The organism is Trichocoleus sp. ST-U1, from assembly GCF_039961835.1.
In the GTDB taxonomy this organism is placed as follows: Bacteria; Cyanobacteriota; Cyanobacteriia; order Cyanobacteriales; family FACHB-T130; genus FACHB-T130.
The window spans coordinates 1-42704 of the sequence record NZ_JAMPJZ010000048.1 but is presented as its reverse complement, the minus strand read 5'-3'; the positions used below and the strand labels follow the sequence as shown (position 1 = coordinate 42704).

The 42704-nt window shown below is 47.1% G+C and carries 43 protein-coding genes and 1 pseudogene; 25 read left to right on the top strand and 19 right to left on the bottom strand.

Annotation, left to right across the window (positions count from 1 at the left end; translation table 11 throughout):
- From NDA06_RS17115 to NDA06_RS17100, 4 genes and pseudogenes are all read left to right on the top strand, one after another.
- Window positions 1–180: pseudogene (locus NDA06_RS17115) on the top strand (7,8-didemethyl-8-hydroxy-5-deazariboflavin synthase subunit CofH); the annotation flags it as partial.
- Window positions 181–279: 99 nt separating this feature from the next.
- Window positions 280–2007, top strand: a complete 1728-nt coding sequence (locus NDA06_RS17110) for a DUF3352 domain-containing protein (protein ID WP_348251786.1) — start codon at window positions 280–282, stop codon at window positions 2005–2007.
- A 234-nt stretch (window positions 2008–2241) separates the two neighbouring features.
- Entirely contained in the window at window positions 2242–3315 is a 1074-nt protein-coding gene (gene ccsB / locus NDA06_RS17105; RefSeq protein WP_190985665.1) for a c-type cytochrome biogenesis protein CcsB, read from the top strand.
- Between the two features lie 129 nt (window positions 3316–3444).
- Window positions 3445–4365 carry a KGK domain-containing protein gene (locus tag NDA06_RS17100; protein ID WP_190985664.1) on the top strand — a complete coding sequence of 307 codons (921 nt, stop codon included), beginning with the start codon at window positions 3445–3447 and terminating at the stop codon, window positions 4363–4365.
- Window positions 4366–4593: 228 nt separating this feature from the next.
- Here NDA06_RS17100 and fmt read toward each other — a convergent pair whose 3' ends face one another.
- Both fmt and NDA06_RS17090 read right to left on the bottom strand, forming a co-directional pair.
- A complete protein-coding gene (gene fmt / locus NDA06_RS17095; RefSeq protein WP_190985663.1) occupies window positions 4594–5592 on the bottom strand; it encodes a methionyl-tRNA formyltransferase in 999 nt (332 codons plus the stop codon).
- Between the two features lie 79 nt (window positions 5593–5671).
- Window positions 5672–6529, bottom strand: coding sequence for an OmpA family protein (locus NDA06_RS17090; RefSeq protein WP_190410474.1), 858 nt, complete (start codon window positions 6527–6529; stop codon window positions 5672–5674).
- A gap of 659 nt (window positions 6530–7188) precedes the next feature.
- On the opposite strand from NDA06_RS17090, the gene NDA06_RS17085 reads away from it, so the two are divergent.
- The 3 genes from NDA06_RS17085 to NDA06_RS17075 all read left to right on the top strand — a co-directional run bounded on the left by NDA06_RS17085 (window position 7189) and on the right by NDA06_RS17075 (window position 10267).
- Window positions 7189–7878: a hypothetical protein gene (locus NDA06_RS17085; protein WP_190410893.1), complete on the top strand. Its 690-nt coding sequence runs from the start codon at window positions 7189–7191 to the stop codon at window positions 7876–7878.
- A gap of 533 nt (window positions 7879–8411) precedes the next feature.
- Window positions 8412–9980, top strand: a complete 1569-nt coding sequence (locus NDA06_RS17080; RefSeq protein ID WP_190985662.1) for an abortive infection protein — start codon at window positions 8412–8414, stop codon at window positions 9978–9980.
- A gap of 50 nt (window positions 9981–10030) precedes the next feature.
- The gene (locus tag NDA06_RS17075; protein ID WP_190985661.1) at window positions 10031–10267 is read left to right on the top strand and encodes a hypothetical protein; all 237 of its coding nucleotides are present in this window, start codon (window positions 10031–10033) and stop codon (window positions 10265–10267) included.
- A 26-nt stretch (window positions 10268–10293) separates the two neighbouring features.
- Here NDA06_RS17075 and NDA06_RS17070 read toward each other — a convergent pair whose 3' ends face one another.
- Both NDA06_RS17070 and NDA06_RS17065 read right to left on the bottom strand, forming a co-directional pair.
- A complete protein-coding gene (locus NDA06_RS17070) occupies window positions 10294–11004 on the bottom strand; it encodes a VTT domain-containing protein (RefSeq protein ID WP_190535105.1) in 711 nt (236 codons plus the stop codon).
- Between the two features lie 172 nt (window positions 11005–11176).
- Window positions 11177–12208, bottom strand: a complete 1032-nt coding sequence (locus NDA06_RS17065) for a glycosyltransferase family 2 protein (protein ID WP_190428012.1) — start codon at window positions 12206–12208, stop codon at window positions 11177–11179.
- 83 nt (window positions 12209–12291) lie between these two features.
- Here NDA06_RS17065 and NDA06_RS17060 point away from each other — a divergent pair, with 83 nt between their 5' ends.
- A complete protein-coding gene (locus NDA06_RS17060) occupies window positions 12292–14016 on the top strand; it encodes a glycosyltransferase family 39 protein (RefSeq protein WP_190985660.1) in 1725 nt (574 codons plus the stop codon).
- Here NDA06_RS17060 and NDA06_RS17055 read toward each other — a convergent pair.
- Entirely contained in the window at window positions 14013–14651 is a 639-nt protein-coding gene (locus NDA06_RS17055) for a hypothetical protein (RefSeq protein WP_190410468.1), read from the bottom strand. The two genes, NDA06_RS17060 and NDA06_RS17055, sit on opposite strands and share 4 nt — an antisense overlap.
- Window positions 14652–14857: 206 nt before the next feature.
- Between NDA06_RS17055 and NDA06_RS17050 the strand changes: the two genes are divergently transcribed.
- Window positions 14858–15292 (top strand): hypothetical protein, encoded by a 435-nt coding sequence (locus tag NDA06_RS17050; protein WP_190410892.1) that lies wholly within the window; start codon window positions 14858–14860, stop codon window positions 15290–15292.
- A 96-nt stretch (window positions 15293–15388) separates the two neighbouring features.
- Here the strand turns inward: NDA06_RS17050 and NDA06_RS17045 are convergent, their stop codons facing one another.
- From NDA06_RS17045 to upp, 3 genes are all read right to left on the bottom strand, one after another.
- A complete protein-coding gene (locus tag NDA06_RS17045; protein WP_190410467.1) occupies window positions 15389–15670 on the bottom strand; it encodes a YggT family protein in 282 nt (93 codons plus the stop codon).
- A 78-nt stretch (window positions 15671–15748) separates the two neighbouring features.
- Window positions 15749–16147: a hypothetical protein gene (locus tag NDA06_RS17040; protein ID WP_190667589.1), complete on the bottom strand. Its 399-nt coding sequence runs from the start codon at window positions 16145–16147 to the stop codon at window positions 15749–15751.
- 180 nt (window positions 16148–16327) lie between these two features.
- Window positions 16328–16978, bottom strand: coding sequence for a uracil phosphoribosyltransferase (gene upp, locus NDA06_RS17035; RefSeq protein ID WP_190985659.1), 651 nt, complete (start codon window positions 16976–16978; stop codon window positions 16328–16330).
- 490 nt (window positions 16979–17468) lie between these two features.
- Here upp and crtH point away from each other — a divergent pair, with 490 nt between their 5' ends.
- Window positions 17469–18992, top strand: coding sequence for a carotenoid isomerase (gene crtH, locus NDA06_RS17030; RefSeq protein ID WP_190985658.1), 1524 nt, complete (start codon window positions 17469–17471; stop codon window positions 18990–18992).
- A gap of 79 nt (window positions 18993–19071) precedes the next feature.
- On the opposite strand, the gene NDA06_RS17025 is transcribed toward crtH, so the two are convergent.
- Both NDA06_RS17025 and NDA06_RS17020 read right to left on the bottom strand, forming a co-directional pair.
- Window positions 19072–19419 (bottom strand): type II toxin-antitoxin system PemK/MazF family toxin, encoded by a 348-nt coding sequence (locus NDA06_RS17025; protein ID WP_190430393.1) that lies wholly within the window; start codon window positions 19417–19419, stop codon window positions 19072–19074.
- The gene (locus NDA06_RS17020; protein ID WP_190985657.1) at window positions 19419–19625 is read right to left on the bottom strand and encodes a hypothetical protein; all 207 of its coding nucleotides are present in this window, start codon (window positions 19623–19625) and stop codon (window positions 19419–19421) included. The genes NDA06_RS17025 and NDA06_RS17020 overlap by 1 nt, the downstream gene beginning before the upstream one ends.
- A gap of 209 nt (window positions 19626–19834) precedes the next feature.
- Here NDA06_RS17020 and NDA06_RS17015 point away from each other — a divergent pair, with 209 nt between their 5' ends.
- Both NDA06_RS17015 and NDA06_RS17010 read left to right on the top strand, forming a co-directional pair.
- A complete protein-coding gene (locus NDA06_RS17015) occupies window positions 19835–21148 on the top strand; it encodes a pentapeptide repeat-containing protein (RefSeq protein ID WP_190410463.1) in 1314 nt (437 codons plus the stop codon).
- 259 nt (window positions 21149–21407) lie between these two features.
- On the top strand, window positions 21408–22361 hold the full coding sequence (locus NDA06_RS17010) for a glycosyltransferase family 2 protein (protein ID WP_190985656.1): 954 nt from the start codon (window positions 21408–21410) through the stop codon (window positions 22359–22361).
- 43 nt (window positions 22362–22404) lie between these two features.
- Here NDA06_RS17010 and NDA06_RS17005 read toward each other — a convergent pair whose 3' ends face one another.
- Window positions 22405–23715: an NB-ARC domain-containing protein gene (locus NDA06_RS17005; protein ID WP_190985655.1), complete on the bottom strand. Its 1311-nt coding sequence runs from the start codon at window positions 23713–23715 to the stop codon at window positions 22405–22407.
- Between the two features lie 616 nt (window positions 23716–24331).
- On the opposite strand from NDA06_RS17005, the gene NDA06_RS17000 reads away from it, so the two are divergent.
- The 5 genes from NDA06_RS17000 (at window position 24332) to NDA06_RS16980 (ending at window position 28154) form a co-directional block, all read left to right on the top strand.
- A complete protein-coding gene (locus NDA06_RS17000; protein ID WP_190985654.1) occupies window positions 24332–25246 on the top strand; it encodes a peptidoglycan-binding domain-containing protein in 915 nt (304 codons plus the stop codon).
- Between the two features lie 66 nt (window positions 25247–25312).
- A complete protein-coding gene (locus NDA06_RS16995) occupies window positions 25313–26266 on the top strand; it encodes a glycoside hydrolase family 25 protein (protein ID WP_190985653.1) in 954 nt (317 codons plus the stop codon).
- Window positions 26267–26477: 211 nt separating this feature from the next.
- Entirely contained in the window at window positions 26478–27122 is a 645-nt protein-coding gene (locus NDA06_RS16990) for a hypothetical protein (protein WP_190985652.1), read from the top strand.
- Between the two features lie 281 nt (window positions 27123–27403).
- The gene (locus tag NDA06_RS16985) at window positions 27404–27982 is read left to right on the top strand and encodes a Uma2 family endonuclease (RefSeq protein ID WP_190985651.1); all 579 of its coding nucleotides are present in this window, start codon (window positions 27404–27406) and stop codon (window positions 27980–27982) included.
- Between the two features lie 40 nt (window positions 27983–28022).
- The gene (locus NDA06_RS16980; protein ID WP_277878356.1) at window positions 28023–28154 is read left to right on the top strand and encodes a hypothetical protein; all 132 of its coding nucleotides are present in this window, start codon (window positions 28023–28025) and stop codon (window positions 28152–28154) included.
- On the opposite strand, the gene NDA06_RS16975 is transcribed toward NDA06_RS16980, so the two are convergent.
- A complete protein-coding gene (locus NDA06_RS16975; protein ID WP_348251784.1) occupies window positions 28151–29140 on the bottom strand; it encodes a Gfo/Idh/MocA family oxidoreductase in 990 nt (329 codons plus the stop codon). The two genes, NDA06_RS16980 and NDA06_RS16975, sit on opposite strands and share 4 nt — an antisense overlap.
- 433 nt (window positions 29141–29573) lie before the next feature.
- On the opposite strand from NDA06_RS16975, the gene NDA06_RS16970 reads away from it, so the two are divergent.
- The gene (locus tag NDA06_RS16970; protein ID WP_190410460.1) at window positions 29574–29870 is read left to right on the top strand and encodes a ferredoxin; all 297 of its coding nucleotides are present in this window, start codon (window positions 29574–29576) and stop codon (window positions 29868–29870) included.
- Between the two features lie 240 nt (window positions 29871–30110).
- Here NDA06_RS16970 and NDA06_RS16965 read toward each other — a convergent pair whose 3' ends face one another.
- On the bottom strand, window positions 30111–31727 hold the full coding sequence (locus NDA06_RS16965; RefSeq protein WP_242033086.1) for a SpoIID/LytB domain-containing protein: 1617 nt from the start codon (window positions 31725–31727) through the stop codon (window positions 30111–30113).
- A gap of 299 nt (window positions 31728–32026) precedes the next feature.
- Here NDA06_RS16965 and NDA06_RS16960 point away from each other — a divergent pair, with 299 nt between their 5' ends.
- The 5 genes from NDA06_RS16960 (at window position 32027) to NDA06_RS16940 (ending at window position 34977) form a co-directional block, all read left to right on the top strand.
- A complete protein-coding gene (locus NDA06_RS16960) occupies window positions 32027–32290 on the top strand; it encodes a sulfiredoxin (protein WP_190985679.1) in 264 nt (87 codons plus the stop codon).
- 149 nt (window positions 32291–32439) lie between these two features.
- Entirely contained in the window at window positions 32440–32991 is a 552-nt protein-coding gene (dps, locus tag NDA06_RS16955; protein WP_190985649.1) for a DNA starvation/stationary phase protection protein Dps, read from the top strand.
- Between the two features lie 91 nt (window positions 32992–33082).
- Entirely contained in the window at window positions 33083–33754 is a 672-nt protein-coding gene (gene grpE, locus NDA06_RS16950) for a nucleotide exchange factor GrpE (RefSeq protein ID WP_347276574.1), read from the top strand.
- A gap of 131 nt (window positions 33755–33885) precedes the next feature.
- On the top strand, window positions 33886–34428 hold the full coding sequence (locus tag NDA06_RS16945; protein WP_190410457.1) for a Dps family protein: 543 nt from the start codon (window positions 33886–33888) through the stop codon (window positions 34426–34428).
- Window positions 34429–34488: 60 nt separating this feature from the next.
- Entirely contained in the window at window positions 34489–34977 is a 489-nt protein-coding gene (locus NDA06_RS16940) for a hypothetical protein (protein ID WP_190535085.1), read from the top strand.
- Between the two features lie 264 nt (window positions 34978–35241).
- Here NDA06_RS16940 and NDA06_RS16935 read toward each other — a convergent pair whose 3' ends face one another.
- The 3 genes from NDA06_RS16935 to NDA06_RS16925 form a co-directional block, all read right to left on the bottom strand.
- The gene (locus NDA06_RS16935) at window positions 35242–36018 is read right to left on the bottom strand and encodes a DUF1350 family protein (protein WP_190428694.1); all 777 of its coding nucleotides are present in this window, start codon (window positions 36016–36018) and stop codon (window positions 35242–35244) included.
- 182 nt (window positions 36019–36200) lie between these two features.
- Complete coding sequence (locus NDA06_RS16930; RefSeq protein WP_199324068.1) at window positions 36201–36722, bottom strand: thermonuclease family protein; 522 nt, start codon at window positions 36720–36722, stop codon at window positions 36201–36203.
- A 258-nt stretch (window positions 36723–36980) separates the two neighbouring features.
- Window positions 36981–37244, bottom strand: a complete 264-nt coding sequence (locus tag NDA06_RS16925) for a hypothetical protein (protein WP_190410452.1) — start codon at window positions 37242–37244, stop codon at window positions 36981–36983.
- A 284-nt stretch (window positions 37245–37528) separates the two neighbouring features.
- On the opposite strand from NDA06_RS16925, the gene NDA06_RS16920 reads away from it, so the two are divergent.
- Both NDA06_RS16920 and NDA06_RS16915 read left to right on the top strand, forming a co-directional pair.
- Window positions 37529–39256: a nucleoside transporter C-terminal domain-containing protein gene (locus NDA06_RS16920; RefSeq protein ID WP_190985648.1), complete on the top strand. Its 1728-nt coding sequence runs from the start codon at window positions 37529–37531 to the stop codon at window positions 39254–39256.
- Between the two features lie 148 nt (window positions 39257–39404).
- Window positions 39405–40016: a DUF3318 domain-containing protein gene (locus NDA06_RS16915; RefSeq protein WP_190985647.1), complete on the top strand. Its 612-nt coding sequence runs from the start codon at window positions 39405–39407 to the stop codon at window positions 40014–40016.
- A 3-nt stretch (window positions 40017–40019) separates the two neighbouring features.
- Here the strand turns inward: NDA06_RS16915 and NDA06_RS16910 are convergent, their stop codons facing one another.
- The 3 genes from NDA06_RS16910 to NDA06_RS16900 form a co-directional block, all read right to left on the bottom strand.
- Window positions 40020–41780 (bottom strand): phospholipid carrier-dependent glycosyltransferase, encoded by a 1761-nt coding sequence (locus tag NDA06_RS16910; protein WP_190985646.1) that lies wholly within the window; start codon window positions 41778–41780, stop codon window positions 40020–40022.
- A 304-nt stretch (window positions 41781–42084) separates the two neighbouring features.
- On the bottom strand, window positions 42085–42342 hold the full coding sequence (locus NDA06_RS16905; RefSeq protein ID WP_190429181.1) for a hypothetical protein: 258 nt from the start codon (window positions 42340–42342) through the stop codon (window positions 42085–42087).
- Window positions 42343–42398: 56 nt separating this feature from the next.
- On the bottom strand, window positions 42399–42704 hold a 306-nt coding region (locus NDA06_RS16900; RefSeq protein ID WP_348251783.1), incomplete at its 5' end, for a hypothetical protein.

Below are 42704 nucleotides of genomic sequence, written 5' to 3'. Positions count from 1 at the left end.
AATGACATCGGCGGCACCTTAATGGAGGAGCATATTACAACAATGGCTGGGGCAGTGGGTGGCACCTGCATGGAAGTGGAAACTTTGCAGTCAGCGATTCGTTCATTAGGGCGTCCTTACCAACAACGGGATACACTCTACAGAGTGCTAAAGAGGGACACGGTTGCTGTTCTCTCCTGAGCGGGCAGTTAATATTTGGCTCGACTCAGATCCGGGCGTCAGCGTTGCACAGCATTGGCATCCGAATCAGTCGGTTGTTGCTCAAGATAGCTCGCCCGAATGCGAAAGCTCCTACGACTCTTGACTTGGTTTATGCCTCAGAAAAATCAACGTTCCCTTCTGACTGTGGCAGCTGCCGTGTTGCTGATTGCTGGCGGCGCAGTAACTTACTGGCTGCTGATGCAGCGGAATCTATTTCAGGCTGATGTCCCGGTGGGTGCCGAGATGGTTCCCCAGGATACCTTGCTCGCCGTGTCAGTCTCGACTGATGAAAAGCAATGGCAGCAACTGCGGCAATATGGCACTCCCGCTAGCCAATCCGCATTTGGCAAACAACTCGCCGAACTGGAAAAAAATCTCCTCACTGCTAACGGCTACAACTACCAGCAAGATATCAAGCCTTGGGTGGGTAAAGAAGTCACGATCGCTTTTTTGTCACAGCAGTTACCCCAGAATCCCAATGCTGTCCCGGTTGGTCAACAATCGGTGGTGATGGTATTGCCGATTGAAAATCCTCTGCAAGCAAAGCAAGCGCTAGAAAAATATAGAAACCCGACCTCTAGCAAGTTTGTTGAACGCATTTACAAAGGCATCAAGATTCGAGAAACCCAAGGCAGTCCCGCCCAGAAATTCTCAACGACGCTGCTAGAGCGTTCCTTAATTGTTAGCACCGATCCGAAAGGGACGGAGCGCGTCATTGACGCTTATAAAGGCGGTGCCTCCCTAGCGGATACTCCAGGCTACACAGAGGCTTTGGGAAAGATTAAAGCGGGTGCGCCGTTTGCCAAAGTGTATTTTAATGTGCCCGTGGCAACAGCAATGGCAGCCACCTATTCGGCGCGATCGCTTTCTCCCCAAAATCTTGCCTCGGTTCAACAAAGGCAGGGAGTCGGCGCGACGGTGACACTGGAACCGGAGGGACTTCTGTTTAAAGGAGTGTCTTGGCTGAAGCCGAATAGCGAGACAAAGTACGTAGTGGAAAACAACGCCAAAAGTATGCCTCGGCGTCTCCCCGGCAATACTCTGATCGTGACCACTGGTGGCAATTTGCAGCAGTTGTGGCAAGATTACGTCCAAGGTGCCCAAGCGAATCCGCTGATCCGGGTTAGCCCAGAACAGATGAAGGCCGAGATTCGGTCTAAATTAGGTCAAGATTTAGAGCAAGATTTGCTGCCTTGGATGAAAGGCGAGTTTTCTCTAGCATTAATTCCCACACCTCCAGGAACTCCCTCGATTTTAGGTGCTGGGGTGGCGTTCTTAGTGCAAACAAGCGATCGCCCTAGAGCTGAAAAATCCCTCAAGCAGCTGGATGAGGTGATGGCACAGCAATATAAGTTTCAGGTACAAGAAACGACGCTCAACGGTCAACCCATCACCAATTGGACTTCGCAACTCGGTGGCTTAGCCGCCACTCACGGCTGGTTAGATGGTAATGTTGCTTTCCTGACATTAGGGGCACCTGTTGCTAGTACCCTCGTCCCCAAACCCCAAGCGACTTTGGCAGACAGCCAGTTATTCAAACAAGCGATTCCTCAGCAGCTCAATGACAAGAACGGTCTATTTTTTATTGATGTTGACCGTACCATTAATGCTGGGAATCTGTCGCTCTCGCAAGTCGATCCAAATCAAAAAATCTTTACAAACGCGATACGCTCCATTGGCGTCACGGGTGGCATCAGTAGCGATCGCAGTAGCCGCTTTGATATCTTCGTCAACATGAAGAAAGTTGGAGATCCCAGTCCTTCGCCAAAAGCCAGTCTCTCTCCCAGTCCTAGCCCTTCTCCTTAAATTTTCGGTTCTCAACCCCAAGGTACGCTAAGGTTCGCGCTAAGGTACGCAAAGCTCAATAATTCCTTGGCGTACCTTGGCAATTGCCTTGGCAGGATGACAGCGTTAAAAAAAATAACAATTAGTTGTCTAAACCTGGGTGATTCTACCAAGCCTCAGAGCGACCAGAACCGATAGGATCAAAGTGGCGCTTGTGTGAGCGACTTAGATAACAATTGCTGGAAAGAATACAAGATGAACCTGGTTGCACTCCAGAGTGGGTTAGATAATATCTCCTTCGCCGTCCTGTTTGCGACGATGTTGATGTACTGGATAGGAGCAGCTTTCAATGGCATCCCCTATCTGTGGGCTTTATCGACGGCAGGGATGGCGATCGCAAACCTCTGCATTGCCGCCCTACTGGGCGCACGATGGCTGGACGCAGGCTACTTCCCTTTGAGCAATCTCTATGAATCCCTCTTCTTCCTAGCTTGGGGGATTACCACGATCCATCTGATTGCTGAAAACATGAGCAAAAGCCGCTTAGTAGGCGTCGCCACGTCACCCATTGCAATGGGTATCGCCGCTTTTGCCGCCTTGACGTTGCCATCAACCATGCAGTCGTCAGAGCCTTTAGTCCCGGCACTAAAATCCAACTGGCTGATGATGCACGTCAGCGTCATGATGCTTAGTTATGCCGCGCTGATGGTGGGATCGCTGCTTGCGATCGCTTTCTTAGTGGTAAGTGGCGGTCAGAATGTCGAACTCCGAGGCAGTTCTGTCGGAACCGGCGGATTTCGCAGTAAAAATGACCCGGCACGCCCCTACCGTCTGCAACGCGCCAGCGATTTCGTGCCCCAGCCACAAGGAGCAACCAGCGAGTCATCTTCTGCTGTGGAGCGTATTTTTGAAAGCAATGGCAGCACGAAAACAGCCGTTCTCGATTTAGTGACCTCCCAGCCTTCCCAAGAAGGGGTATCTGAATTACCAACCCTTTCGCCCCAGCGCCTGAGCCTTGCCGAAACCTTAGATAACATCAGCTACCGCATCATCGGTTTAGGATTTCCTCTCCTAACGATTGGAATTATTGCCGGTGCTGTCTGGGCAAATGAAGCTTGGGGTTCTTACTGGAGTTGGGATCCCAAAGAAACTTGGGCACTGATTACCTGGTTGGTATTTGCCGCCTATCTCCATGCCCGCATCACCAAAGGCTGGCAAGGAAGACGACCGGCAATTTTGGCGGCGACAGGCTTTGTTGTCGTCTGGATTTGCTATCTTGGGGTCAATTTGCTAGGTAAAGGACTCCACAGCTACGGTTGGTTCTTTTGATCTTTTAGTCAATTCGCGAATGGCTTTTAATAATTAGCGTTCCTGCGATTAGCCATTAGCAATGACGGATGACCAATGACCGATAACGAATAACTCTTTAAACTATCAATTCAACTGGGGGAGATGGTTGTGGATAATCAGTTCGACTCGCTAGCCAAAGGTGAAGTTCTCTCTGTGGATGAGTCTTCCCAAATTTTAATTGGGCACCGCACATTCAGAGTCGGTGAATTCGCAGATGCAATCAGAACGCAGTTGGAATATGGTTTAGGTGGATGGACAGAAGAAAAGGATGGCTGGTTTAGCGACCAAGGCATTCCTTGCGAAGTGCTGAAATTCGGCTCCAACGGCTGGCAAAAGGGGAAAGTCAGATTTAGCTTGGAATTTTGCCCGGAAGATCCGCAGACGCAGCAGTCATCAACCATTGAAGACAGTGAGCCACAAAGGGCACCGATCCCAGCCACCTTGGATGAGGAAGTGTTAGTTGGAGCCGAAGCACCGTTAATCTATGAGGAAGAGTTAATTCTCATAGAAGTGCCAGAATCCGCTTTGGGAGAACTGGAAATGGCACCAGAAGCAGCCTTTGGTGCAGACGATCTGGATCTCACTGGAGAATCAGCCTTTGGTGCGGATGATTTGGAAATGGCACCAGCAGCAGCCTTTGGTGCGGATGATTTGGAAATGGCACCAGAATCAGCCTTTGGTACGGATGATTTGGAAATGGCACCAGAAGCAGCCTTTGGTGCGGATGATTTGGAAATAGCACCAGAATCAGCCTTCGCCGTGGACGAACTGGATCTCACTGGAGAATCAGCCTTTGGTGCGGACGAATTGGATCTCACCGGAGAATCAGGTTTCGGTGCGGACGATCTGGATCTCACCGGAGAATCAGGTTTCGGTGCGAACGATCTGGATCTCACCGGAGAATCAGGTTTCGGTACGAACGATCTGGAATTTCCAGAATTGTCTGAAAAGGAAGAGAACCCATCAGACTCGCTACTCGATGATGTCTGGCAAGACATGAATGAAGCTAGCTGGCGTAACAATCAGTAGGGAAGCGAAAATTGGGTGAGGAATCATCGCTCACAAGCTAACTGATATCAGACTCACGAAGAAGGGGCACTGTTATATGACAGCGCCTCTTTTTCTGTAGTTGATTTAATGAAGGGAAGGGGCACGCCGCTTTACCTGACAGTTTTAGAACGACTTGGAAAGGGATGGGGGATCTTTATTCCCAACAAAATTGAAAATTCAGACCGATAACAGTAAGTCTTCTCCAACTCAAACCTCAAAATCCAATTTCTCCCCCACTGTTAAGCGAGTTCCATTCGCAAAGTCCCAACCAGACTGAGGGCGTTTTCCAGCCATCTGTATTTCTCGCAATAGCAACAGTCCATCCCCTGTTTGAACAATTGGGCCAAATCCTTTGGCAATGCTCACGACCTCACCTGGATGTGCCGAACCAGAGCACAAGGAAGACCAATCCAATAGCGCCTTTAATTCTGGGGCGATTTGCCAGTAAGCCTCTCCTAAAGGGGCAGTGGCGCTGATTTTGAGCGGATTTCTCCGAAATGTTGTCACACAATCCGGGAAAAATCCCCTGACTTGGTTATGTAATGCGATCGCGCTTTTCGACCAATCAAGACAATAATCCGGTTTTTTAATCAGCGGCGCATAAGTCGCCTGCGATTCATCTTGGGGGATTGGTTCAATTTCCTGGCGTTCCAGCTTCAGGAGGGTTTCTACTAATAAATCTGCCCCAATCTCGGAAAGCTTTTGCGCCAAATCTTGAGCATTATCCAACAGTCCAATCGGCGTATTAGCTTTTAGCAGCACTGCCCCCGTATCCATCCCCGCATCCATTAGCATCGTTGCGATCCCCGTTTCTGTCTCGCCATGATAGAGGCACCACTGGATGGGAGCAGCACCCCGATACTTGGGCAAGATCGAGCCGTGTACGTTGATGCAACCCAATTTGGGCATATCTAGAATTTGTTGGGACAAAATTTGTCCGTATGCCACCACAACAAAAACATCTGCATTTGTCTGTTTTAGCTGAGCGAGCGTTTCCTCGTCTTTTTTAATCCGCTGCGGTTGCCAAACAGGTAGCTGATGCGTCAAGGCGACTGATTTTACTGGAGAAGGCATCATTTGGTTGCCCCGTCCCCGACGTTTATCCGGCTGCGTAACAACGCCTAAAACTTCAAATTCTGGATTAGCGAGTAACCGTTCTAAAGTAGGGACGGCAAATTGTGGGGTGCCAAAAAATATGACTTTCATTTCCTTAGGGAACGGTAATTGGTAATTGGTCTTGATTGAAAAGCAATTTTTCCCTTAACCATTAGCAAAAAAGTAAAAACTAAGGGTTAATAATCGCAATTTCGATGCGGCGGTTTCGTTGTCGGTTGGTATCGCTATTATTTTCTACTAAGGGAAAAGTTTCGCCGTAACCAACAACAATCATGCGATATTTTTTCTCCAAAGCAGTGAATAAATACTGCTCGGCAGCTTGGGCGCGTCGAAACGATAGCGCTTGATTGTCTGTAGATTCACCAACGTCATCGGTGTGAGCAGCAATTTGAATTGTGGCACCTGGATAGTTCCGTAAATCGGCGATGACATTGTCTAAAATTACGGGTGCCTGTGGTAGCAGAACACTATCGCTGTCTTTAAATAATAAGTCGCTAGGTAGGGTGACTTTCAAAGCATCCGATGGTACAGAAACCCTAGAAGCGTTAGTGACTTGATTGGAATTGGGAACGCGATCGCCTTGAAGTTGCTGGGAGATTTCTTGTAGACGTGCGGCGAGGGGTTCGCTGGAACTCTGGCGACCGACTTGGGTTTCCAGTTTAGTCGTGCGATCGCGCAGTGCTTGCAATTGCGTCTGTAACTGTTGCAGCTCTGCTTCCAGTTGCTGTCTTTGTTCCGCACTCAGTTCTACTGGCGGACTGGCGCTGGTGACAGCAGGGGACGGCTTAAAAGTAGAGGAGGCGGTGGATGTCTCTAGTTTGGCGCGGCGCAGCACTTTCACAACTAGGGGCACCTCTGGCGTCAGGTCGGGAAAGACTCCCGCGAGGACGAGACCGAACAGCCACGCCAAGCCACCTCCCACCCCCAGCAACAGCACTCGCCAGAGTAAAACCAGTAAAAACCTCCCAATGCCTGTAGATTGGCGAGGAGAAGTGTTATCGGCAAATGGTGCTTCTTGTTTTGTCACCCGTTTTCCTATTTTTATCCAGACAACAGATTAACACTCGATAATTGCGATTAAGCTTTTTTCGTTGTCCGAGGCAATAAAAATGGGCGATCGCATTATTAACTTGCGCGAAGAGACATTTGGGAATACTTTTGGGATATAACCCTGGAGTGCCGTTGTGATGTTATTAGGTAGCCCTCAGTCACTGTCTAGGCAAGTATGTAGAAATCAGTCAACCTGCCCCCAAGAAAATTTCTTGCCTTAGATTAATTTTTAATCGCTTTTCGACCGTCTTGTGGAAAAATATCATAACAAGAGCGATAAGGTGTTTCACCCATCAAGCCGGATTCATTGAGATATGATAAATTTTTTTACATCTTTTGTTTTTTTTGACAGGTTTTGTGGATATACATATAGATATAGGGACGCTGCACCGTTCCTTGGGCGTTGCTCCTCACACAAGAAACGCCGTTTAGCAACCCCACCCCCAATCAATGTTCATTCGCCTCTTCCGCTCAGGATGGTGCTCTAATCAACCATACCTTCCGCTTATTGCGGCTGCGCTGCTGATGGCTCCTAGCTCATTTGCCTTAGCTGGCACGGCTGCGTCTACAATCGCAGGTCCCTCTACCATGCAATATCCGCAAGCCCGAAAGGAATTATCTGAAGCTGCTCCCGACATGACTCAAGCAGTAGTGCAAATCGACCCCCTCGATAGCCCTCATCCCGTCCCGTGGAATTGGGTAATGACTACTCATGCAGAAGTTACCGCCAACGGCGGCACTGGGGTACGTTACTATCGCAGTCCCTCTTTAGTGTCTCCTGATGGTCAGTATGCTGCTTACAGCCGGATTCAGTTGCAGGTGCAACCGGAGTTGTACCAATGCCGCATTTCCAGCGTCATGTTTGTAGAAAATTTGAGGACAGGGGATTTACGAACGATCTCGGCGTCTTCTCCTTTGGCTGACAATCCCTTTGTCAGTAACGAAGAAGCGGATATGCCGGGGATCATCGCCATCTTGATCCCCATTTCGTGGTCAGCGAAAGGCGATCGCGTCTTAGCACGGCAATTTGAAGGTTTATTTAGTACGTCCGATGCTTCTGACTATGCCGTTGTTTGGGATCGTCAGCAGAATCGTACTACGACTCTCTCTCCTGACCGCGATGATTACACCAACGCGGTGTTGTTAGGCTGGAGTCAAACTAATCCCGACCAAGTTCTGTTTCGAGCAGGCGAATTGGGCGAGGAAGAATGGCCTCTATGGGCGGTTGATTTGAAGGGTCAAACCGTAGCCGCAATTGAGGATCAACCCCTCATTTTTGGTCAGACGATTACCCATTCTTGGGCAGGGCCACAGGCTCATTTCTAAAGGAACAAAATCAAGGATGAAGGATGAAAAAGATTGAAGGTGACAAAAAAAGTTTTTTACTCATACTGTCAGCCGGAATTTTAAACTTCATCCTTCTTTTTTTCTGATGAATCTAGCTTAGAGCTGCCAATATTTATATATTTTTAAATTAAATTTTGATTAAATCTTTGATTAAGTCTAAACGATTTAAACGAGTCTTTTTAAGAGTTTTCGTTAGCCTGACTTTTTTGCTTTTGGGTTCGGGCTTTTTTATTTATTATACATTAAAAAATTCTGCTAACAAAAACAATATATCAAATTATGAAATTTACCTCAAAAATCAATTAAATCAACCAAATTCTTATCCGGTTAATTATCCTATCTCATCGAGTGGTTATCAACCCGTCAGCGTGTGGACAGGACGCCTAATATTACTACCGAAAGAGCAGAGACAGCTTAGAAAATCGGTGCTTTTTGAAGTTTATAATGCTGATTCCGCGCATCAGAATCTAGTAGGAAAGATTGTAAATTTAGAATGGAGCCGGGACGCAGAAGTGCAAAGATTTGTCCAGGCTGTAACGCAAGATGTCAAATTTATTCAGGCAACTGAAGATAGTAAAAAAACGGGGAATTTGCATCCTGACCGATTAAACAATTGGCAAAATGTCGATCCCTTAGAATCCTTGGCTGGAGCGCGACCTCAAGATGATGTCGTCGTGGAACTCAAAAACCCAGTTGTTGTCACCAGTAACCAAAAAGAACGCCCCTCGCTGAGGATTCCTCAAGAACCCGTACAAGTCACGGGTCGGATTTATGCTTTAGTGACAATTATCAAAAGAGAGGAAGCAGATAGCATTAGCGCAACGTCTTCTTCGGATCGTTTTGTTGTACGTCACTTTAATAAAAAAACAAAACAATTTGATGGCCCTTTAGAAACCATTCGGATTCCTCAAGTGCCATCTGACCGCAACGGGATTACTCGCTCAACAAATCGAGGAATTGAAAAGTCTCCCCTCAATTCCGCAGGCTGGTACATTTATGGGACAAAAGATGCCGAGGGAATATTTGTCACCCAGGCAATTGAACCCCGCGCCTTGATGCGTTTGCAACCAGATGAAGTGCGGATAAATCGGAAATCTGCTAATTCCTATCTGAAAAAAGAACTTTGGAAAGGTACTGAAGGTCAAAAAGGAACCGCCAAGATAGTTTTACTCGATCCAAAAAGTCAACAATTTAACGAGGCGGTATCGAAATGGCGCGAGGGAGATAAGGCAATTGTCCTTCATACATATGGTGGAATTGGGGGTAAAAAACCCGAACCCGAACCACTGGGTGTAGTTACCGGACACTTTGCTTATGGAATTGCGACGGTCGTGCGCGATCGCTTCACGGATGAGTTACGCTTTGACATCGAGTATCGGCAAGTTTACGCCCATAATCCGGATGGGATTATTGCTGGCACCATGAAATGGTCTACTTATATGGGAGATTTGCAGCGGGGTTGGCTGGGAAATCGGCCTGTATCCGATGCGATCGTCAAGCTCGATGCTGTGACGCAAGATTATGATTTTGATAGCATCCAACTGTCACCTATGAAAGAATTTATGCGCCAGTTGGATATTATGATGGCACGCTACCGGATTGGAGATGGAACGGGTAGTTCAGTGGTGACACCCTCAACTTCTTGCGTACAAGATGCTAACCAAGCGCTTTTTGTGACGATTAAGCAGGTAGAGAAACAGGTGGCGTCGAATCCTCGGATTCAAGAGTGGTTGCGACGTCATCCTACCGACGCTCAAACCTTACGATTTCAGCAACTCGTGAAATTAGGGCGATCGCTTGAAAAGCAATTAGCACCCCTAGGGATTATTCGTTCCGATTGGCAAGAAAACGCTGAGAATTTAGCAGGAACCAGGACAGCGGACGGCACCCTTACCACTGTCTTGAAGGCAGCAACAACTTGGCGAACCATGTTACCTCGACGGGCGCATGATGAAATTGCCACGATTTTGTTAAATAATGGAGCCGTTTTGTGGGTAATCCGAACTAATCAAGTAGGGGGATTTAATCCAGATATTGTGCCTCGTGCCCCTACAGCCCTTTTAGGGCACCGCACGAATTGATAAAAATTCTCCCATCAAACAGCAGAAACTAGCAGGAGACAGGAGCAGCAATGGTGCAGCAGCCAAGACAGGAGGATCGACCACCACTTTATAGCTGCGTTATTGCAATTGATAACGTTACCGGACGCCAAGAGGAAGAAATAATCGCCTTCGGCGTATCTGTGGATGACGCGAAAAACAAAGCTCAGCAGTTGTTAGCAAACTATGGATGTGACGAATCGCAAATTCTCAAGTTAATACAGCAGGCAAGAATTGAACCCCTATCTCCCTGGTGTTCTCCTGAATAGAAACAAGGTTAATCTGAATGCGATCGCTACTCGTCTGCTTTATCTAGAGGATTTTGAAGGCGCTTCCGTTCGATCTCCTCTAAAGCTTTTCGAGGATCGGTACGGCGACGACGATACCAAGTCGCGCCCCCAACCAACATCGCAATTAATAGCAAGGCACCAATTAAGGGCAAGAAATCGCCCGTTTTTAGCGCCCGTAAGCCGTAACTCCCTAACATTACAAATGGCAACACTCCGGGGATGGTTCCCAGAATGGTTCCTAGTAGATAATCCCGAAAGCGAATTGAAGTCAAACCAGCCGCAAAATTAACTAAGCCGTAGGGAATAATTGGCTGTAGGCGGATGGCAAACATATAGAATAAGCCACCCTGAATCATCTCCGCATCAATCGCTTGCAAGCGTCCACCCAACTTTTGAACGACAAATTCACGCCCCACCGTGCGCGTAAAGGCAAAAGCCACTACAGCCGCAATCACGGCGGCAATACTCGTCCAAAGCGTCCCCAACCAAGGACCAAAAATTGCGCCACTGGTAAGATTTAGTGCTGTAGAAGGCAAGATTAACAGTGTCGCCAAGGTATAGAAAACGATATAAATAATCGGTGCCCAGATACCAGCTTGATTTAGCCATGTTTGGAGTTGAGCTGGATCGATGCCTCCCAAAAAATATACTGCGAGTCCCGTCGCTACAATGCAGACGGCAGTCAATAGGAAAATGCCACTTTTAGCGTTCAACAAAAACTCCTTTGTTTTTAGCCATTAATCATTTGTCATTAGTAATAGGGCTTACGCAGAGATCCCCCTAAATCCCTCGATAAATTGGGGAACTTTTCCGGTTCTCCCTTTTTTAGAGAGGTTAGGGGGAGCTAGGTTTCAAGCTTTCAGCGCGTAAGTCCGGAGTTATTCGCGATTAATCCTTGCTTATTCGTTCTTCAGATATTACTAAAGCCTCTTGAGTGCTAATTTCTGATTTGTGACGCTTTTCGGTTGACTCTTGACTTTTGAAACCATAAGCTTCACGCACTAAATAAAGCGGACGTCCTTTGACTTCTTCATAGACACGACCAAGATACTCGCCAATGATCCCCAGTGTTATTAACTGGATGCCTCCTAGAAATAACACCGCCACCATGATGGAAGCATAACCCGGAAGATCGATCCCAAAAATTAGAGTGCGAAAGAATAAGAAGCTAGCGTAAATAAATGACAAAAAAGATATCGTAACGCCCACGTAACTCCATACTTTTAAAGGGAGAAAACTAAAGGAAGTAATTCCATCTAGGGCAAAGTTCCACAGACGCCAATAGTTCCAAGTCGTGGTTCCCTTATAACGTGGGGGACGATCGAATAAAACAGAGGTTTGCTTGAAACCCACCCAAGCAAAGAGTCCTTTCATAAATCGGGTTCGTTCTGGCAGTAGCTTGATGGCTTCTACCACACGCCGATCGAGCAACCGAAAGTCCCCGGTATTGCGGGGGATGGGGACGCGACTCATCTTGCCAATGATCTGATAGAAAGCTTTGGCTGTAGAGTTTTTCAGCCAACCTTCATCACGCGATCGCCTAGTTGCATAAACGACATCATAGCCTTCGCGCCATTTGTCTACCAGTTCCTTAATTAACTCTGGCGGATCTTGCAAGTCGGCATCAATTGGGATTACCGCAGCACCCGCAGCGTAGTCAAGTCCGGCACTGAGGGCGACTTCTTTGCCAAAGTTGCGGGACAAGTTGACGACTTTAATCGCTGGGTTACGATAATGATGCTCAATTAGACACTTTAGGGTATTGTCCTTACTGCCATCATTGACGCAAACAATCTCGTAGGTTGTATTTACGGTTTCTAGTACCGATAGCAGCCGCTCAAACAAGTAGTCAATATTGTCCTCCTCGTTGTAAAGCGGTACTACCACAGAGAGTTCTACTGGGTCAATATCTAAGGACATAAAAAAACAAAGACAAGCTAATATATGTCAAGTTTCACCTAACTTGACTGCACTTTAACCTAAATTCTAATTTCGTCAATATTATGAGCCGAAGCTTCACAGTTCCTAAATCATCGCGGCGCTGGTTGTCGCTGGAGATGTTGCTCCTAGGCGCGATCGCGATCGCTGTTTTGTTAAGAATTATCTATCTAGGCAGCCGAGAATTTTGGTACGACGAAGTTCTATCCCTGATCCTCGCCAGCGGTCACGGCGTTGACTATCAAGCTCCGGGAGCGCAACCCGTCAACCTGCGGGACTACAGCGCTTTATTGATCCCACGAGCCGGTGATGTCGTAGGAACGATCAAAGATGTCTATAAAGGTATCTTGGGCGATGTCCATCCGCCCCTTTCTTATTTCAGCCTGTACTTCTGGCTACAGCTATTTGGCAATAGCGAAGCTGCCTTACGAGGTCTGGGCGCATTGCTGAGTGTAGGTGCAATTGGCGGTGCTTACGGATTAGGACGTTTTGTGATGGGACATCGCGGCGGACTGATTTTTGCTGCCTTACTCGGTACAAATCCTTTCTATTTATTCCACTCTTTAAATGCCCGGATGTATGGCCCGCTGATTTTATGGACGATTCTCAGCACCTGGGCAATGCTGCATCTGGTTGACACAAAAGGAGCAACAGAGAGTGTCCGAGCCTCCGAGTGGGAAATTGAACCAGACGCCACGCCATCATCCCATCATCCCAGCAACCGCTCATCGATTCTCTGGAGTGCGATTCTGATTGTTTCAGTCGCTGCTGGACTGCTGACGCAGTATCTTTTTGTCTACTGGGTGATGACCCTAAGCATCTTTGTCCTCATCTTTGACCGGCGGCGGTGGTGGCAGCACGGATTGCGTTTGGGGGCGAGTGTATTGCTGTGGATGCCTTGGTTTGTTTGGGGAACTCGGAAGCAGGGGCGTCTGGGTGAAGTGGGCAATCAGTTTTCCAAGGGAAATCATTTCGCAGATGTTACCCAAACCTTGAGCAGTCACTTGTTACTGGGAGACTGGGTGGGAGATGTCGTCAAAACTCCCGCAGAAGCGACCCTCGCGATTGTGGCAGGGTGCCTGATAATTTTGTTGCTAGCCGGGTGTACCTTTAGCCTCTGGCGGCAAGCAAAGCGTCGTACCTTATTCATGGCTTTGTCACTGGGAATTTTGCCCCTGTGCATTGCATTTGCAGTGGATATTCTCGCTGGCAAATACACGATTGGCTTTGGCGGTGGAAGGGCACTGATTTTTGTTTTGCCTGGATGCTTGCTATTAATTGCTTTATGGCTGGAACGGGCGGCGGGACGCTGGCGCGGAGTAGCGGTAGCAGGTTTGCTGCTGTTGTATCTGGGCATCAGCATCGGGGACTTCAGCACGAGAAACCGCTCGATGTTCCATCAGATAGCAGATTTGATTCAACAGGAACCTACAACGCCAACTTTAATCGTGATGAACTCCCGCGCTTGGGGTCACATTCTGCGTTTGGCTTATTATCTTCCTCCCACTGCCCCGGTTCAGCTATTAGCACAGCATCCTGCCGACCTTGCACCTGCTTTAGAAAAAGTTCTGACAAGCGGACAAGCAACGCAATATCCTCGGATTCTCTGGTTAGAGAGCGCCCGTCCTGTGAATAAGGCTCCCAAAACGGAGGCAGAAAAACAGCAAATTCAGCAGGAAATCCAGCGAGTTTTGCAATCTCGTTACCAGTTGGCGCAAACGCAGCAGCTATCGGGAACCACGATTCTGGATGAGTTTGCGGTTAATCTTTACAAGAATCGGAATCTCTAATTTTTGGGCCATTGCCAGTTAAAACGATTCCATTCGTAAATGCCTTGAATCTCATACTCGCTGCCATTCTCAAACCGGATAATGCAGTTAGTATGAGAGACCCCGCTCTCTGTGGTCTCGTAAACCCCAACCACCGTGCAGGGAAACCATTCGCGACTACAGGGGCCGTTTTCTTGCACCCACTCCCACAGACCATTAGAAACCTCAATGCGATCGCCTACTTTCAGCTTTAACCCTTGCTTGCCCTCCCGCTCATAATACTCAGCCAGATGAACCGGCTGAATGCGATAGAGCCACCCAAAGCCATAGCGATCGCGTAAAAATTGCATCGCTCCCGAATCTTGATTATTCAACCAGTCATTGAGTAACGTAATCTTCCAAGAGCGATTTTGTCTTTCTTGTTCCTTGACAAATTGCAGTAAAGCTTTGACTTGTTCTGCTGTCAGTTCCTCCAATGGATTCGCACCATCGGCATTTTCATCACCACTCGCCGGGTTCTCCCCTTGGGCACCCAGCAGTTCCTTGACAAGAACTTGCAGCAGAATTTGCTTCTGCATATCGCTGAGAGGATATACAGCCTCCTCACATAGACTAAATGCTGCTTGCAGTGCCGCTTCAATCTCAGATCGGGTCACAATCAATTCCTTACTTTGGAATGGATCGCCACACAGCAGAGCTATCTCGGTGATTCTGAGTGGGAATGCCCAGACTTAGAGCGCTCATTAAGGGCGATCCCCTATTATCGCAGAATTGTCAAGATATCCCGAAGCTCCTGTTTGACTAGATTCGCGCTAAGCTGAGGGGTGAAGTTCCCAAAAAACCTGAAGTCATGGTACGGTTTATGCGATTTCGAGCTGTGTCTATTTTTTTCATCTCTTGCCTTATCGGAGTTGTGAACTTGCTGTTTACTCCTCCGGCTTTGGCATTGACACAGATTAAACTGTCTGAACTTTCCTACCATGACTGCCCATCTGAGTTAGCAGATGGGGCGGTTATGAGTACCGGCGCTTCCAGAGCCGCGAGTTGCTACATTGTTACCGGCAAAGCTCAAAATGACTCTGATAAATATGTCTACAACGCCGATATTTTTGGTCGCATTTACGACGCGAATGGCGACTCGGTAATGCAAAACCGAACGCGCCTCGGTTCGATCGAAGAAGTGCCGCCTGGAGTCAGCGATTTTGAACTCAGGATCTCGGTTGCTGCAAATCAACCGACACCCTTGCAGCTCAAGCAATTCAAAGCCGCTGGATTTAACGGTACAGTCCGCCGTTAACAAGTCCGCACGCTAACAAATCCGCCGTTAACATCTGATTGCAAGGATTTTAGATTATAGATTCACTCCAAAATCCAAATCTAAAATCCTTTGACCCTAAAAACCCGGAGTGAATTGAATGCTGGAGAACAATCCAGCCAGAATTTGCAGCACAAAAATAGCTAAAATCGGGGAGATATCCAGACCACCCAACGGCGGAATAATCGAGCGAAAAAGGTTGAGGTAAGGGTCTGTAATTGGACTCAAGGTAGAAGCTATCTGGTTCATCCAATTGACTGTCGGAAACCAAGTTAAAAGAATCCGTACAATCAATATGAACATATACATGTTCAGAAAGGTGGAGATCGTATTGATCAGTAATTCAGCTGAAGAATTCATCGGTGTTGAAGGTTCCTTGTTAAAATTGGTGAACGCTTGAAACTTGAAGACAGTTTAACGGATTTACCGGATTGAAACTTAGGAATCTTGATTAAGCGATGTTCCTAGGGAACGACCCCTTTCAGAAATTCGTGCTGTATCTGAGGAAGAAAATCGCTCCCGCTCTAGTTCTGTACTCTTGCCATTTACAGTGCCTAGCTGTGTCCGGACTTCATCAATTGCTGCATTTAACTGAGCAATTTTATCCTCTAAGCCTCGCCGTGCAAATTCAATACTTTCTGAATCTTTTAGCTGACGCTTTTTCCCCTTGCTAGGCTTCGCTTCTGACGAGCCAGGATTGAGCAGAGAGGCGTCAGGTGTGTCGTTAGTTTCGGACGCGCGTCCAGAAGCAACCAGCGCTCCGACAATTCCACCGACTAGACCGCCAACTATCGTTCCAGCCAGAAATCCACTGCCAAAACTATCGCGCTGACTCATCTTAAAATTACCGTTGTTTTTTTTCTTGTTGCAACTGTTTTCAGGTTAACTTTTTGCTGACCTCGATGCCTACCAGTCTAAGGAGTCATCTGTTCAGTTGTCAGTCGTCCTAAGTAAGAAATCTGAACACAGATTTCATCTTTGATTGCTCATCTTTTGGATCGTGCGTTGGATACCGCGTCAGGTGCCAAACGTGCGATCGCCTGCATCTCCCAGCCCCGGTACAATATATCCGTGGCTGTTCAAACCCTCATCAATCATTGCCGTATAGACAATCAAACCCGGATACGCGACAGAAAGCTGTTGCAGAGCGGGTGGCGCTGCCACAACCGAAATAATCCGCATTAAAGCTGGGTCAACGCCTCGCTGAGTCAGTTCTGCGATCGCCCTCATCATGGTTCCACCCGTCGCCAGCATCGGATCGCAAATTAAAACCCGCGTTTGAGGGTCAAGCCGTTCCGGCAATTTATTCAGATAACAGCTAACTTCCAGGGTTTTCTCATCCCGCACCAAACCGATATGGTAAATCGACGCCAAAGGCAGCAACGTCTGCGCCCCATCTAATAACCCCAATCCTGCCCGTAAAATCGGCACCACAACCAGTGGCACCTCTGGATTGATAAATGTAGCCGGACATTCAGCCAGGGGCGTCTGTACGGTTGTTTCTATCGTCGGCAACCATTCTCTAGTTGCCTCATAAGTCAGCCAGCGCCCCAGTTCCGTCATCGCGCTTTTAAACAGCACCGATGGCGTCGCAGCATCACGAGCAACAGCCAGCCAATGTTTAATCAGTGGATGGGGAGGAACATAGACACGCAGTTGGAGAGCCATAGTTGCTATTTTGGCAGTCAGATGCCAGCTCAAAGACCTGACCTATCATAGAACCTCCTGGGATGTCTGAAAACCCAGAATCAATCTGGGTTCGGTTTCTTTGTCACCAAACCCCACGCCAAAAGCATTTGTGGGGTAACGAAAAGCCCACAATTCCAACTAACTTGGTTTTTTATATTGAAAATAACTTGCAATAGTATTGACATATATTTTCAACAAGGCTATATTTATTTTCAGTGTTCTCCTCTCATTAAGGATCGGCAGGTGGGGCTGGTTAGCAGTAGCAAGCTAGTCCCCATTTTTTTTAAGAGGCAAGACACAAGCCCAATAAAAGCAGCCTTTAGCTCATGCAGTCGCTCATATGAGTCTGGTGAGATAAATTAGACACCAAAGGGCTTGAGTTATTGGTTGAGTTGTTGGCAGCGGGGCATTTTTGTGTTAATCCCTAATAGGGATTGAAATGAGTAAAATTTTCCTTTACTGCTGCCTCATGCCTTCAACTACCGTTAAATCTCCAACTGCACAAACGTTTGATGCCATCGTGATTGGCTCTGGAATTGGAGGGCTGGTGACAGCCACCCAACTGGCAGCGAAAGGCGCTAAAGTTCTCGTACTGGAAAGCTACTTAATTCCAGGTGGCAGTGCCGGATATTTTGAGCGGCAGGGATATCGGTTTGACGTAGGGGCGTCGATGATTTTTGGGTTTGGGACTCAGGGCACCACCAATCTGCTCACCCGCGCTCTAGATGCTGTGAATGTCAGTCTGGAAACCATCCCCGATTCCGTCCAGATTCACTACCATCTTCCCGCCGGTTTGGATCTAAAAGTTCATCGCAATTATGAGAAGTTTTTGCAAGAACTCACTGCCTACTTCCCCCACGAACGGGAAGGGATTCGACGCTTCTACGACGAATGCTGGAAAGTTTTCAACTGCCTGAATGCGATGGAATTGCTGTCGTTGGAAGAACCCCGGTATCTGACACGGGCATTTTTTCAGCATCCCTTAGCCTGTCTCGGCTTGGTAAAGTATTTGCCTCAAAATGCTGGTGATATTGCAAGGCGATACATCAAAGACCCGCAGCTACTGAAGTTTATCGACATGGAGTGCTACTGCTGGTCAGTTGTCCCCGCTGACCGGACACCGATGATTAATGCAGGGATGGTGTTCTCAGACCGGCACTACGGCGGCATTAACTATCCTAAAGGGGGTGTAGGACAAATCGCCCAAAAACTGGTGGAGGGACTGGAAAAAGCTGGGGGACAGATTCAGTACAAAGCCAAGGTGACAAAAATTATTACCCAAGAAGGTCGAGCGGTAGGCGTCGAGTTGGCCAATGGAAAAGTCTATGAAGCCAAGCGGATTATTTCCAATGCAACGCGCTGGGATACTTTCGAGAAGTTACTGCCAGCGGAAGAAATACCAGCGGCTGAGAAGAAGTGGCAAAATCGTTATCAAAAATCGCCGGGTTTCTTAAGTTTGCACTTAGGCGTTAAGGCAGATGTGCTGCCGCTGGGTACGGACTGTCACCACATTTTGCTAGAAGATTGGCAGAAGATGGAAGCGGCGCAAGGCACGATCTTTTTGTCAATTCCTACGTTACTCGATCCGGATTTAGCACCAGAAGGTCATCATATTCTGCACGCCTTTACCCCTGATTGGATTGAAAATTGGCAGGGACTTTCTTCTAGCGAATATGAACAGAAAAAGGAAGAGGCAGCAGGACGAATCATTGAGCGGCTAGAGAAGATTTTCCCCGGTTTAGATGCAGGGTTAGATTATCTGGAAGTCGGGACGCCCCGCACGCATCGGCGCTTTTTAGGTCGTGCAGATGGTACGTATGGCCCAATTCCTAGAAACAAGTTATTAGGACTATTGGGAATGCCATTCAATCGAACTGCGATTTCGGGACTTTATTGTGTGGGAGACAGTACGTTTCCAGGGCAGGGTTTAAATGCGGTGGCATTTTCTGGTTTTGCTTGTGCCCATCGCGTGGCGGTAGATTTGGGGTTGTAAGGGTTTTATCGAACCCCAGACGACTCCCTAGGGCGCAGAGGAAAGAAAACAGCGGATTTCTGGCTGCTGATTGCACAAGTTACATTATTTGAAATGCCCGAATCATCACTTCGTTCAATTGTTGCATTTGCAGAATACCCAACTCTCCTAAGCGTCTGATGATTAATCTACGTTCAAGGGTAGCAATTCGAGTTACCCTAACTTTAGAAGAAACTAGCAATCCCGTGCTGGAAAATTCTGCGTCTGAAATATTGAGAGCAAATTCTTCAAGACTTAAGCTGGTGGCATTTTGAGAGGAAATGAAGCAAAGAGTCACTTCATCTATTGCAGAACTTGCCGTCAGCACTAACGCAGGACGTAATTTTGTTGTACTTAAGTCTGTAAAGGGAAAATTAACTAGGACAATATCTCCTTTTTTAAGTCTCACTAGATTGCTTCTCCATCCTCGAGGGTGTAAATATCAGGTTCATTGTGGAGAAAATCAAAAGCTCCTCCGCTTTGTACAAGGTGCGCTAATTCAAGGGTTGAAGGGTAGGGTATATTGCTAAATAGTTTTTCTTCAAGTAGAGATCGCTCATCCGGTGACAGAGATAAAATAACTTGGACTAGGGATTCCACTAATTGGGTGTTCATGAATTATTCTCCTAGTTTCTGTTGAGTTGCTTGTTTTATGATAGCGATCGCGTCTTTCTCGAACTACAGGGAAAAGAGGAAACAGAGCGATCGCATTCAGCGCCATTTGCCCTTAACACTTGCCTGCTCTATTAGATAAAATCTTGTTGACTGCCACAGCCGCTACCATAAAGCATGGGTTTACTGCGCCTGCTTGACGAATTAACACAATGACGACAGAGCCTAATCCTTCCCAGTCCAATTCACCGTCAAACGCTCAAGATAGTGGCAATGGTAACAGACCTGCTGTGAACAGCCCGTCGCAGATGCAATCGCTGACACCGTCCGGACGGAACCAATACGAGCAACATTTGGCTACCATGCCGCGATCGCTGGTGCTGTCCAAAAAGAATCCAGTTGTTCCGCAAGGAACGCCCATCGTCCTGATAGCGATCGCCTTAGTCATCCTAGGGTTAGCGATTAATAACTTCTGGATCGGGATATCAGGAGCGATCGTGGGGCTAGTCGTATCGCTGCGGATGCTATGGCTTGGTTTGGAACCCGTGCTGGATGAGATGCTACCGCCAAAACAGCGAGCTGTCATCGTCGCCATCGTCGGAACAATCTTATCGCTCATCAGCTTGCTCAAGTTTTCTGGTATCAACCAAAACATCGGCAAGTGGTTAAACCAGCAAAAATGGGATGAACTCGGTTCCCTAGCAGAATGGACAGGAGCTGTAGGGCAAATTTTCATTGCTGTCATCGCCGTATACGTGGCGTGGCGACAGTACATTATTTCCAGAGACTTGACCATTCAGCAAAACTCCCTGACGATTCAGCAAAACCTGATTACCCAGCAACAGACGATCGATACTTATTTTCAGGGGATCTCCGACCTAGTATTAGATGAAGAAGGACTGCTCGAAGATTGGCCTCAAGAGCGGTTACTAGCCGAAGGGCGCACCGCCGCTATCTTGAGCAGTGTAGACGCCAGCGGGAAAGCCAAAATTCTGCGGTTCTTGTCCAGTTCTAAATTGCTAACTCCCCTAGAACGCGATCGCCGCCTAGGTCGAGCTATCTTTGACGGACTGGGAGGCTATGCAGAAGACCGCGTCAACGGCGTGCGCGTTATCGACTTAGGAGTCATGTTAGCGAAGGCAGATTTGTCTGGCACCGACTTGCGCCGCACAGACTTAAGCGAAGCCAATCTTGTTGGTGCTAACTTAAGCAATTGCGATTTAGTCAAGGCTAATTTCTCTCGCACCATCTTGTATGAAGCGAATCTTGCCGGTGCCGATTTCAAAGCCACCCGCTTGTTCTATGGTCCGGGGGAAACTGCGACCCCTCGCACTCATACTCAACCTCCCTACGCTAACTACAAAACAGGTGCTTATACGGGCGCTGTAGTAGAAAATGCCGACTTCACCGACGTTGAGGGACTCTCGGAAGAACTGCGCCAATATTGTTGTGCTTGGGGTGGCGAAAAAACCAGAGCCACAATTCCCGGTGGTTGCGAAGGCATTCCTAACAAATTGGAACGATAATTCGTAGCTGTTAGCGATTAGTCATTAAATAGAGGGACTTAATTATTTGCCGGATGAGTAGGGCGACTAAGCGTTACTCATCAAACCTTATCAATGTATGGTTTTGTCCCTCAATCCAAACGACAAAATGACAGGGTTAAATTCAGTTATCCTACTTAGTCATCAGTCCTTTGCGATTGACGAAGAGCGAATAAATAATGACACTTGACCAATGACAGCGATTCACTAAAAGTTATTGGCGAATCGTTAACAGCTAATTATGAACCCCAAATATTCCTTCATCATTCCCATCTATAACGAAGAGAAAAGCATCCCCGAACTTTATCGACGGATGAGTGCGGTGATGGAGCGGCTAGATGCCCCAACGGAGCTAATTTTAGTCAACGATGGCAGTCGCGATCGCTCTTTACAAATGCTGCGCGAATTGCATGAAAAAGACCCGCGAGTTTGCTACTTAAGCCTTGCCCGTAATTTCGGTCATCAGATTGCTGTCACCGCAGGTCTTAATTTTGTTCGAGGTGAAGCAATTATTATCCTTGATGCCGACTTACAAGATCCCCCAGAATTAATTCCAGACATGGTGGAAAAATGGCAACAAGGCTATCAAGTTGTCTATGCTCAGCGCATCAAACGCCACAAAGAAGGCTGGTTCAAGCGCTTCACCGCCTATGTGTTTTATCGTCTTCTCAAGCGTCTGGCAAATGTAGACATTCCTACCGATACAGGCGATTTCTGTCTAATGGATCGACAAGTCGCAGATATCCTTAATTCGATGCCTGAGCGCAATCGTTATATCCGGGGACTGCGTTCTTGGGTAGGCTTTCCCCAAACCGCCGTCTACTTCGAGCGTCACCCCCGCTTTGCTGGCGAGGTGCAGTACACTTTCAGTAAATCTTTGTCATTGGCAGTGAATGGATTAGTCTCCTTCTCAAAAGTACCGCTGCGGCTATCTACTTATGTCGGCTTATTCGCGGCAGCGATCGCTCTGGTGATGGCGATATTAGTTCTGTATTGGCGCATTTTTGTCCCCAATTCCCCTTTAACCGGGTTTACCTTAATTCTGGTAGCAATTTTCTTTCTCGGTGCCGTGCAATTGGTAAGTATCGGTATCCTAGGAGAATATATCGGGCGCATCTATGAAGAAGTCAAAGGTAGACCCCTGTACACTTTAGCGGAAGTCGCTGGTTTTAAAAATGTAGCGAGTCGCAAGTAGAAAATGAAAGGTTTTTTAACGCAAAAAAGATCCCCGACTTCTTTTAGAAGTCGGGGATCTGAACCGCTGGCATCTCACAACTAATCTCTTGCTCAATGATTTTAATGAAGCGTTGCGTGACATACTCCATAATTACGGGTTGTAGTGTTAAGTTCTCGTTTCCAGTCTCAACCAGCGATCGCGTATGAAGTGACTCCAATGCCTCGAATAACTCTCGCCCAGACACTTTGGGCAAGATTTCTTCCTGTAACTTTGCTGGCGTTACTCCTTCGCGGTGAATCGCCAGCCAATACATTATCTGTTGTTGCAGAGGGGATAAACGCTCAAACTGTTGTTCGAGTAAGTCCCACAAATCGCTAAAAACCGTAGTGCCTTGTGCTAAAAAGGCTTGAATATTACCGCCAAACAGGGTTTGAATCGTAGTTGCAGCAATCTTAAGGGCAAGCGGGTTGCCTCCGAAGTAATTGACAATTGCTCGTCGTTGCGAGCTAGCTGCGTCTACACCTTTGTCGATAAGGATTTGCTCGCCATCTGCCCCTGAGAGTCCTTTAAGTGGAAGCGATCGCACTGGCAAGTTTTTGCCATCCCGCACGGCAAAACTGCCGGGTTTTTCTCGTCCGGTGATAACAAGACAACTTTGGTGGGGTTCGTCGGCAATTCGCTCGAATAAGCAGCGATAATCTTCATAACCGGATTGATACTGTCCGCCGCGCTCTTCGCTTTGCAAAATTGACTCTACGTTATCAAGGACTAATAAGCAGTGTTTGAGGCGCAATTGTGCCATGAAGCTGTTAGTTGAAGCGTCTGGGATTTCGGTTTCTCCCGTTAAAATAGCCACAATCTCGCGGATTAAAGCACTCAGGGGCGGTGCTTGCTGCAAACTCCGCCAAATCACGAATTCAAATTGTGATTCCACCTCTTGAGCGATTTTCACCGAAAGGGCTGTTTTACCCATCCCGCCGAGTCCGAAAATCCCAATCAAACGACAGCGATCTTCAATAATCCAACTTTCTAGCGATCGCCGTTCCTCTTGGCGATCGTAAAATTGGGAAACATCAATCGCTTCTCCCCAATCTTGCTTACCTTGTTGCGATTGTTGGTAGCGACGCAAAACTGCTTGAATATTTCGCTTCGAGACTGGTTCGCCTAATGCTTGGGAGAGAATACGCCACAGATGCGAACCCACCTGTTTAACATAGTCGTGTTGATAACCTAGCTGCTTGGCAATCTCTGCGTATGATCGTCCCGCCCAAGTTTCCAGAAATACAACAGATTGAACATCATTGAGTTTTTGTCCCAAATTGGCAGCTTGTAAAAGCCCATCGACTAAGGTAAGCCCCTCTTGTCCCTTCATTGCCAGCCATTTTGATAGGTTGTACCAATTTCTACTGGCTTTCTTCCCGTCTTTCAGAGAATTTATCTGTAAATGTACGTAACTTTACAAAAAACACCTCACTTTTTCTCACCGACAGTGCGAATGCTTACAGCAGGCTACACCAACGCCTTGACCTGGCAAATCCAATGCAATCAACAAAGCTTGATTCAATAGACCTCTTGCAAATCTTCCTGAGCAACTTTTGCAAGAGGTCTATTGATTGCATCTCTGAAGAGCGATAATGACCGGACGAGTTCCCCCTTGTTCAGAACCCTCAACAGCTTCAAAAAGCATCATAGACTTCTTCCCACTTCATGCTGGAGATTCTCCCAATTACAAGGCTTCCCAACTCGCTACGGCTAACTCTGCCTCCATCTGTAGCTTTCCGGCGATCACTAGTGCTTTTGACCTGAAGGTTAAATTAGCTGAGTGTTTCAGCGCTGAAACACCCAGCTAATTTACAGAAAATTTACATCCCTCTGTGGTAAGAACTCACTTTTTCTCACCGACAGTGCGCTCAGGGGCAGGTTATCACTGGAAAAGCCAAAGTAACATCTATACTTTTGCATTCTCATTCACCCTGAAACTATTATTCATGGATATTTACGAATTTCACAGATCTGGACAGAAATACACCATTGCAGAAATTGCTGCTGATGAAGAACTAACAGTAGACGTCCAAAAATGCCTCGTTTGGCTCAACCTGCTTGATTCATCGATTGACGGTAAATTTGGTCCGATTACTACAGAAGCTTTAAAAGAGTTTCAGGAACTCATGAAATGTCCTGAAATAGGAGTCTTGGATACTGAAACCGCTGAAAAATTAATCGAAACCGATCCTACGGAACTGCCGCAGCCAAGACTCAGACCACTTAATGATCTAGCAGGTTGCATCATCAAGTATATGCTAACCAAGAACTACTATATTTCTACCAAACCTGGCGAGTATAACATTGCCTATGTAGAGGGAATAAACACCGACGGTACTGAGAACAACGATGCACCTAATCACTTTAATGATCGTCGGATTGTTATTGAAGTTGTGGATGGCATACCTAAGATTGTTGGTAATTGGGAAGCAACAACAGAACCAGGAAGCTTTTGGACTAGAAATCTGATGAATCCTAGAGGAGCTGCTCGAATTAAATTCGAGCAGTACAAAGCTTGGCGCGTTGGTGCCCATATAACTGCGTCTACAAACCAGCCAAAAGCTCTTGTTCAGGTAGAAAATGTCACAGTGCATCGCGACTTTGACCGTAACGGTATCCGCACAGGTGACAAGCTAGATACAGGACTTTTTGGTATTAATCAGCATCATGCTAATGGTGCGCCGCGTCATGACATTGGTAAGTGGGGCGCTGGCTGTTTTGTAGGACGCACCGCAGCAGATCATGACAAATTCATGAATTTAATCATGCAGGATCGCCGCTACAAAGAAAACAAAAACTACATTTTCTGGACAACCGTTATTCCCGGAGATGATTTGCTCAAGCTATTCCCTATAGTTTAACTGCATTTGTATCAACCCTACTGAACTAAACTTCAAAATCATCAACTATACCCAAGGAAATTAAAAATGCTTCTCAAGATTAACAGCCCAATTAATTCGTCTCAATTCCAATTAGGTGACGCAGTCTCTTTCCAAGGAAATGCCGATTCTACAGTAGTTAGAGTAGAAATATTTGCAGAGCAGTATCTACTTAGCACAATTCCTGTTATTAATAGTAGCTGGTCTGTTTTATATCCATTTAATCGAGCAGGAAAGCGGCGGATTATTGTTAATGGATTTGATGCTGGGAACAGACAAGTAGCTAGTGATGCTATTGATATTTGGCTACTAAACTCCAGCTCTTTAGGAAACTCCAATGCTTCTGTTCTGGGCATTGACGTATCTAACCATAATCCTCCAGTAAATTGGCAGGCAGTCAAAAATGCCAATATATCATTTGCTTTGGCCAAAGCAACGGAAGGTGCTACCTTCAAGGATAAAACCTTTGCTACTAACTGGTCAGGGATGAAAGCTGCGGGTATTATGCGTGGAGCTTATCATTTTTTTCGTCCCCAAAAAACTGCTGAGGAGCAAGTAGATAACTTTCTCCAAGTTGTTAAAAATGTTCTTGAGGCTGGAGATTTACCCCCTGTTTTGGATGTAGAACCTTGGCCAGAGGAAGTTGGAGAGGCTTGGAAAAATCTTGCTTTTGCCGAACGCATTAACCGAGTCAAAATTTGGTTAAAAAAGGTAGAAGATGCAACCGGGGAAAAACCTATTATCTATACCAGTCCCTCCTTTTGGAGAGAATATATGCGTGATACTCAAGAGTTCACAGATCATCCTCTATGGCTTGCTCACTACACGTCCAAACCTCAACCTAATGTCCCTGCTAATAACTGGGGAGGGAACGGCTACACGATTTGGCAACATACAGAAAGCGGCACAGTAGCCGGAGTCAGGGGTCCTGTAGATAGAAACCGCTTCAACGGTTCTTTTGACAAATTGGTAGCTCTGGCTAGTGGCTTAGTAGTTGCGTAAATTTGCTAGCTAGACAATATTATCCCAGAAGCGCGAAGTAGCGATCGCTCACCATTCCCTAAAAGTGATTCTCAGGCTGACTGTTTATCACTGAAGGTGCATCTACTTCAAAGATGCGGTGCCTTTATTTAAGTTGCCAAACTTTACAAAAGCGCCTCATTCAAGGTTAGCTGTTCAACTATAAACCATATTTGATACTGAGGAAAAGTTAATGTCCTTCGACCCTAATAATGACAAAATTGCGATCACTGTGCCATCGTTCACCTTTAAAAAAGGTGCAGCAAACCTTCTTTTTGAAGATATTACAGACTTGATTTACTCTGAACCTTACCTTGTGACTATAGCGATTGATAGTCAGGGTATTCAACAGGAAGCACTTAATTTTAACTTCGCTGAGTATGTCAATATCCGTCGCGGTGGCACTGTAGAAATGATTGGAGATGGACATCTTATTTACGGGCCTAATAATCCAGGAGAATTCGTTGCTGTCTCTGTTTTATTAATGGAGAGTAGCCGCGAAGATATACAATTAGGGGAAAAACTTGAAGCTATTATCAGAAGTAAAGCAATCGATTTGACTATCCAACTTGTAAATATTGCTGCCGAGCCAACTGCAAAGATTATCCTAAATCTTATGCGAGAACTTTCAAAGCTTGTTAGTGAACAGCTTCAGCAAAGCGAAGATAGGTATCTTTTCCGCACAGAAGGTGTTTTTTTTAGAGACAGACCTGTTCCGTATGGAGTGAACCGTCAGTACACAAGTGGTAATGAACTAGCTGATCTAACAATCAAGGTTATTCCATTAGATGAGCCAAATGGTCAGGGTCCAGTTCCTGCCACAATTAGCCTACACTAGCCATTCAGACTGCTCCTGGTGCGATCGCTCTATTCCTAGTTTGGATATCAAGGTGGAAAGATTCAGGTAGTCAAAAGTACCAGGCATCTGCCAAATGAGCAAAACATTTTATTTGTTGGGCGAGCGCACTTTGTAGCATAGTCATCCCGTCACCAGACAACAAGAGATGAGGGTATAAAGATGCGATCGCGTAGACTAAAGGGCGCGATCGTTTTTATTTTAAAGTTGCTAAAATCATATTAATATACAATTAACTCAATAACTAAACTTGAGTTTAGCTAATGATATTAACACTCCTCGAACGAGACGCAGAACCCATTTTAATTGACGAGTTGACCTGGCGAGAATTCAAAGTAGTCGAACAGCTAATTGAGCGTCCGGGAGTTAAGCTGTCTTTTTTAGATGGAGTCTTAGAGATTCGCAAAGTGCTGGGGAAAAAACACGAAACCATCAAAGAACGCATCGGGGCTTTATTAGAAATATATCTCGAATGCTTGGGTTTGGATTTTACTCCAACTGGCTCAATGACGCTAGAAAGCGAATCTGGACGAGTTAAACGCGAAGCTGATGAATCTTATGAACTTGGGTCAGATAGAGAACGCCCTGATTTAGTAATTGAAGTTATTGTCACCAGTGGAGGTATTGACAAACTAGAAGCCTACAAACGGCTGAAGATTCCTGAAGTTTGGTTTTGGGTAAACGAGCAACTGTCGTTTTATACTCTAGGGAATGCAGAATACGAAACCGTTCCTAAGTCGCAACTTTTACCCAATCTAGATGTAGCTCTACTAATTGGCTGTATCAACATAGCAAACCATACTCAAGCACTACGAGAATTTCGAGAAGGTATTACGAATTAAATCATTATTTTTAACTTAGAAAGGATGAATTAACCATTGTTTGCCTTATTTGTTCGTAGAGCGATCGCTCATCGCCGCAAAACTCGTTCATCTCGTCACCAGACAGCAGGAGATGAGAGAGAAAAAGGCGATCGCATCCTTATTTATTTATGACTGTCCTAAAAGCATTTAAACTAAAATTGTCTGCCCAGTTTCTGCGGAACGACGGGCGGCATCGGCAACTTTGAGGGCGTACAAGCTAGCCTCTGGGGTGACATACAGGGGCGTGCCTTCAATCAAGTGGTCTAAAACCATGCTGGTGTCTTTGGCAAATAAACCTCGACGCCCTCCCACTTCAATCGGTGTTGTCTCGTTCTCTTTGATTAGCTTGCCTTCATCTCCATCAAAAATTAATCCCCCCTGTTCTCCATGAACCTCAAAACTCCGGGATGGTTGCCAGAGATTTTCTCCTTTCCCATAAATCACCTCTGCTACCACGCCGCTAGTAAACTTTAGCTGGGCTGTGCAAAAACAGGATTGGTAGAACGCCCCTTCGCCCCAATACCGCGCTTGACAGCTGACAGTAGCGACACTCCCAAACAAATCTGTCAGTCGGTGGATGCGAGAGAGGGCACCGCACAGGGGAAAGCCAAATAGTTCTGGGTGATAAGTCCAGCGTTGGGGTGCGGGGTGCTGGGGATTGATGGTGCTGTAACGGGCGTAAAAGACTTCTCCAATTTCGGGTAAGGATTGCCGCAGTGCTTGATGCAAACCGCCCAGAATTTCTATATGCTCGACGTGCAGGAGTTGGTTGCGATCGCGTGCTAAGGCAATGAGTGCTTCTGCTTCGGCAACGTCCAAGCACAGCGGATATTCGACAATAACGTGTTTGCCAGTTTCAAGTGCGGCACGCGCGATCGCTCCATGCTGCTGGTTTACCGTGCAGATGACGATCAAATCGATATCCTCGCGCCCCACTAAATCTTCCCAAGATGAAACGGCTTGGCAAGAGTAGGTTTGACCAAATTCCTTTGTGCTGTCCGGGGTATGTCCGGCAACGGCTACTAGCTGGGTTCTATCTTGGGATTGAAATGTTTGCGCCCGGAGTTTAGCTGCATATCCGGTTCCCACCAGCCCGACACCGATTGGGAGCTTGCCAGACCACGCAGGATGAGACACTGATGTTGGCATTTTAAAAATGTGTTGTTGCTAACAGTAAAAAATCATCCGGTGATTAATCTCTAAATTTTTCAGTTCATCTGTCTGAATTTAAAGATTAATTGTTGTTATTAATTCTTTCTATAATTACAGCTAATATATTTACCCCGAAGAAGGTATCTCGATGTTCTCGAGGAATTGTCAGCTGAACATCGTATCACTGGTCTACCATTCCATTGATAAGTATAAGTAATTAGGATTGAATCTTAAAAGTTTATTACGAATACCATTCACACCATCTATTGATCTCGTGTTGAAGGCTCTGGTTTTTCCCGTAGTATCTAAAGAGGAAGTGAACCTAGTAAGCAAACCTTTACCTGAGCTTAGTCTAGCGAGGAAGGTCGCTCTACTCTGAATTACTACTGCCATTTCGACTACTTGAGAGGAACGCTACATGGCTTATAAAGTAAGGTTAATTAACGAAGCCGAAGGGCTGGACACCACGATTGAAGTTGAAGGCGACGTCTATATTCTTGACGCCGCAGAAGATCAAGGTCTCGATCTGCCCTACTCCTGTCGCGCTGGTGCTTGTTCAACCTGCGCTGGCAAAGTGACTGAGGGTGATATCGATCAATCTGACCAGTCTTTCCTGGATGACGATCAGATTGAAGCTGGCTATGTCCTGACTTGCGTGGCTTATCCCAAGTCGGATTGCACCATCATGACCCACCAAGAAGAAGAACTCTATTAAGAAAACCAGTCAGTGGTTGGTTGTCAGCGATCGCAGACAAGAAAAAACAACGTACAACGGATATCAGTAAAAGACGCGCTATTATTGGCGTCTTTTCAAACCAGCAACTGACTTGTATGGGCGGGTTGATCGATAGGATGGACTATTTACAGATATCTGGATTAAACCCGCCGCCAAATAACTGACAACTTCTAAGCTTTTTAGCAGGGACACTCTTCCAGTGTCCCTGCTTGATTGTTTTCAGGAGTTGGGCAACGCTTTTGTATTTTGATCCGGGCCGAAGGTAATGGACTGGTTGAGAGGCTGGATTTGGGCACCAGGATAGTAAAAGTTGAGAATCTGCTGACTTGACCAACCCGCTTTCGCTAAATTGAATGCGCCGGTTTGGCTCATGCCGACGCCATGCCCCAATCCGCCCCCAGTAAAGGCATAACCTTTTACGGTTTTGTCTGCGCCATAGATAGGCTGTAGATAGAAAAGGGTGCTGCGGGGTGGTCGGAAGGCACTGCGGATATCATCCTTATGGATCTCAACCACGCCGGTGTCGGTTTGCACCGCCAGTCGGATAATCCGTCCGGAGGGCGATCGCTCTGCTACCCGCAATTGCTTAATTGCTTTAAAGGGAGTATGGGGAGTCTTTGTCCGCTTGAGATAAAGCTGCAAATCTTGGGTAATCTGAGCGATACTGCTGGCTTTACTCCAGCGAAACCAATTGCCGCCAGTTTCGTGGAATCCTTGTTTCAGGCTGATAAACCGCTGGAAATTTTGTTCTTGAGCCAAAGACAACTGCGGGTTCCAAATTGTCCCAGATGAATCTACCACGGCTTGGAGATACGGGCGATCTGGGCCATTCCAGACATCATTAAAGGGCGCACTGATGCCACCGCTGGTACTGGAATAAAGGGCATCCACCAGTTCATTCTGGTAAGTTAGTACTTGACCTTTCGTCGCCGCGATCGCTTTGTCTGTTGTCGGTACGGTGCCGGTGAGACCCTTGTAGACTTGGCAGTGGGTGTCTGCACACAGTTCGTACCCATCCACTGTAAACCGCCGTAAGTTCCGCAGTGCATAAGTCCGAGCAATGATTGCCTGCGCTTCCGCCGCCGCATAGGGGGCACCGCCATCCAGTTCGTGCGGTACGACGCCCCGCAGATAAATTTCTAAGGGTACTTGATTGACCAGGGTGTAAGTGCCGTAAGCGTTGGGTTGCAGCCGCAACGAGCCAGCGTAGAGAACGCTATTTTTCGAGTTTTTGCCTTTTGTCACCTGGATCGGGTTTTTGCCAGGGATAATCTCTATCTGGTCGCGATCGTACCGAAAACCATTCACTACGAGAGACGCTTTGGGCACTTTCTGCACCACTTCCGTCTCCAAATACGCAGCGCGATCGCCTTGAGCTTGAAGGTTCTGCAACAGCCAGCGGCGCACTAAAGGCGTTTTATAAACATCGCGTTTTGCCCACACCTGCCAGCGTTCCGGCTGCGCTACCTCAACCTCAATTCCCTTGGCTTGCCACGCTTTGGCACTGTCTTCCGCCATTTCAAAACTCCGATAAATGCCCAGGACAAGCCGTTCCTCTAAAGCAGGTGCTGGTAGAGGTTGCATGGTCACTTCTAGCTTGGCACTGGTGGTTTGCAGGGTTTGTTGGCGATCGCCTGTATTAAAGCGCAACATCAAGCGATCTCCCGATGTTGCCTGCAACGTCATTTGGTCGGGTTCCTCACCAAATCGCTGCACAACCCCCACTTTCAGTTCCACATCATTGCTACTGGGTGCCGGTCCAGACGCTGCTGTGAGTCCTATCAGCCCAAACACCGTCAAAATGGTGCGGGACCAGTGACCTAAACGTTTTCCCATCCCAGCCGGACGAGTGAATTTCCGACTTTGCGATTTGGTTTTTACCAAATTCTGCCTCAAGGTACATCCCTTTTTTTGCATGGACTATCTGAGGATAGAAGATTTTTCTTCAAAGCTGACTCTATATTTTGTCTCAACCTACGCAGCTAGTTGTTCCATCTATTGTGATAGACGCCAGGACGAATAGATCGGGGATGAACGACAATCTTCAGCTTAATTTAAAGTATCCAGTTGTCAAGTCGAAGTCATTCCGAGTATGATTTAGAAAGAAACAACAGATGGAGACAGCTACTCGTCCTATGGTAAGGGTGCAAGAAATACCCCTGCAAAAGATTCATCGTCCTCTGCCGCGACAAACTGACCAAGCCAAAGTAGCGGCTTTGATGGAATCCATTCAAGAAATCGGTCAGCAAGAACCCATCGACGTGCTGGAAGTAGAGGGAGAATACTATGGTTTTTCCGGCTGTCATCGATTTGAAGCTTGTCAGCGCTTAGGTCAAGAAACAATTTCTTGCCGGATTCGCCGCGCACCGCGCTCTGTTCTGAGAATGCATTTAGCTTGAGTATTCAAAAACAAGCTTTCCAGCTCAAAATTCAGCCTGTACTGCGAATTAGTATCCTCGATCGCAGTTTATCTTGTCCTAAGCGTGCAAAGATAATCTACAAAAGTCTGTGCTTTTCTATACACTTCCATCTAAAAGGATCAAGGCATATGAGTAGTATCAATCATCATCAACGTCTCTACCCAACTAGCATTGACATCGCCGCAGAAACTCGCTCTAAGGTAATCGAGCTTCTGAACCAAACCGTAGCAACCACCCTTGACCTAAAAACTCAGGTAAAGCAAGCACACTGGAATGTTAAAGGGATGGACTTCTACCAGTTACACCAACTTTTTGATGAGCTGGCTACTGAGTTGGAAGAATTCACCGATCTGTTTGCCGAAAGAGTCACCGCTCTAGGAGGGTTGGCAATGGGAACGGCTCGGATGGCGGTAGCTGCCTCTATTTTGCCAGAGTATCCGATCGATATCATCGACGGCAAAGACCACATTATCGCTTTGGCGGAACGCTTTGCACCTTATGCCAAGTCGCTGCGCCAAAATATTGATGCTTCAGCCGATTTAGGCGATGCTGATACCGCAGACCTTTACACAGAAGTGTCTCGCGCGATCGATAAGCGGTTGTGGTTCTTAGAAGCGCATCTGCAAACTGGAACCCTAACCTCTGTTGGCACAAGACAAGCAGTTGCCAGTAAACATTAATTACTGACAGTAGGGGCGCACAGCGAGTTGTGTGCCCCTAGGAGCTTTCAATAATTAAAACGCACCTGCGGGGTGAACTGAAAAAGCAAACGTGGTAAACGAACCAGATTCTGTACAGCAAGATTTTGCCCAGCAGTTGCAGCAACGGATGCAACTGCTGGGGATTTCTAGTTATAAAGCTTTGAGTCGGCAAGCTGGAGTTTCGGAACGACAAGTCAAGCGACTGCGACTGGGACAAGTTTCGCAGATGCGAGTAGAAACTCTGATCAAGCTCTCCCAAGCTTTGAAAGTGCCAGTGAATGAGTTACTGACCACCTTTGGGGATAGGAAACTTCCAGCGCTGGGAGAGCAGATAAATCGGGAACATGAGTTGGCGTCTTTACAGCAAGAGTATCAGCGGCTGCGATCGCTCTTAGAACAGCAGCGAGAAACTTTAATGCAGGAATTCCAGATGTCGAGTCTGCAAGTTTTAGAATCTTTTTTGTTGTATTGGCCTACCGCAGCCGCCAGAGCTTTAGAGAATCCCCAGATGGAAGCGGTGAAATTGCTGCCATTAGTCCGACCTGTGCAACAGATGCTTTCTCAATGGGGAGTGGAAGCGATCGCATCTGTCGGTGCAGAACTCCCTTACGATCCGCAGTTCCATCAACTCATTAAAGGAACTGCTCAACCTGGAGAAATTGTGAAAGTCAGTAATCTCGGCTACCGCCAAGGAGAGAAACTGCTGCACCGCGTCAAAGTCAGTGCTATATCCAAAGCTTGAGCCTACCCATCTGACTACGTTCAAACCCACGCAATATCAAGCGCTCGACTAATCTCCCCTTTGGCTGATGAATCCCCTGTATAGATTTGTTGCACTAGTAAGAGTGATTATCGCTGGAGAACACAACAATTATGCGTCCTTTAAACATAGGTTTAACAGAAGAGCAGCGTCAAGGCGTGACGGATTTATTAAATAAAGATCTGTCGGATGCCTACCTGCTATTGATCAAAACCAAAAAGTACCACTGGGATGTGGTTGGCCCTCAGTTCCGCTCCCTGCACCAGCTATGGGAAGAACACTACACCGCGTTGACGGAAAGCATTGATGCGATCGCTGAGCGAGTTCGCGCCTTGGGTGGTTATCCCGTAGGAACTGCGGAAGGCTTCCTGAAGTACGCTTCTATTAAAGAAGATCCGGGTACTCTTCCCAACGCATTTCACATGGTAGAAAACCTCGTGTCAGATCACGAACTGGTTATCCGCAACCTGCGCGAACACATCGATCAGTGCGGTGATAACTTCCACGATCAAGGTACCGCTGATTTCCTCACCGGCTTGATGGAACAACATGAGCAAATGGCTTGGATGTTGCGTTCCTTCATCGAAGGTGAATCCATTCAGCCAGACGGCAGACTCTCAGCGGAAGGTTTGAAAGTTCCCGTCAACATGAAGTAATTCATTCGGAAAAGTAGACACTGAGGAGGTAGATTAAGTTCTACCTCCTCAAGTTTTTTTATGCAGCCAGAACTGAGTCCTACTGAAGCAATTAAATTGGCTAAACAAGTAGCTAATTTGCTACCATCACCACCACGAATTTATCAGAATCAGAATGGGTGTGTTCAAGAATGGCCTGATTCCCCTGGTTCGGAAAATATTTTAACTTTACAGTATGTAGGCGGTGTTTGCATTCCAACTGAGTGCTACCCTAAGATAAGGCTACTCACTATTACCTTTGAAGGCGAAGCTGCTAAACAACAAAACGATTCGGTCACTCTAGTTCAAAAATTAAAGAATAGAATTTTTTCCCAAAAAAGCAATTCCTCCGTTCACTTACCTGTGGGAGGGGAAAACATAATATTTGTTTGTAAGTGGGACAGCCCGTATAAAAGGGGGGAACTTAAACACAGTTGGTGGTTTCATGTTGCTACAGACCACCAAGTTAAGTTTATTCTTGAGTCAGGAGATAATTTAATTTCCTACGATGATGGGCCGCCGCGTTGCTGAAGTAAACAATAAAATTAGTAGGACTTTCGCAGCTAGTTGATGCCCAAGAAAGAAAAGCACAATCTATTATTGTGCTTTGCTAATAGCAATCCTATTTGAGTGATGAGATGCCAGCAATGTCAGATACCCTAATTCTCTCTCGAAGCCGGGGATTTTGCCTTTAGGAATCCTTTAGGACTGCTATAACACGAGCTTTCTTTCTTGCCTTGTTCAGCCTACACGCAGCAGTTACACCATTGCTGCTACTAAATATTCAAGTAATTGTTAAGTAGGAGAGAAAGGCTGTAACCAGCGGAGAATTTCTCTTTTCAACAAATTCAGCTCTTTGTATAAAATTTCTTGCTTCACCCATTGACCAACAGCATCAAACGGTGTGAAGTCCTTTCCCGCTTGCCAATTGACATCTTGACCAAGCGGTGTAATATGACTTCCTGGTAACATTTGCATTGCTACCATCCCCGAAAATCGCTTTTGCAAAACCTCAGTTAAGCCAGTTGATTGGTCAAGCGTATCGTTAGAAAATTTAATCAGTAAATTTCGCGGAATACTGTATTTATCAGCGATCAACTTGTTAGTTTCTACCGGCGAAGGTGTAAACTCGACATTAAAAGCTGGGCTGAAATTAAACTGCTGCACAAATGGGATGGCTTCGCTTGCGGTGTAGTTATTAAAGGAAATCAGGATATTCCCAGCACGTTCCACTGAAAAAAGACTACCGATGAGCAAATGCAGTTTGCAACCCATGCTGTGTCCAAGTCCGTAGATTGGGAGATATCGCCGCCGCAATAACGCTTTTGCCCGTAATTGTTCGATGGCGCTATCGAAGCTCAGGAGAACGTTGCCTGCGATCGCGCTATGATCCAGCGTATTCACAAACGGCGTCGCAATCACCGCATAGCCTTGATTCCCCAGTTGTTCTAATAACCAGCGATAAGTGACGTGGGGTGCAGCCGCCACAAATGCGCCCCCAAGAAAATGCACAATTCCTACAGGATGTTGGGGAATTAACACCCAATTACCGGATATTTCTTTCCAGTCCATGAAGCGATATTCGCGTTGTTAATACTTCTTCATCTTAAAGCTTGCTTGCCGGAGGTGGGGAGCGCTAAGCCTAACGGCTTCACTTCGCTAACGCGCTGACAAAAAGAGAATGCGATCGCCTTTGTTTGCCCAGCGCTTTTTGCTAAGACCCAAAGTATATTCCTTGTCTTCGTTCCCGCTCACTAACCGCGACTACCCTGAGTGCGGCGGAAATCCCACGGCATCATCGGTTGAGCTTGTTTCCAAAAACCCAAACGTTGCTTTTTAGCTGCTGCCTGTGCTTGTAGATATTGGTTTTTGGTAGCAGCGCAATTGTTCAAATGTTGCGGGTAGACAACGGCTTGACCTTCTTTCACCATTTGAAGGTTTACCAACTGATTGCCTCGGTAAACTTCCGCCACAGTTCGCCCCGACTTGTCTGTATTCACCACCCTTAGCCGCACGCTCTGACCAGGGACTAGAAGCTGCTTGAGGCGATTAGCCGATCGATCGCCCCACGGTTTCTGCTCTCTTTCAGGCGCATCAATACAAGCTAGCCGAATTCTGAACTGTTTGCTGCCTTGGCTTACCGTTACATCATCTCCATCTCTAGCACTTACTACTTGAAATGAGGCGTTTTGGGCTAAGCTATTGCCGCTCAAAGAGGCAAAGACAATCGTTAACACAGCAGCAGGCAGGATTTTTGCAAACATTGATAGATTCATGGCAGTTGTTGTGAACGCCTTGTAAAAGACGTAATTTCTAAGTTTCCGATATGCGAGCCGAAGGCTGCGCGGTAGCGCAATCGCTCTTTTGTCTACGGCTGACACAATCGTGCGATCAGCCTAACGGCTTCGCTTCGCTAAGACGCTCAACCAGAGGAAATGCGTGAAACGTTCGCGTAGCGTTCTCGTTCCTCGAAGGGGTTCCCGAAGGGTAGAGTAGCTATCCCGTCGGGAGTCGCGCTTTACTTCTATAAAACATCACTCGTCAATCGCTGGAGGCTCGCGCTTTAATAAATCAGAGGGAGGGCGATCGTTACTCCACGCCCACCAAACACAACCACACTGGCACTGATAAAACTCCTGCCATTTTCGGCGATAGTCTTCCGTCATCACGGGCGATCGCCGGTTGAGCCAAACCTGTTGCGCTTCCCTGGAGGAAGCCCGACAGTTAGGACAGCAAAACTCGCGGGCGTGAGTAGCAGATTCGATCCATTTGGGAGGAACTGAGTCAAAAGCTTCCATGTATTGAATTTGCGGGTAGTTAACTGCCCAAGAGCAGCATTCTTTAAGCTGGGACTGCTCTAGCTAAGTTGTTTCCTTGTGTTTAGGAATTCTTAAGTTTGAATAAGATACAGGCTTCTGTGCTTATTTTAAAGCTGTAGTAGTACTGAAGCGCCTCATTTTCAGGTATTGTCTTGGGTGTCCCGTGTCATCCTTCTCCAGGCGGGGATAAAGCCGAAAAACGCGCTGATTTGTAGGGGACGGCAAACTGGGAAGCACTCTCTCAAGAAATAAGGATTCAGCCCATGTCTCATCCTTTTTATCTCAACCTTATCTCCTTTTTCGGCCTTTTTGGTTTATGCGCGATCGCATGGCTCTTTTCCGAACACAAGCGAATCATCCCTTGGCGCGTCATTATCTGGGGCATCGGGTTGCAATTAGTCTTGGCTTTTTTGGTGTTCAAGTTTCCCCCCACGCGAATCGCACTGGAGCGGTTTACGACCTTACTAGACGCGGTGTTTGTCGCTGCTGACACTGGGGCGCGGTTTGTATTTGGGAGAAATATTGTCCCCATCCCCGGTCAAGATCCACCAATCAATCTTGGCTATATTTTTGCTTTTCGCGCCTTACCAACAGTAATCTTTTTCTCCGGACTGATGGCGCTCCTCTACAACATCGGCGTCATTCAAGTCATCACCGAGCTATTTGCCAAATTATTTTATTGGACGATGCGCCTGAGCGGGGCGGAAGCGCTCAGCGGTGCCGCGAATATTTTTGTGGGCATCGAGGCGGCGATTGTCGTCAAGCCTTATCTGCCAAAAATGACCCGTTCGGAACTGTGCGCGATTCTAGCGTGTTGTTTTGGTACGGCTGCCTCCTCAACCCTAGCTATTTACGTCAGTTTCCTCAGACCTGTCTTTCCGAACATTCTGGGACACTTAGTATCGGCGTCGATTATGGCTATCCCCGCCTGTTTTGTGATCTCAAAAATTTTAGTGCCAGAAACCGGAACTCCGCTGACGCTGGGCGGCATTCCTAGCGAAAAAACAGCCAAGGAATTTGAGCAAAATGAGTTTGAGGAAGTCGAGAAGGAAGGAACGTACAAACAGGAAACCGTAGCGGGAGAACCCATCGAGCGAGTTAGCCCCTTAGATGCGGCGATTGTCGGCTCTTTAGATGGGGTGAAGATGGCAGTAGCGATCGCTGCTGTGCTGATCTTAATCTTGGGTCTAGTTTCTTTAGTGAATCAATTTTTTGGTTGGTTGGGCGGTTTACCCGGAGCAGTCGGTGACTTATTCAAAGTTGTCACTTTGGCAAATATTCAAGGAGTCTTGTTTTATCCCCTAACAATCTTAACCGGCGTCCCTTTTAGCGAATCTTGGACGGCTTCTGTGATTATTGGGCGACGACTCCTCGAAACTGCAATTCCTCCCTATCAAGCGTTAGCAGAAGCCGCCCAAGCCGGAACTGTAAGCGATCGCACGGTGTTAATCGTCAGTTATGCCCTCTCCGGATTTGCCCATCTGGCTTCGGTGGGAATTTTTGTCGGTGGCACTATTGCCCTCATCCCCTCGCGGCGCAAAGATATCTCCGAACTCGGTTGGAAAGCGCTATTTGCTGGCACGCTGGCGACAATGATGATTGCCTGTCTAGCTGGCATATTTGACACTGGAGATCCCAGTATTTTGGGTGTACAGGGCGCTCCTGCTTCTATCACCGCTCCGGCTGCTAGCCCAACGGTGTCTCCTGCTCCCGGTGCCACGGTTTCCCCTGTACCAACGTCAACACCCGTTAACCCAGCGATAACGCCCTTACCGGCTACAACGATTTCACCCGAACCAACGTCAACACCTGTTAGCCCAGCCCTAGCGCCCTCACCCGCAACTCGGCTGCAAGCCCCCGCCACAAAACCTCCGGCGACACCCAGAGCGACAACAACACCCAAGGCGACGCCTAGAACTACCACTCCGCCCACTCAGCAAGCTCCTAAACCCAAGCCTACGGCTTCAGCCGTTCCGTCTCCCTCCCCGTAAAACTGAGGATTGTGGATTTATTTCAACTTCCTGGGTAGGGGCATATCCCTACTTTTACCAGTTATTTCATCCACATTCCTTAGAATAGTTTTCAGTGAGTAGAGGGGAGCGATCGCGTCTTTACCATAGTTGCCCCAAGTCATCCAAGATGAATCCAGAGCCTGAAATTCGCCGCTTATTAGATGTCATGCCTGCATCTGGTCGAATGCTGACAAAAGTGGTTAGCAAGCCGGAGCAATCGCAGGTAATTGATAGCCCGTTTCCGCTGCCTTGGGCACAAGATCGACCGATTTATATCAATTTTGATTTATGGCGTCGCTTGTCTCAGCCGCAGCGAGATTTGCTGATTTTACGCACAGTTGCTTGGCTGACTGGGATCAAGTGGTTTAAACCCGACCTTTATCAAGGTGTGGTGGCGGCTGGAGCAATCGGAGCAATCGTGCAGCTTGTCCAAGGAGATGCCGTAGGTGTTGTCGTGGCTAGCGGATTGAGCGGACTGGCAGCGACTCAGATTTGGCGAAATACTCGCAGTTCTCAGTCTGAACTGGATGCGGATGAATCGGCAATTAAGGTAGCAATTCGGCGGGGCTACACGGAAGCTGAAGCTGCCCAGCAATTGTTATCCGCAATTGAAGCCGTCGGTAAAATCGAAGGTCGCTCTAGTTTAAATTTTACAGAGTTAATTCGCTCTCAAAATTTAAGAGCGATCGCGGGTTTGTCATCGCTGAGCGTTCCAGAAAGCGTCAAAAAAAGCAGTTAAGCTTTAGCGATCTCGACAGTAATAAAGCTTGGTTTCGTAGCCATCCACTGAAGGGAAATTGGCATTCGTAACACATTTATCTAACTCTATGGGTGCGTGGAAATTTACCAGCAAAACATCTAGAGGGCGCGGTAAAGTCGCCAAAGTTTTTTGCAGCGCCGCTGTTGAAGTTTGAGGATTTTGGTCTTGATGCGCTAGGAGAAATTGGATTTCCCTTGGCTGTACCGCTTGCTGTTTGAGTTCCCACGCGATTCCCATCATTTCCCCATTTTGTACATGGGTTTTGTGAGTTGTGGCAATTAGAATTGGCACTTGCACAGATGAAGATGCGGAATCTTGCAACTCTATAATCGGTGGCACTAAGAGATCGGGGCGATAGTATTTCTGATAACCCAAATTGCAGGCGACTGTTAGCCCGCTCAAAAGTCCCATAAGCCAAATGAGCGCAACAGCTTTTTGACCAGATATTTTAATAAAAGGGTTGATTTGACCTTTAGCTTTTGAGCCGGGATTGGTGCTGACTGGACTTGACTGTTTTAAAGCAGTTTCTTCAGCCTTTACAGCGTTCCAGCAGGCGGCAAGACTGGCTCCTACGATAACAATTACAGCGGGAAAATAAACGAAGTTATACCTTGCCCCGCGAGTTAAATCAATTCCCAGGATGTAGGTAAAGACAAAAAATAGCGCGATCGCACTCCAAATAAAACCCTCAAAGAGTTGGGTTGTCAAACCCGCCTCTTGCCGCTGAAATTTCAAGCCTCGATAGAGGATGGGTAGCGCCCAAAGAAAGAAAACAATCATCACAGCCCCAGAAAGAATTACCACGACTAAATCGGGTGACTCTACCGGAAGTAGGGCGATCATCGTAATCCAAGCCGCGATCGCTTGAAAGATTGGGCTAAGCCATGCCAAACCGACGCGATCGCCTTGAATCCATTCGGTTAGCTTGCCCCCATAACTGTTCTGCAAGAATACTGGCACCCACACTAATCCCCCCGCCAGCGTCCCAGCCGCAACCGCCAGCAATGGGATCGAGGACTTGACACTGGGAAATTTAAAATTCTTCTGAGTCCGTCTTTGTTGCCATAGAAGGACAATCAACGCCAGCGCTTGGGCACCTAAAGTTATAACGAAAAAATAATGACTGGAAATTCCTAATGTATTAATCCCTACCCAGAGTAGTACCAGCCAAATGGGCAGAGGTGCCTGACGTTGCAGGTGTCGTGCGGCAACCACCAGACAGGAAAGGGAAGCGATCGCCCACAAAATTGCCAAAGTGTAATGACGGGCTTCCTGCGCTAGAAAGATGCCGTAGGGGGAAACCGCCATCATCGCCGCCGCCAGGTGCCCTACTAACCGAGAACGAAACGCAAACCAGCCAAATGCGTACATCGCAGGGATAGAGACGATACCGAAAAGGGCAGCAAGCGATCGCGCCCCCCACAGCGAAACCAATCCCCCATCCGGCGGAAATAGTTTCAACCACAGGTGAGTTAGCACAAAGTAGAGAGGGGGATGGTTGCTTTCAGTGACTAAGTGATGAATGACATCGTTGATTCCGGCTGCTGGGTTTGCTTGCAAAGGTTGCAGAAGAGTATCGAGTGCGATCGCTCGATCTAGGGGAACGCCGCGAAAACTATTCCCCAGGCTGAAAACCAGCGTCGAAAATTCATCCGTCCAAGGCGACTTGCCAGCCAAATTCAGCAAGCGCAAGCCAGTCCCAACTCCTATCCACACTAAAAGTAGCAGCCAGTTATTAGTCATTAGTCAATGGTGAATGATACTTAGTTAAGCGCAATCGCTAACTATCATCCCTAGCTTAAATGGCACTCGCGTTAAGCCGTGTAAGATCCCATTGAACAAACGTTGCTAATCTGTTGACGTAGTACACAATCAGGTTGCTGCATGAGCGGATAAACTCGATTGGCGACGCTTTCTCGCTCTCAGGGGACTGCGTCCCGGAGGCTCTGCTCGCAGTCTGAATGCACGACAGCTTAGTAATCTGAAGAGACACTCGAAAAGGACATCCTCTCCTATCCGCTTGGCAAATCATTGCCGTAGTAAAACATTACTCAAACATAGCACCGGCTATCAGTTGCACAGGAGCCGTAAAAACGTAGTAGATGATACCTGTCCCCAAGAGTAAGACAGCCAAACTGAAGAGCATTACCCAGCGATCGGACGGTTCATAGGTATCTTCGTCAATATCACGAGCCTTTAATGCGTGAACTACCCACCACCAACCGCAAGCGGTATGGTGGCGCTTCCAACTTCGTGGGGGATTTACGGCGAATAAGTTAATTTCACTTGATGAGGTTTGCCTCATCAAGTGAAATTAACTTTCTTGTCAGATGAATAATTAGAAGTGATTGAATGCTGCCTTCAGCTATTAAAGCTTGATATCAGAGAATTCCAATCGAGGTTTTTCACCAGTTGGATCGCATCTTGGGGTAAATTCCCGATCTCACCCCACAATTGTCCGGGGGTGATGCCAAAAACGTACTGCAATCCCACCACCACCACCAAAATTGTCAAAATCAACCCGAAACTAGCTTTTAAGATTCTAATCAGCAGCGTAACCAGCAAGAGGGACACGGCGATCGCTGCAACTACTAATACAATCTGCGAATCTACTGACCCAATTAAAGAATCCATAATCCAAAATGCTAATGAGTGAGTAACAATAAC

Excerpts from the sequence above, each read along its gene's own strand:
- NDA06_RS16905 (WP_190429181.1), bottom strand. The coding sequence starts at position 42,342 with ATGAGGCAAACCTCATCAAGTGAAATTAACTTATTCGCCGTAAATCCC.
- NDA06_RS16960 (WP_190985679.1), top strand. The coding sequence starts at position 32,027 with ATGGTAAGGGTGCAAGAAATACCCCTGCAAAAGATTCATCGTCCTCTG.
- NDA06_RS16940 (WP_190535085.1), top strand. The coding sequence starts at position 34,489 with ATGCAGCCAGAACTGAGTCCTACTGAAGCAATTAAATTGGCTAAACAA.
- NDA06_RS17040 (WP_190667589.1), bottom strand. The coding sequence starts at position 16,147 with ATGAGTCAGCGCGATAGTTTTGGCAGTGGATTTCTGGCTGGAACGATA.
- NDA06_RS16965 (WP_242033086.1), bottom strand. The coding sequence starts at position 31,727 with ATGGGAAAACGTTTAGGTCACTGGTCCCGCACCATTTTGACGGTGTTT.
- NDA06_RS17060 (WP_190985660.1), top strand. The coding sequence starts at position 12,292 with ATGAGCCGAAGCTTCACAGTTCCTAAATCATCGCGGCGCTGGTTGTCG.
- NDA06_RS16985 (WP_190985651.1), top strand. The coding sequence starts at position 27,404 with ATGATATTAACACTCCTCGAACGAGACGCAGAACCCATTTTAATTGAC.
- fmt (WP_190985663.1), bottom strand. The coding sequence starts at position 5,592 with ATGAAAGTCATATTTTTTGGCACCCCACAATTTGCCGTCCCTACTTTA.
- upp (WP_190985659.1), bottom strand. The coding sequence starts at position 16,978 with ATGGCTCTCCAACTGCGTGTCTATGTTCCTCCCCATCCACTGATTAAA.
- NDA06_RS16945 (WP_190410457.1), top strand. The coding sequence starts at position 33,886 with ATGCGTCCTTTAAACATAGGTTTAACAGAAGAGCAGCGTCAAGGCGTG.
- NDA06_RS17005 (WP_190985655.1), bottom strand. The coding sequence starts at position 23,715 with ATGAAGGGACAAGAGGGGCTTACCTTAGTCGATGGGCTTTTACAAGCT.
- NDA06_RS17000 (WP_190985654.1), top strand. The coding sequence starts at position 24,332 with ATGGATATTTACGAATTTCACAGATCTGGACAGAAATACACCATTGCA.
- NDA06_RS16910 (WP_190985646.1), bottom strand. The coding sequence starts at position 41,780 with ATGACTAATAACTGGCTGCTACTTTTAGTGTGGATAGGAGTTGGGACT.
- NDA06_RS17020 (WP_190985657.1), bottom strand. The coding sequence starts at position 19,625 with ATGAACACCCAATTAGTGGAATCCCTAGTCCAAGTTATTTTATCTCTG.
- NDA06_RS17015 (WP_190410463.1), top strand. The coding sequence starts at position 19,835 with ATGACGACAGAGCCTAATCCTTCCCAGTCCAATTCACCGTCAAACGCT.
- NDA06_RS17050 (WP_190410892.1), top strand. The coding sequence starts at position 14,858 with ATGCGATTTCGAGCTGTGTCTATTTTTTTCATCTCTTGCCTTATCGGA.
- NDA06_RS17010 (WP_190985656.1), top strand. The coding sequence starts at position 21,408 with ATGAACCCCAAATATTCCTTCATCATTCCCATCTATAACGAAGAGAAA.
- NDA06_RS16995 (WP_190985653.1), top strand. The coding sequence starts at position 25,313 with ATGCTTCTCAAGATTAACAGCCCAATTAATTCGTCTCAATTCCAATTA.
- NDA06_RS17075 (WP_190985661.1), top strand. The coding sequence starts at position 10,031 with ATGGTGCAGCAGCCAAGACAGGAGGATCGACCACCACTTTATAGCTGC.
- NDA06_RS16990 (WP_190985652.1), top strand. The coding sequence starts at position 26,478 with ATGTCCTTCGACCCTAATAATGACAAAATTGCGATCACTGTGCCATCG.
- NDA06_RS16920 (WP_190985648.1), top strand. The coding sequence starts at position 37,529 with ATGTCTCATCCTTTTTATCTCAACCTTATCTCCTTTTTCGGCCTTTTT.
- NDA06_RS17085 (WP_190410893.1), top strand. The coding sequence starts at position 7,189 with ATGACTCAAGCAGTAGTGCAAATCGACCCCCTCGATAGCCCTCATCCC.
- ccsB (WP_190985665.1), top strand. The coding sequence starts at position 2,242 with ATGAACCTGGTTGCACTCCAGAGTGGGTTAGATAATATCTCCTTCGCC.
- crtH (WP_190985658.1), top strand. The coding sequence starts at position 17,469 with ATGCCTTCAACTACCGTTAAATCTCCAACTGCACAAACGTTTGATGCC.
- NDA06_RS17065 (WP_190428012.1), bottom strand. The coding sequence starts at position 12,208 with ATGTCCTTAGATATTGACCCAGTAGAACTCTCTGTGGTAGTACCGCTT.
- NDA06_RS16925 (WP_190410452.1), bottom strand. The coding sequence starts at position 37,244 with ATGGAAGCTTTTGACTCAGTTCCTCCCAAATGGATCGAATCTGCTACT.
- NDA06_RS16935 (WP_190428694.1), bottom strand. The coding sequence starts at position 36,018 with ATGGACTGGAAAGAAATATCCGGTAATTGGGTGTTAATTCCCCAACAT.
- NDA06_RS16970 (WP_190410460.1), top strand. The coding sequence starts at position 29,574 with ATGGCTTATAAAGTAAGGTTAATTAACGAAGCCGAAGGGCTGGACACC.
- NDA06_RS16915 (WP_190985647.1), top strand. The coding sequence starts at position 39,405 with ATGAATCCAGAGCCTGAAATTCGCCGCTTATTAGATGTCATGCCTGCA.
- NDA06_RS16930 (WP_199324068.1), bottom strand. The coding sequence starts at position 36,722 with ATGAATCTATCAATGTTTGCAAAAATCCTGCCTGCTGCTGTGTTAACG.
- dps (WP_190985649.1), top strand. The coding sequence starts at position 32,440 with ATGAGTAGTATCAATCATCATCAACGTCTCTACCCAACTAGCATTGAC.
- NDA06_RS17110 (WP_348251786.1), top strand. The coding sequence starts at position 280 with ATGCGAAAGCTCCTACGACTCTTGACTTGGTTTATGCCTCAGAAAAAT.
- NDA06_RS17045 (WP_190410467.1), bottom strand. The coding sequence starts at position 15,670 with ATGAATTCTTCAGCTGAATTACTGATCAATACGATCTCCACCTTTCTG.